The sequence below is a fragment of the Paracoccaceae bacterium genome, assembly GCA_019454225.1.
Lineage (GTDB): Bacteria > Pseudomonadota > Alphaproteobacteria > Rhodobacterales > Rhodobacteraceae.
The window spans coordinates 1,010,672-1,068,342 of record CP075370.1 but is presented as its reverse complement, the minus strand read 5'-3'; the positions used below and the strand labels follow the sequence as shown (position 1 = coordinate 1,068,342).

At 68.8% G+C, this 57,671-nt stretch carries 43 protein-coding genes and 1 tRNA gene (2 of these 44 running past the window's edge); 32 read left to right on the top strand and 12 right to left on the bottom strand.

Going from position 1 to position 57,671, the window contains the following annotated elements; genetic code table 11:
* Positions 1-4,016: the 5' portion of an alpha-2-macroglobulin family protein gene (locus tag KF887_05005; GenBank protein QYK42482.1), read on the bottom strand. It extends 1,402 nt beyond the left edge of the window; only the first 4,016 of its 5,418 coding nucleotides appear in the window; it begins with the start codon at positions 4,014-4,016; the stop codon falls past the left edge of the window.
* A gap of 171 nt (positions 4,017-4,187) precedes the next feature.
* On the opposite strand from KF887_05005, the gene KF887_05000 reads away from it, so the two are divergent.
* On the top strand, positions 4,188-6,767 hold the full coding sequence (locus tag KF887_05000) for a response regulator (GenBank protein ID QYK42481.1): 2,580 nt from the start codon (positions 4,188-4,190) through the stop codon (positions 6,765-6,767).
* A gap of 72 nt (positions 6,768-6,839) precedes the next feature.
* On the opposite strand, the gene recQ is transcribed toward KF887_05000, so the two are convergent.
* Together recQ and KF887_04990 are read right to left on the bottom strand one after the other, a co-directional pair.
* Positions 6,840-8,909, bottom strand: a complete 2,070-nt coding sequence (gene recQ, locus KF887_04995; protein QYK42480.1) for a DNA helicase RecQ — start codon at positions 8,907-8,909, stop codon at positions 6,840-6,842.
* A 32-nt stretch (positions 8,910-8,941) separates the two neighbouring features.
* On the bottom strand, positions 8,942-9,229 hold the full coding sequence (locus tag KF887_04990; protein ID QYK43441.1) for a YggT family protein: 288 nt from the start codon (positions 9,227-9,229) through the stop codon (positions 8,942-8,944).
* A gap of 131 nt (positions 9,230-9,360) precedes the next feature.
* Here KF887_04990 and KF887_04985 point away from each other — a divergent pair, with 131 nt between their 5' ends.
* The 5 genes from KF887_04985 (at position 9,361) to KF887_04965 (ending at position 13,829) form a co-directional block, all read left to right on the top strand.
* Complete coding sequence (locus tag KF887_04985) at positions 9,361-9,894, top strand: acyl-CoA thioesterase (protein ID QYK42479.1); 534 nt, start codon at positions 9,361-9,363, stop codon at positions 9,892-9,894.
* 121 nt (positions 9,895-10,015) lie between these two features.
* Complete coding sequence (locus tag KF887_04980) at positions 10,016-11,353, top strand: MFS transporter (protein QYK42478.1); 1,338 nt, start codon at positions 10,016-10,018, stop codon at positions 11,351-11,353.
* 16 nt (positions 11,354-11,369) lie between these two features.
* Positions 11,370-12,260 (top strand): penicillin-insensitive murein endopeptidase, encoded by an 891-nt coding sequence (gene mepA / locus KF887_04975; protein QYK42477.1) that lies wholly within the window; start codon positions 11,370-11,372, stop codon positions 12,258-12,260.
* A complete protein-coding gene (locus KF887_04970; protein QYK42476.1) occupies positions 12,233-13,126 on the top strand; it encodes an esterase-like activity of phytase family protein in 894 nt (297 codons plus the stop codon). The genes mepA and KF887_04970 overlap by 28 nt, the downstream gene beginning before the upstream one ends.
* A gap of 85 nt (positions 13,127-13,211) precedes the next feature.
* Complete coding sequence (locus KF887_04965) at positions 13,212-13,829, top strand: queuosine precursor transporter (GenBank protein ID QYK42475.1); 618 nt, start codon at positions 13,212-13,214, stop codon at positions 13,827-13,829.
* Between the two features lie 211 nt (positions 13,830-14,040).
* On the opposite strand, the gene KF887_04960 is transcribed toward KF887_04965, so the two are convergent.
* A complete protein-coding gene (locus KF887_04960) occupies positions 14,041-15,270 on the bottom strand; it encodes a glycosyltransferase family 4 protein (GenBank protein QYK42474.1) in 1,230 nt (409 codons plus the stop codon).
* 133 nt (positions 15,271-15,403) lie between these two features.
* On the opposite strand from KF887_04960, the gene KF887_04955 reads away from it, so the two are divergent.
* The 6 genes from KF887_04955 to KF887_04930 all read left to right on the top strand — a co-directional run bounded on the left by KF887_04955 (position 15,404) and on the right by KF887_04930 (position 20,816).
* Positions 15,404-16,753 (top strand): oligosaccharide flippase family protein, encoded by a 1,350-nt coding sequence (locus KF887_04955; protein QYK42473.1) that lies wholly within the window; start codon positions 15,404-15,406, stop codon positions 16,751-16,753.
* Positions 16,754-16,852: 99 nt separating this feature from the next.
* Complete coding sequence (gene rfbC / locus KF887_04950; GenBank protein QYK42472.1) at positions 16,853-17,419, top strand: dTDP-4-dehydrorhamnose 3,5-epimerase; 567 nt, start codon at positions 16,853-16,855, stop codon at positions 17,417-17,419.
* Positions 17,416-18,456 (top strand): dTDP-glucose 4,6-dehydratase, encoded by a 1,041-nt coding sequence (rfbB, locus tag KF887_04945; GenBank protein QYK42471.1) that lies wholly within the window; start codon positions 17,416-17,418, stop codon positions 18,454-18,456. Before rfbC ends, rfbB begins: the two co-directional genes overlap by 4 nt.
* The gene (gene rfbD / locus KF887_04940) at positions 18,453-19,307 is read left to right on the top strand and encodes a dTDP-4-dehydrorhamnose reductase (protein QYK42470.1); all 855 of its coding nucleotides are present in this window, start codon (positions 18,453-18,455) and stop codon (positions 19,305-19,307) included. The genes rfbB and rfbD overlap by 4 nt, the downstream gene beginning before the upstream one ends.
* A gap of 156 nt (positions 19,308-19,463) precedes the next feature.
* On the top strand, positions 19,464-19,652 hold the full coding sequence (locus KF887_04935; GenBank protein ID QYK42469.1) for a hypothetical protein: 189 nt from the start codon (positions 19,464-19,466) through the stop codon (positions 19,650-19,652).
* Between the two features lie 462 nt (positions 19,653-20,114).
* Positions 20,115-20,816: a sugar transferase gene (locus KF887_04930; protein QYK42468.1), complete on the top strand. Its 702-nt coding sequence runs from the start codon at positions 20,115-20,117 to the stop codon at positions 20,814-20,816.
* 37 nt (positions 20,817-20,853) lie between these two features.
* Here KF887_04930 and KF887_04925 read toward each other — a convergent pair whose 3' ends face one another.
* Positions 20,854-22,209 carry a hypothetical protein gene (locus KF887_04925; GenBank protein QYK42467.1) on the bottom strand — a complete coding sequence of 452 codons (1,356 nt, stop codon included), beginning with the start codon at positions 22,207-22,209 and terminating at the stop codon, positions 20,854-20,856.
* 3 nt (positions 22,210-22,212) lie between these two features.
* A complete protein-coding gene (locus KF887_04920) occupies positions 22,213-23,151 on the bottom strand; it encodes a P-loop NTPase (protein ID QYK42466.1) in 939 nt (312 codons plus the stop codon).
* Between the two features lie 298 nt (positions 23,152-23,449).
* Between KF887_04920 and KF887_04915 the strand changes: the two genes are divergently transcribed.
* Complete coding sequence (locus KF887_04915; protein QYK42465.1) at positions 23,450-24,463, top strand: glycosyltransferase family 2 protein; 1,014 nt, start codon at positions 23,450-23,452, stop codon at positions 24,461-24,463.
* 14 nt (positions 24,464-24,477) lie between these two features.
* On the opposite strand, the gene KF887_04910 is transcribed toward KF887_04915, so the two are convergent.
* Entirely contained in the window at positions 24,478-25,248 is a 771-nt protein-coding gene (locus KF887_04910) for a WecB/TagA/CpsF family glycosyltransferase (protein ID QYK42464.1), read from the bottom strand.
* Positions 25,249-25,405: 157 nt separating this feature from the next.
* Here KF887_04910 and KF887_04905 point away from each other — a divergent pair, with 157 nt between their 5' ends.
* The 5 genes from KF887_04905 (at position 25,406) to KF887_04885 (ending at position 39,684) form a co-directional block, all read left to right on the top strand.
* Positions 25,406-26,815, top strand: coding sequence for a hypothetical protein (locus KF887_04905; GenBank protein ID QYK42463.1), 1,410 nt, complete (start codon positions 25,406-25,408; stop codon positions 26,813-26,815).
* A gap of 103 nt (positions 26,816-26,918) precedes the next feature.
* Positions 26,919-33,422: a KR domain-containing protein gene (locus KF887_04900; GenBank protein QYK43440.1), complete on the top strand. Its 6,504-nt coding sequence runs from the start codon at positions 26,919-26,921 to the stop codon at positions 33,420-33,422.
* Positions 33,423-33,425: 3 nt separating this feature from the next.
* Positions 33,426-34,424: a glycosyltransferase family 2 protein gene (locus KF887_04895; protein ID QYK42462.1), complete on the top strand. Its 999-nt coding sequence runs from the start codon at positions 33,426-33,428 to the stop codon at positions 34,422-34,424.
* A gap of 9 nt (positions 34,425-34,433) precedes the next feature.
* Positions 34,434-39,074 (top strand): LLM class flavin-dependent oxidoreductase, encoded by a 4,641-nt coding sequence (locus KF887_04890; GenBank protein QYK42461.1) that lies wholly within the window; start codon positions 34,434-34,436, stop codon positions 39,072-39,074.
* Positions 39,067-39,684 carry a 4'-phosphopantetheinyl transferase superfamily protein gene (locus tag KF887_04885; protein ID QYK42460.1) on the top strand — a complete coding sequence of 206 codons (618 nt, stop codon included), beginning with the start codon at positions 39,067-39,069 and terminating at the stop codon, positions 39,682-39,684. The genes KF887_04890 and KF887_04885 overlap by 8 nt, the downstream gene beginning before the upstream one ends.
* Positions 39,685-39,896: 212 nt before the next feature.
* On the opposite strand, the gene KF887_04880 is transcribed toward KF887_04885, so the two are convergent.
* The 3 genes from KF887_04880 to KF887_04870 all read right to left on the bottom strand — a co-directional run bounded on the left by KF887_04880 (position 39,897) and on the right by KF887_04870 (position 42,648).
* Positions 39,897-39,970: transfer RNA gene (locus KF887_04880), tRNA-Cys, on the bottom strand.
* A gap of 60 nt (positions 39,971-40,030) precedes the next feature.
* Positions 40,031-40,738, bottom strand: coding sequence for a response regulator transcription factor (locus KF887_04875; protein ID QYK42459.1), 708 nt, complete (start codon positions 40,736-40,738; stop codon positions 40,031-40,033).
* Entirely contained in the window at positions 40,735-42,648 is a 1,914-nt protein-coding gene (locus KF887_04870; GenBank protein ID QYK42458.1) for a PAS-domain containing protein, read from the bottom strand. The genes KF887_04875 and KF887_04870 overlap by 4 nt, the downstream gene beginning before the upstream one ends.
* Positions 42,649-42,814: 166 nt before the next feature.
* Between KF887_04870 and KF887_04865 the strand changes: the two genes are divergently transcribed.
* The 9 genes from KF887_04865 to KF887_04825 all read left to right on the top strand — a co-directional run bounded on the left by KF887_04865 (position 42,815) and on the right by KF887_04825 (position 53,326).
* Entirely contained in the window at positions 42,815-44,779 is a 1,965-nt protein-coding gene (locus tag KF887_04865) for a long-chain fatty acid--CoA ligase (protein QYK42457.1), read from the top strand.
* On the top strand, positions 44,776-45,597 hold the full coding sequence (locus KF887_04860; GenBank protein ID QYK42456.1) for an ABC transporter ATP-binding protein: 822 nt from the start codon (positions 44,776-44,778) through the stop codon (positions 45,595-45,597). The genes KF887_04865 and KF887_04860 overlap by 4 nt, the downstream gene beginning before the upstream one ends.
* A 77-nt stretch (positions 45,598-45,674) precedes the next feature.
* Complete coding sequence (locus tag KF887_04855) at positions 45,675-46,661, top strand: branched-chain amino acid ABC transporter permease (protein ID QYK42455.1); 987 nt, start codon at positions 45,675-45,677, stop codon at positions 46,659-46,661.
* Between the two features lie 108 nt (positions 46,662-46,769).
* Positions 46,770-47,012, top strand: coding sequence for a hypothetical protein (locus KF887_04850; protein ID QYK42454.1), 243 nt, complete (start codon positions 46,770-46,772; stop codon positions 47,010-47,012).
* A 38-nt stretch (positions 47,013-47,050) separates the two neighbouring features.
* Complete coding sequence (locus KF887_04845) at positions 47,051-48,127, top strand: branched-chain amino acid ABC transporter permease (GenBank protein ID QYK42453.1); 1,077 nt, start codon at positions 47,051-47,053, stop codon at positions 48,125-48,127.
* Positions 48,128-48,206: 79 nt separating this feature from the next.
* Positions 48,207-49,493, top strand: coding sequence for an ABC transporter substrate-binding protein (locus KF887_04840; GenBank protein QYK42452.1), 1,287 nt, complete (start codon positions 48,207-48,209; stop codon positions 49,491-49,493).
* A 55-nt stretch (positions 49,494-49,548) separates the two neighbouring features.
* On the top strand, positions 49,549-50,373 hold the full coding sequence (locus KF887_04835) for an ABC transporter ATP-binding protein (protein QYK42451.1): 825 nt from the start codon (positions 49,549-49,551) through the stop codon (positions 50,371-50,373).
* Between the two features lie 43 nt (positions 50,374-50,416).
* Positions 50,417-51,631 (top strand): AMP-binding protein, encoded by a 1,215-nt coding sequence (locus tag KF887_04830; protein QYK43439.1) that lies wholly within the window; start codon positions 50,417-50,419, stop codon positions 51,629-51,631.
* A gap of 27 nt (positions 51,632-51,658) precedes the next feature.
* Entirely contained in the window at positions 51,659-53,326 is a 1,668-nt protein-coding gene (locus KF887_04825) for a peptidoglycan-binding protein (protein ID QYK42450.1), read from the top strand.
* A 4-nt stretch (positions 53,327-53,330) separates the two neighbouring features.
* Here KF887_04825 and KF887_04820 read toward each other — a convergent pair whose 3' ends face one another.
* Together KF887_04820 and dapB are read right to left on the bottom strand one after the other, a co-directional pair.
* Complete coding sequence (locus KF887_04820; protein ID QYK42449.1) at positions 53,331-53,678, bottom strand: dihydrodipicolinate reductase; 348 nt, start codon at positions 53,676-53,678, stop codon at positions 53,331-53,333.
* A gap of 104 nt (positions 53,679-53,782) precedes the next feature.
* Positions 53,783-54,592, bottom strand: coding sequence for a 4-hydroxy-tetrahydrodipicolinate reductase (dapB, locus tag KF887_04815; protein ID QYK42448.1), 810 nt, complete (start codon positions 54,590-54,592; stop codon positions 53,783-53,785).
* 95 nt (positions 54,593-54,687) lie between these two features.
* Here dapB and rbfA point away from each other — a divergent pair, with 95 nt between their 5' ends.
* From rbfA to KF887_04790, 5 genes are all read left to right on the top strand, one after another.
* The gene (rbfA, locus tag KF887_04810) at positions 54,688-55,110 is read left to right on the top strand and encodes a 30S ribosome-binding factor RbfA (protein ID QYK42447.1); all 423 of its coding nucleotides are present in this window, start codon (positions 54,688-54,690) and stop codon (positions 55,108-55,110) included.
* Entirely contained in the window at positions 55,094-55,837 is a 744-nt protein-coding gene (locus KF887_04805; protein ID QYK42446.1) for a phosphodiester glycosidase family protein, read from the top strand. The genes rbfA and KF887_04805 overlap by 17 nt, the downstream gene beginning before the upstream one ends.
* A 6-nt stretch (positions 55,838-55,843) precedes the next feature.
* Positions 55,844-56,746 (top strand): tRNA pseudouridine(55) synthase TruB, encoded by a 903-nt coding sequence (gene truB / locus KF887_04800; protein QYK42445.1) that lies wholly within the window; start codon positions 55,844-55,846, stop codon positions 56,744-56,746.
* Positions 56,747-56,820: 74 nt separating this feature from the next.
* On the top strand, positions 56,821-57,225 hold the full coding sequence (locus KF887_04795; protein QYK43438.1) for a DUF1643 domain-containing protein: 405 nt from the start codon (positions 56,821-56,823) through the stop codon (positions 57,223-57,225).
* Positions 57,222-57,671, top strand: partial view of an alpha/beta hydrolase gene (locus KF887_04790; GenBank protein ID QYK42444.1) — the beginning only. Its footprint extends 453 nt past the window's final position; only the first 450 of its 903 coding nucleotides appear in the window; it begins with the start codon at positions 57,222-57,224; its stop codon lies off the right edge, out of view. The genes KF887_04795 and KF887_04790 overlap by 4 nt, the downstream gene beginning before the upstream one ends.

Below are 57,671 nucleotides of genomic sequence, written 5' to 3'. Positions count from 1 at the left end.
GCGACTGCCGTGGCCGGGTACAGCCCGGCAAGGGCATTGTCATCGAAGGTAAAGCTTGCCCCCGCGGCAAGGTCGAAACGGCTGATCCGTGCGACTTCGGGGTCGTTGGCGCGCACCGCCATGGCCAGATCCTTGGTCAACACGCGGCCATCCGGCGTGGTCAGCGCAACGCGCATCGTCTGCACGCCCGCCGCGCCGGCCCGCACGGGCACGGAAAGTACGGCCTTCCCGCCGTCGGCAAGGTCTACGCCCGAGGGAACGGCGCCCACCGTCACGCCCGGAGACGTGATGTCCAGCCCCATCCGCCCGGCGGGGCCGGCGGCATGAACGATTTCGAGCAGCAGTCGACTGTCATCGCCCGGCGCCATGAAGCGCGGCAGCGTGGCGGTCACCACCACCGGGTCGCGCACCAGCACATCCGCCGATGCCTGCCCCACGCCCCTGGCGGACCATACCACCGCCATCACCCTTACCGTTCCGTTGAACGCGGGCAGGTCGAAGGTCGCACGCGCATAGCCGTCGGTGCCCACTTCCACCGGACCGGAGAAATAGGCGACCAGCTCCTCGGTTGGTGGGTCGGCCTGCAACCTGGCCTGTGCCCCGGCATCGCCGCCGGATCGCACCTGGCCCTCGGCCCCGTTCAGCCCGTCGATCAGGCGGCCATAGACATCCCGGATGCCCACGCCCAGACGGCGCTGGCCGAAGTAGTGATCCGAGGGATCGGGCGCCTTGAAGCCGGTCAGATTCAGGATGCCCACGTCAACCGCCGCGATCGTGGCCCATGCGGTATCGCCCGGGGCGATCCCGTCCACCCTGACCGCAACCTCCAGCGGGCCGCGTGGATCGGCCTCGGCCGCCGTCTCGACCGTGGCAGCCAGGCGACGAGCGCCCGGATCGACCGTTGCATGGGCAAGGCCCAGGGTTCGCGCCGGATTGCGTCCGGCTGCCACGTCCATCGGCCGGATGACCGAGGCGGTGACATAGGCACCGGCGCCCCAATCCTCGGTGACGGTCAGCGGAATGACATTCTCGCCCTCTGCCACCTCTACCGCCTGCAACGACACAAGGCGGTTCGACAGGACCGAGATCAGCGCCGTCCCCGCCGCCCGCGGCACGATGCGCAGCATTGCGGTTTCGCCCGGACGGTAAGCGGGCTTGTCCAGCCCGAGCTCAAGCGTATCGGGCGTCGTGGTGACATCGGCGGGCGCGTACCAGCCCGCGTAGAATGTCGTCGAGGTGGCGGCGCGTCCCTCTTTGGCCACAACCGCCAGTTCGTACTCGCCCCAGGTCACGGCCGCGCCCACCTCGACGGGATCGGCGCCTGTGGTCAGCTGGCCCCGTGCGATGCGGGTGCGCCGCGTGACCGGTTCCCAGTACCACGAGCCATAGTCCTGATACCACTGGTAGCGCGTCTCGATCCGCGTCAGTTCCCAGGTCGCCGCGATCGCCGACGGGCCTTCATCAGGCCCGACGCCGATCACCGCAAATCGGGCCTGCCCGCCTTCGGGCACGACATCATCGAACAACGGTCGCACCCCGATCATCGGGGCCGCGGGCGCAAGGGCCCGCGTCAACTGCCGTTCCACGGGGCGACCCGACCCTTCGGCCACACGCACCGTCACCCGCGCCTCGAGCGGACGACCGGGGTCGTCTGCCTGCGGCAGCGACACGGTGAACGCGGCGCGGCCCGTCTCATCCGTCCGCTCGCCGCCGAAACCGTCGAGGAACGGGCCGAACCGCTCGTCGTGCCGGCCGAACACATAGCCGGGCCAGCGGGCCAGCCCATCCGCGCTGCGCAGCAGAACCTCTCCCTCGATCGCCAGATTGGCAGCGGGAGCGCCGAACAGGTAGCGGGCGCTTACCGCGACCTCGGGCTGATCGCCCAGTTGGACGACATCGGGCAGAGCAATGTCGAAGTCTATCCGCTCGGGCAGGAAATCCTCGACAAGGAACGTGGTCGACCGCAGCGGCGCCGCGGATGTATCGGCCAGCAACTCAAGCCGCCAGACGCCCCGCGGCGCACCGGCAGAAATCGGCTGGCTGAAGACATAGCCGCCACCCAGATCGTTGACCACGGCACGGGAATGTTCCACCCCGTCGGGCCGTTTCCACACGGCCGTCAGTGGCAGGCCCGCGACCGCCTCGGCGCGGCTGTCGCGCGCAAGAGCGGTGGCATGGACCGTCTCGCCGGCACGATAGGCACCGCGTTCGGTCGTCAGGAACACATCCACCGGCGGTGCGGCCTCGCGGCCAGCGACACCGCGGTCCGAGAGATCGAACTCGGGATCCGTCAGCGACAGGAAGGCCAGGTCGCCCTCGCCCTCGCGCGCGACAATCATGGCGGGCGCAGCGGCGCCGTTGCCGCGTGTCAGGCCCGGAGCGAACCGGGCGACCCCCTGGTCATCCGTGACGCCGGTGCCGAGCACCGCGTTCGCGCGGCTCAGAAGCTCGATCGTCACGCCGGGCTTGGCCGCCGCCGTGCCCAGCGACCGGACCGCGACGGTCAGGCCGTCGGCGCCCGAAAATGTCGTCAGGCCAAGGTCGGACACCACAAACCACTGCCACGCCGGAGCGCTGTCATAGTCCTGACGGCCCGACAGGCCGGCCTTGAGCGCGTAGATGCCCGCAGGCCGCCCCTGCAGCGCCGCAGCCATCGGCAGCCGGGTGGTCATGTCGCGATTGACCTCCATCGCCACCGTGGCGCCGCCCTTCCACACCGGTTCACCGATGCGGACGGCGAAATCGTCCTCGCGCCAGTATTCCATCGGCGTGCCGAAGTAATCGCCCTGTATGGCCCGCAGGATGTTGCGGTCGGATACCGCGTAGAGCGTCAGGTCAAGCGCCGTCGCGTTCACGGTCTCGACCGGAACCGCTGCATCAGGCCCTTTGGGCAGCACATAGGCGCGCCCGCCAAAGCGGACGGCGGGGCTGCGATCACGCACATAGGCGGTGATCGTGACCGGCTTCGCCAGCACCTGACCGTCACCGGCAGGCAGGCCCGAACGGAAGGTGACGCTGATCCGCTGGCCGTGAACCAGACCCTCGACGCAAAGCTGCCGGTCACCGCTGGCCTGCACCGAAAGGCCCGCGTCGGGAAGCTGCACGAACGGGGCATAGTCGACACCCTTCGCCAGATCCTCGGTGAAGGTCGCGCAGAGTTGCGGTTCGGCGCTGTCGGCCTGCACCTGGTTCTCGGATATGCGGAAGCCGTACTTTGCGATGGCCGCATCCAGTGCCGCCCCGGTGTCGTCGCGCGGCTGCAGATCCTGAGCCAGGCGCAGCGCCTGCACTGTGTCGCGTCCTCGACCCGCCTGTTCCAGTGCTTCGCCCATCGTCACCAGAATCGTGTGCCGAAGTGCCGCGTTCTCTGCCCGCAGATAGGCGTTGATCGATGCCGATACCGCACGTTCGCGAAGCGTGGCGGCATTCCGGCTGTCACGCGCGGCTGCGACCAGCGACAGCCGCGCATACTCTGCCCAGCCAGCGGCCGAGTCCGTCAGGTTCAGCGCCGCCCCGGTGAAGGCCAGCGCATTGGCGGGATTGCCTGCCCGTTCTGCGGCGGCGGCAGAGGCCATGTGCTCCTCGGCGCTCGCGGCGCCGGTGATGTGTCGGCCGCCGAGTGAACCAGCCTGTGCGCGTGCAGCAGCAATGTCACCGCCGCGCAGGAACGCCAGTTCCCCGCGCCGGGTGGCGGCGCGCTGCAGCGTGCCGGACGGTGCCGACAGTACCCGGGCCGAATAGGCCCCCTGATACAGTGCTGGCGCACCCGGCCCGGCCTTCAGGAAACAGGCGCCGAAACGCGAGTTGAAGGTAAAGGCCTCGCAGCGCGCCGTCGCAAGGCACGCGGTCTCGCAGGACTGCAGCGTCACATCCCGTTGCGTGGCGAAATCGCCACCGGGCAGGTCGGTATTCTCGGAATAGACCATGCGCCGTTCCGGGATCAGGTCGTCCGCGACCGCACCCGCCGGCACCAGGACCGGTCCTGCAAGAGCCAGCATCAGGGCAAGAACACGCATTGAAACCTCCTGCGGCGAATGCCCGGAAGGTGGCACGCGGGGGGGCGCGCTGGCAAGGATTCGGGCACAGACGTGGGCGTTAACCCGCGCTTCATCCTGATGCGCGAAGGATTCGCGCGGATGGTTGCCGCCGCCGACCCAGGCCGGAACCCTGCATGAAGCGGATCGCGCATGGAGATGATGGAGCGGCTAGCGAAGGAACGGCGCGCGCGCATGGCGGCCGAGCGGCTGCTCGAACAGAAAAGCCGCGAACTGTTCGCCGCGAATGAAAAGCTCGCGATGCACGCCCGGTCGCTGTCGGATCAGGTTGTTGCCACCCGTGACCTGGCGCGCGCCGCGCAATCCGAGGCCGCTGCGCTGAAGGGCCAGAATTCGCGATTCCTGCACGAGCTTGAGACGGCGCATACCACGGCCGTGATGGCCGAACGCCGACTGCGCGACTCGATCGACGCGATCCGTGACGGGTTTGCGGTGTTCGATGCCGATCTGCGCCTCGTGGTTGCCAATCGTGCCTATCTGACGGCCTTCGAGGGCCACGATGTCGGCCCTGGCACCGAATACCGCGATATCCTGCGGCTGGTGGCCGAGGCCCGGCTGATCGACATCGGCGATGTCGGGGTCGATGCGTGGGTTGCCGACAATCTCGCGCGTTGGGATACGGACCCGATTCCTCCGAAGGTCGTGCAGTTCGCCAACGGCGCCTGGGTGCGGCTGGTCGATCGCCGCGCCCGCGACGGCGACATTGTCAGCCTCGCGCTGAACATCACCGACCAGATGCGGATCTACGCCGCGATCGAGGCCATCCCCGACGGCTTCGTCCTTTTTGACCGGGAAAGCAGGATCATCATGGCCAACCAGCAATACAAGCAATCGGTACCCGGCATTGCCGAGATCGTCCTGCCGGGCAACACGCTGGAACAGGTGCTGCGCCGCGGCCTCGTCATGGGCGCCTATGCCGAGGCGGTGGGACGTGAGGACGACTGGCTGGCCGAGCGTCTGGCCTATCACGCCCGCGCCGAGGGCGAGATGACGGTTCGCACCTCGGACGGCCGCTGGATCCGCATGATCGACCGGCCCACGCCCGACGGCGGCCGGGTCGGCCTGCGGGTCGACATCACCGGCGACCGCGAGCATGAGGCCGCACTGACGGCGGCGCGGGAGGCGGCAGAGGCCGCGAACCGCGCGAAATCCGCCTTCCTCGCCAACATGAGCCACGAGATCCGGACGCCGATGAACGGCGTCGTGGGGATGGCCGAACTCCTCTGCGACACCGCCCTCTCGGAGGAGCAGCGCCTGTTCGCCGAAACCATCCGGTCGTCGGGCGAGGCGCTGCTCGTCATCATCAACGACATTCTCGACTATTCGAAGATCGAGGCCGAGCGACTGACGCTCTACCCCGAACCCTTCGACCTTGAGCGTACGATCCACGAGGTTGCGATGCTGCTGCAACCCAAGGCGCGTGCCAAGGGCATCGACCTGATCGTCGATTTCGACATGTTCCTGCCCACCCGCTACGTCGGCGACCCGGGCCGCCTGCGGCAAGTGCTGACCAATCTGGTCGGCAATGCGGTGAAGTTCACCGAGACCGGCCACGTCCTGATCCGCGTCGTCGGAATCGAGACCGGGCCTGGACAGCAGCAATTGCATGTCACCGTCGAGGATACCGGAATCGGTATTCCGCCGGACCAGCTTGACCGCATCTTCGGCGAGTTCGTGCAGGTCGATACCGAGGCGAACCGCCGGTTCGAGGGCACCGGTCTGGGACTTGCCATCACCCGCCGCCTGATCGAGCGAATGGACGGCGCGGTCTGGGTGGACAGCGAACCCGGCAAGGGGTCGTGCTTCGGCTTCCGCCTGTCGCTACCGGCGGCGGAGGGTGAGCCTGCCGACATCGCCCGGGCTCCGGTAACGCTGCGTCGCGCGCTCATCGTGGATGACCAGTTCATCAACCGCACCATCCTTGAACGCCAGTTGCTGACATGCGGCATGACGGTTGCGGTGTGCCGCTCGGGCGCCGAGGCGCTTGCCCTGGTCGCACAGGACAGGAACTTCGATGTCGTCGTGACCGATCACGAGATGCCCGAGATCGATGGGGTCACGCTGGCTTCCCGTCTGTCCGACGCGGGGCTGACCGCGCCCGTGGTGCTGCTGTCGTCCAACCCTGCCGCGGCCCGGGAACGGGAAGGCGCGGCCGGGTTGGCCGCGATCCTGCAGAAGCCGGTCTTGCGGTCCGAGCTTTACCGGCGACTGCAGTCGCTTTCGGCCGCACTGGTCGATGAAGCGGCACCTCCCCCCGCCGCGCCACCAGCCGCCGCGTCGCTGCGCCGGATGCGCGTGCTTTCGGCAGAAGACAATCGGACGAACCAGCTCGTATTCCGCAAGATGGTCCGGGATTGCGAGATCGATCTGACCTTTGCCGACAACGGGCGCGAGGCTGTGGCGATGTGGCGCGATCTGGCCCCCGACCTGATATTCATGGACATCTCGATGCCCGAGATGGACGGACGCGAGGCGGCACGCGCGATACGCGCGGCCGAGGCGGCACGGGGCGGCCGGCCGGTGCCGATTGTCGCGCTGACCGCGCACGCGATGGATGGCGACGCCGCCGGAATACTCGCCGCCGGGATCGATCGCTACATGACGAAACCACTGCGCCGCACCGCGATCATCGAGATGCTGGAAGCCTATCGCCCCGCCGATACGCTGCCGCTGGGAGGGCAGGCCGCAGGCGCTGAAAGCGCGATTGCCTAGGGTCCGCCGCTCCGTTGCGCTTGGACAACGGAGCGGCGTTGCGATCCTCGCAGGCCGCCGTGCCTGCGGCGATCAGCCTGCATCGTCCAGAACCTTCAGGAATGCCGCGCCGAAACGTTCCACCTTCTGCTCGCCCATCCCCGGCACCCGGGCAAGATCCGACAGCGTGCCGGGCCGTCGCTCGGCAATGGCGCGCAGCGTCGCATGGGTGCAGGACAGATACTTGCCAGTGCCATCCTCGCCCCGCGCCAGCCGCAGCTGAACCTCGGCCAGACGGTCAAAGACATCGCCCGCCGGCCGCCCGGCCAGGCGCAGCCGCGCGGGATGCGGGCGCGTGGTCCCGGTCCCGGTGATCACCTCCAGGAACGCACTGCCATAGCTTTCCAGCTTCTTCGCGCCGACCCCGGTGATGCCTGCCATGTCGTCGAGCGTCCTGGGCCGCCGTTCGGCCATCTCGATTAGCGTGCGGTCGGGAAAGACCACATAGGCCGGAACGCCTGCCGCCTCGGCCAATGCGCGCCGTCTGGCCTTCAGCGCTGACAGCAGGGGCGCATCTTCGTCGGCAACCTGCGCACGCGGGGCGGGCCGGTCGCTGGCTTCTTCGACGGTATCGCTGCGCAGGGTCACCTGCGCCTCGCCGCGCAGGACAGGACGCGCCGTCTCGGTCATCCGCAGCGCGCCATGGCGATCGGGGTCGGGGCGCAGCAGGTCAAGCCCCATCATCTGCCGGAACACCGCGCCCCAGGCCGGTTTCGACAGGTCGCGGCCGACGGCGAATGTCGGCAACTGATCATGCCCGCGTTCGCGGACCTTGGCCGTCGCCGCCCCGGTCAGCACGTCGATCAGATGCCCGGCACCGAACCACTCTCCGGTGCGCAGCACCGCCGACAGGGCCTTGCGCACCGCCTCTGTCCCGTCGAACAGGATTGCTGGACGATCGCAAAGATCGCAGTTGCCGCAGGGTTCGGGGCTTTCCCCGAAATAGCCCAGCAGGACCTGGCGACGGCAGCGCGTGGCCTCGGCCAGACCAAGCAGCGCGTTCAGCCGCGCATGGTCGGCCGCCTTGCGATCGGGCGGGGCGGCGCCCTCGTCAATCTGGCTGCGGCGCAGGCGAATGTCATCCGCGCCGTAGAGCGTCAGCGTCTCCGCCGCCGCGCCGTCGCGGCCTGCGCGCCCGATTTCCTGATAATATCCTTCGATCGACTTCGGCAGGTCAGCATGTGCCACCCAGCGGATGTCCGGCTTGTCGATCCCCATCCCGAAGGCGACGGTGGCCACCACGATCAGCCCGTCATCGCGCTGGAATGCGGTTTCCACGCGCCGCCGCTCCTCCGCCTCAAGGCCCGCATGATAGGCCAATGCACTGTGCCCCGCTTCGCGCAACGCGGCAGACAGCGTTTCGGTCTTGGCGCGCGTCCCGCAGTAGACGATGCCGGACTGGCCACGCCGCGCGGCGGCAAACCGCAGGATCTGGTCGCGGGGCGCGGACTTCACGGCAAAGGCCAGATGGATGTTCGGCCGGTCGAAACCGCGCAGGAACATCTGGGGCTCGCGTCCGCCGAACAGCCGGTCGACGATCTCGGCCCGGGTATCCTCGTCGGCGGTGGCGGTAAAGGCCGACAGGGGCACAGCCAGCGTCCGCCGCAGCTCGCCGATGCGCAGGTAGTCGGGGCGGAAATCATGGCCCCACTGGCTGACGCAATGCGCTTCGTCCACGGCAATCGCACTTACCCCGGCGCGGCGCAGCATCGACGTCGTCGCGGGCATGCCCAGCCGCTCGGGCGCAAGGTACAGAAGCTTCAGCCGGCGCGCGTCAAGGGCCGCGAATACCTCATCCGTCTCGGCCTCGGTGTTGCCCGAAGTCAGAGCGCCCGCCTCGACCCCGGCGGCACGCAGCGCGCGGACCTGATCGCGCATCAGTGCGATCAGCGGCGAGATCACCACCGTCACGCCGTCGCGTGCCAGGGCAGGCAGTTGGAAACACAGCGATTTGCCCCCCCCGGTGGGCATGATCGCCAGAACGTCGCGCCCCGCGCCCACGGCCTCGGCAATCTCGGCCTGTCCCGGCCGGAAACTGTCGAATCCGAAGACACTGCGCAACAGGTCGGCCAAGGGACCCTCCGCGATGGCGTGCTGCTCCATCTGGGCGGATCGCGGTTAATCGCCGATGAACGTCAAAGGAAGAATCCGGCGTTGTTGACCAGAACGATGCGCAACCCGATGATCGCGATCAGCACGACGAGCGGCGCGAAATCGATCCCGCCCATCACGGGCAGAACCGATCGGACGCGGGAATAGAACGGCTCCAGCACCCGGTTCAACCCATCCCACAACTGTGCCACAAGCGGCTGGCGAAGGTTCAGCACCTGGAAATTGATCAGCCATGACATGATGATATGCGCGATGATGATCCATTGCGCGATATCGAGGATCAAGAGCAGGATCTGATAGATCGAGGTCACCTTGGTCATCCCTTCGCATTCTGCTGCGCCAGAGGTAGCGGCAGGAGGCGCGCAGGGCAACCCGCGTTCCGCCGCGTTGTCCTTGACGCGGCGCGCAGGGCGGGGCACCCCGCCGCGCAAAGGAGTCCGCGATGTATCCCTTCCTGCGAATGGGGCTTGAGCTTTGGCAGCATCGCCGCGCCGCCCCGCTGCCGATCCTCGGCACCCACCTGTCGACGCACACCTGCCTGCCCTGGGATCTTGATCCGTGGAAGGAACTCAACAACGGGCGCACGCTGACGCTTTATGACCTCGGGCGGATTCCGCTGGGGCAGCGCACCGGCCTGCACAAGGTGCTGATGCAGAACCGCTGGGGCATGACCGTGGCCGGCAACAGCACGCGGTATCGGCGCAGGGTGCGGCTGTTCGACCGGTTGACGATGGTGACGCGCTGCATCGGCTGGGACGAGCGTTTCATCTACATGGAACAGTCGATGTGGAAGGGCGATGACTGCACCAGCCACATCCTGATCCGGTCGGCGGTTACCTCGGTCGAGGGGATCGTGGCGCCCGGGCGCGTTCTGGCCGCACTGGGCCAGCCCACCGAGAGCCCGCCGCTGCCCGACTGGGTGCAGGCCTGGATCGCCGCAGATGCCCTGCGCCCCTGGCCGCCCGTGCGACCCTGACATCCCGACGGCCGGGAACTTGACGGAAACGCCCTTTCGGCTGGGGAGCCGCGCGGGCAGCGCTTGCGCGGCGTACGGGTTTCGGGCTTGATCCCGCAACGTGACCGGGGGGGGTGGGGGCATGACGACCGAACGGCGGCGCATCTGGGGCTGGTGGTTCTTCGACTGGGCCAGCCAGCCCTACAACACGCTTCTTCTGACCTTCATCTTCGGCCCCTACATCACCGAGATCCTCGGCGACGGCAGCCGTGCACAGGCGGTCTGGGGCTACGGCATCGGGGCAGCGGGCCTGATGATCGCGGTGTTCTCGCCGCTGCTGGGGTCGATCGCCGACAAGGCGGGCGGGCGCATGCGGTTCATCTGGCTGTTTTCGCTGATGTATGTCGTCGGGGCCTGGGGGCTCTGGTATGCCGCACCGGGTGATTTCAACCTGACGCTCATCATGCTGTCGTTCTGCATCGGCCTGATCGGCATGGAGTTCGCCACCACCTTCACCAATGCCATGATGCCCGACCTCGCCCCACCCGAGGACATGGGGCGCATGTCGGGCTCTGGCTGGGCGTTTGGCTATCTTGGCGGAATGGTCGCGTTGATCCTGATGCTGACGCTGCTGGCCGAGAACAAGTCGGGCGTCACCCTGATCGGCATCCCGCCGATCCTTGGACTCGACCCCGAGACCCGCGAAGGCACGCGGTCGGTCGGGCCGCTGACGGCGATCTGGTACGCCGTGTTCATGATCCCCTTCTTCCTTTGGGTGCGCGAACCGCGGAAACCGGGCGCCATGAGCGTGCGCGCCGCCGCCGCAACGGCATGGCCCGACCTCAAGGCAAACCTGATCGCCCTGCCCGCGCAGCGGTCGCTGTTCAGCTACCTGATGTCCTCCATGTTCTACCGTGACGCACTGAACGGGATCTATGTGTTCGGCGGCATCTATGCCGCAGGCGTCCTGGGATGGAGTGCGATCGACCTTGGCATATTCGGCATCCTCGGCACGATCACTGGCGCCCTCTTTGCCTGGCTCGGTGGCAAGGCCGACAGCCGCTTCGGACCGAAGCCGGTGATCGTAGTCACGGTGCTGGCGCTGACGCTGACGACCATCGGCATCGTCTTCGTGTCGCGCGAGTCGGTGATGGGCCTGCCAGTCGGCCCGGACTCGCGCCTGCCTGACATCGGCTTCTATGTTCTGGGCGCGTTGATCGGCGCAGCGGGCGGCGCGATGCAGTCGGCCAGCCGTACGATGATGGTGCGCCAGGCCGACCCCGGACGGATGACCGAGGCCTTCGGGCTGTACGCGCTGACCGGCAAGGCCACATCGTTCCTCGCACCCCTGTCCATCGGCATCGTGACCGACATCACCGGCAGCCAGCAGCTTGGCATCATGCCCATCGTCGTGCTTTTCGTGATTGGCCTTGCATTGCTGATCTGGGTTAAACCGGAGGGAGACCGGAAACCGGCATGACGATACGGAGGCAGGGATGAAGTTACTCCTCGCAGCGCTGGCGATCCTTGCCACCACGGGCATGGCCGAGGCGCAGCAGAAGGCAAACCAGCTGTTCGGCGCGCACAAGGCGGCATCGCGGCAGGCACCGATGCCCGTGGGCAGCTATGCCAAGGGATGCGGCGCAGGCCATGTTCAGCTGCCCGAGACTGGCCCGACCTGGCAGGCGATGCGGCTGTCGCGCAACCGCAACTGGGGCCAGCCGATCATGATCGAATATCTCCAGGATCTCAGCAGGACGGCCGCCGAGATCGGGTTCGGCAAGGGCCTGTACATCGGCGACATCAGCCAGCCACGCGGCGGCCCGATGACCAGCGGACATGCCAGCCACCAGATCGGGCTGGACGCCGACGTCTGGATGCTGCCGCCACAGCGGCTGAACCTGACACGCGCCGAGCGCGAAAAGATCGGATCCATACCGGTACGGTCGGCCGACCAGCGTTCGGTTACCTCGAACTGGTCGGCGCGCCATCACGCCCTGATGCGCGCCGCCGCCAGTGACAGCCGGGTTGACCGCATCTTCGTGGCGGCGGCGGTGAAGATCGAGATGTGCAAGTCCGCCACCGCGCGCGACAAGTCGTGGCTGCAGAAAATCCGTCCAGTCGCGGGGCATGACACGCATTTCCACGTGCGGCTCAAATGCCCGCCCGGCGCGCGCGCGTGCCAGACCCAGACTCCGACGGTCAGCGAGTTGTCGAAGGGCGGAAACGGCTGCGACGACACGCTGATGTGGTGGGTGACGGACTACCTGAACCCGCCGAAACCCACCAAGAAACCAAAAGATCCCGCGCCCCGCGCACGCCATCCACGCGATTTCACCATGGCCGACCTGCCCGACCAATGCGCCGACGTGCTGGCCTCGCGCTGATCGCGGGGGGATTGGCGGTGCTGGCACTCCGGGGTGGCGCCACCGCTGCGCCGCCGCCCGGCTATCTTGGGGCCTTCCGCTGGCGGATGGACGACCCGCGTTTCGGCGGTCTTTCGGCGATCCATGTCTATCCCGGCGGCACGCGATTTGTCGTCGTGTCCGATCGCGGTTCCTATTCCGAAGGGCGCCTGATCCGGGACGCGGCCGGCCGCATAGAGCGGATCGAGGCCGCTCGCTTCAGCCTGTTGCGTGGCGCCGGCGAGGAGCCGCTTGCCGAGGGCCGCAACGACAGTGAGGGCCTGGCCATCGCGCGGGATGGCACCGCCTATGTCAGCTTCGAGGGCCAGGGCGCCGCCCGGGTGCTGCGTTATTCCCGTCTCGATGGCCCCGCCGAGAACCTGCCGGTTCATCCCGATTTCCGATGCATGCAACTCAACTCTGCGCTCGAGGCGCTCGCGATCGGGCCGGACGGCGCGCTCTACACCCTGCCCGAACGGTCCGGTGCCCTGACGCGACCCTTTCCCGTCTACCGCTTCCGGCGCGGCGCCTGGGATCGCCCGTTCTCGCTGCCCCGCCGTGGTGCCTTCCTGCCGGTCGCTGCCGACGTCGGTCCCGACGGCCGGTTCTACCTTCTGGAACGCGATTTCCGCGGCATTTCCGGGTTTGCCAGCCGCCTGCGGCGTTTCGATCTTGCGGGTGGGCAGGAGGTGACGCTTTTCGAAACGCCCCTTGGCCTGCACGACAATCTGGAAGGGCTTTCGGTCTGGCGGGATGGCAGAGCGCGCCTGGTGGCCACGCTGGTCTCGGATGACAACTTCCGCTTCTTCCAGCGGACCGAAATCATCGAATACGCGCTGCCCGATTGACAGGGCGCGTCGGGGCGCATAGACGCCCCCGTCCCGCATCGGCGGGGCCAAGTCTCCGGTCACCTTGTCAAAACGGAATACATCGATGCGCCTGCTGCTTCCCGTCCTCGCGATGGCCTCCGTCGTGGTGGCGTCCAACATTCTCGTCCAGCACCTGTTCGGTCAGTGGCTCACCTGGGGGGCCTTTACCTATCCCTTCGCATTTCTCGTCACCGATCTGACGAACCGTTTCTACGGTCCCGGCCCCGCGCGCCGCGTGGTGCTGGCGGGTTTTGCGGTGGGCGTGGCCTGTTCCTTCATCGGCACGCAGATCGAGGGAGAGTTCGGCCCGCTCGTCACCTTCCGCGTGGCCCTGGCCTCTGGCCTGGCCTTCCTCTCAGCCCAACTGCTGGATGTGGCGGTGTTCCATCGGCTGCGTGGCGCGGCCTGGTGGCGGGCGCCGCTGGTCTCAACTCTGGTGGGTGCCACGGTCGACACCGCCATCTTCTTCTCGCTGGCCTTTGCCGCAGTCCTTGCCTTCCTCGAACCCGGCAACGACGTGGCCTGGGCCAACGAAGTGCTACCGTTTCTTGGGCTTGGCCCCGAGGTGCCGCTGTGGGTGTCGCTGGCTGCGGCGGACTGGGGCGTGAAGGTCGGGCTGGCGCTTGTGGCGCTTTTGCCGTTTCGCTGGGCAGTTGGCCGATGGCAGGCAAGGGTAGCGTGAAAGTTTTTGACAAACACAAAATCTGTGTCAGGCTTCCCCTATCGGCAACCATTTTGAAAGGAGGTGATCCAGTGTCTAGAGTGATATTGGAGAGAGGTGTCGGGACAGTCGGGAGGGTGATCTTCTAGGGGCAGCCCCCTGGAACGATGATCTCCGATTGGGCTTGAGACCTAACTGGCCCATCTCCTTGGAACTCGGAAGGGGTTGCCGATCAGGCAGCCCCTTCTCCGTTTCCGGCAAACAAGGCCACCAGTTTTGCCGCCTCGCGGTCGATGTCATGACGCGCCAGCACGCGCGCCCGCGCCGCCGCGCCCATGGCTTCCAGCCGCTCCGGCGCGGTCGCCGCCAGACTGTCGATCGCGGTCGCAAGCGCGTCCGCATCCCCTGCGGGCACCAGCCAGCCGGTCTCACCCGGCACGACCAGTTCAGGGACACCGGCAATCGCGGTGGCAATCACCGGTCGGCCCGCTGCCATCGCTTCCATGATCACCACGGGCAAGCCCTCGGCAAAGGACGGCACGATCAATGCGTGCGCCTGCGCCAGCGCCGCATGCACCCCGGGTTCGTCCTGCCAGCCGGCAAAGACCACGCGGTCGGCGATCCCGGCCTCGGCCACGGCGTGCGCCAGCTGCCCTCGCAGTGGCCCGTCACCCACCAGGGTCAGCCGAAGTCCCGGGTGGCGCGGCACGGCCTTCGCCAGTGCCTGCACCAGCAGACCGAACCCCTTCTGCGCGGCCAGTCGCCCGATTGCCACAAGATGCGGTCCGCCCGCAGGCAAGAGCACCGGGGTGGGGAAGGCTGCAACCTCGATCCCGCAATGAACCACGCGCAGCCGGTCCCAGCGTTCGGGCGCGGTCCACCGGAACAACTGGCTGCGACCAAAGCTGGAAATCGCCACGACAAAATCCGCTCGGTTGCATTTCTCCGGCAGCGAAAGCGCGCGGGGGGCATCGAACTCCTCCGGGCCGTGGACCGTGAAGCTCCATGCCGGGCCGCCGAGAGCGTGCGCCAGCATGGCAACCGTGGCCGAGTTGGTGCCAAAATGCGCGTGAAGCCGCGTGATGCCCAGCGTTCGGCAGCGACGCGCGACGAACGCCGCCTCTGCCAGATAGATCATGTGGCGCAGTCGTCCGCCCGTGCCGTCGCCCCCACCCGCCCCCCGTGCGCCGCAACGCAGCGCAAGTCGCAGGGCCGCCGCGAACCGCCCGGGTCGCAGCGTCGCGTCCAGCAGGGCTGCGGCTATCGCCCAGCGGCCGCCCTCCAGCACGTGCTCGGTGCGCGCGTCCTCGGCGATGTCCTGCGCATCTTTCAGGTTCGCGCGGTCCGATCGCATGGCAAAGCGGTGCACGACCAGCCCGGCACGTTCCAAGGCTGCGATCTCGCGGCGGATGAAACTGTGCGACGCACGGGGGTAGGTGTTGATCAGATAGGCTATGGTCACGCGCGGCCACCCTTCGGATTTCCTGCTATTGCCCGGGAATCGGGCGGTTTCAAGGGCAGGTAGGGGCACGATCGGACCGCAGGTTGACCCAGGCGGGTCACATCCATAGGGTCACGCCGCACCGGAGCACCGCATGACCGACACGCCATCCATCGAGGGGCCAGGCCTTTTCGCCCGTGCGATGCGCGGATCGGCCATCACTGCGGCCAGCTACATCACCGCGCAGGCACTGCGTTTGGGGTCGAACCTGATCCTGACGCGGCTGCTGTTTCCCGAAGCCTTCGGCCTCATGGCGCTTGTGACCGTGGTGGTGGTGGGTCTGCAGATGTTTTCAGACACCGGCGTCGGTCCCGCCATCGCCCGCAGCCCCCGCGGCGACGATCCGGATTTCCTGAACACCGCCTGGACAATCCAGGTGGTGCGGGGCGTGCTGATCTGGTTGGCGGCGACCGTGGTGGCCGTTCCCTTCGCCGCTTTCTACGAGGCGCCGCAATTGTCGCAACTGTTGCCCGTCGCGGCCCTGTCGCTGGTCATCGCGGGCTTCAACCCGACCCGAATCGAAACCGCAAACCGCCATCTTGTGCTGGGGCGGATGATGACGCTCGACCTCGCAAGCCAGGCGCTCGGCATTGCGGTGATGGTCGTGCTGGCGTGGATCACGGGGTCGGTCTGGGCGCTTGTCTGGGGCAGCGTCGCGGGGGCGCTGGCAAAGCTGGCGCTGATGTCGGCGTTCCTGCCCGGCGCCTCCAACCGCTTCCACTGGGATCCGGCGGCTGGGCGCGAACTGCTGGGGTTCGGCAAGTGGATATTCCTGTCCACGATCTGCGGATTTGCCGTGGCGCAGGGCGACCGGCTGATCCTCGGGGCCTATCTGACGCTGGAACAGCTTGGCATCTACAACATCGGATATTTCCTGGCCTCGTTTCCCTGGCTTCTGGGCGGGGCGGTGGCAACCAAGATCATGATCCCCCTGTATCGGGACCATCCGCCAGGGGCCAAGGCGGCCAATGCCGCGCGGGTGCGCCGCCTGCGCGCCGGGCTGACCGCCGTGCTGATGGTTCTGCTGTCCGTGCTGGCCATCGGCGGCGTGCCGCTGGTTGGCTTCCTCTACAGCGATGCCTATGCACAGGCCGGTGCCATACTGTGCCTTGTGGCCTGCGTTCAGATGCCGGTGATCATCGGGCTGACCTATGATCAGGCCGCGCTCGCAGCCGGCGATTCGCGCCGGTTCTTTGCGCTGCTGCTGGTCAAGGCCGTGGTCCAGACCACCGCCTTCATCCTCGGTGCGGAATGGGCCGGGTTGACTGGCGCCCTCATCGGGCAGGGGCTGGCGCTGACGGCCGTCCATGTTCCGAACGCCTGGCTTGCGCATCGCCATGGCGTCTGGGACGGTCGGCATGATGCGGTTGCCGCCACCTTTGCCGCAGCCATCATCATCATTGCCTATGTGGTGAACGCCGGGGCGATTTCGGCCATCGGCTGACCGGGCGGGCGGTTCGGCAGGGGTTGCGTCGGGCGCGTCATGACGTGCATGTGGGGGCCGAAAACGGGGCTGCGGCCTGCGGAAGAAGGACACATGCCGATGCAGATCGAAGAAACCGCGCTTTCCGGCGTGCTGATCCTGACCCCGGCTCGGTTTGGCGATGCCCGTGGCTGGTTCAGCGAAACCTGGAGCGCCCCGAAACTCGCCGCGGCGGGCGTCAGCCTCGGCTTCGTGCAGGACAATCACTCGATGTCGGCGGCGGTGGGCACGCTGCGCGGCCTGCACTATCAGCGCCCGCCGCACGCGCAGGACAAGCTGGTGCGCTGTTCGCGCGGTGCGATCCTTGACGTCGCCGTGGATGCGCGGCGTGGGTCGCCGACCTATGGCAGATGGGTCGGGGTTGAACTGACCGCCGAGAACGGCAGGCAACTGCTGGTGCCGAAGGGGTTCCTGCACGGCTTCGTGACGCGCGTGCCCGACACCGAGGTTCAGTACAAATGCACCGACATCTATGCCCCCGATTGCGACGGTGGCGTGCGATGGGACGATCCCGACATCGGCATCGACTGGGGGCTCGGCGGGCGGGCCCCCGTGCTTTCGGGCAAGGATGCCGTCGCGCCGCTGTTCCGCGACTGGCAGTCGCCCTTCGAAATGGGTGCGGCATGAAGATTCTGGTCACGGGCGGCGCGGGCTTCATCGGCTCGGCAGTGGTGCGGCTTGCAGTGTCGCGCGGGCACGAGGTGGTGAACCTCGACGCGCTTACCTATGCCGCGAATCTCGCGAATGTGGCCGACGCCGCACGATCGAACCTCTACAGCTTCGAGCAGGCCGACATCCGCGACCGCGCCGCGCTCGACCGCGTGTTCGCGACCCACGCCCCCGATGCGGTGATGCACCTCGCGGCCGAATCGCATGTGGACCGCAGCATCGACGGCCCGGGTGACTTCATCCAGACGAATGTGAATGGCACCTTCAACATGCTTGAGGCCACGCGCGCGCACTGGACCCGCGCCGGTCGGCCATCGGGTTTCCGGTTCCACCATATCTCGACCGACGAGGTGTTCGGCACGCTGGGCGAGACCGGCAAGTTCACCGAAGACACGCCCTACGCCCCGAACAGCCCGTATTCGGCCTCCAAGGCCGCCAGCGACCATCTGGTGCGTGCATGGCACGAGACCTATGGCCTGCCCGTGGTGATGACCAACTGCTCGAACAACTACGGGCCTTTCCATTTTCCCGAGAAACTGGTGCCCGTGGTCATCCTGAATGCGCTGATGGGCAAGCCGATCCCGGTCTATGGCCAGGGCCTGAACGTGCGCGACTGGCTTTTCGTCGAGGATCACGCCGACGCGCTTCTGCTTGTGGTCGAAAGGGGCAAGCTCGGACGCAGCTACAACATCGGCGGCGAGAACGAGGCGACAAACATCGACCTCGTACGCATGATCTGCGCGCTGATGGACGAGATGCACCCCGAGGGCGCGCCGCATGACAGGCTGATCACCTATGTCGCCGACCGCCCGGGGCATGACCTGCGCTATGCAATTGACCCGTCGCGCATCCGCGAGGAACTGGGCTGGCGCCCTTCGGTCACGCTGGAGCAGGGCCTACGCCGGACGGTTCGCTGGTATCTGGAAAACGAGGCCTGGTGGCGGCCGCTGCTGGACCGGCAGGGTGTTGGCGAAAGGCTGGGGGTCAAGGCATGAAGCTGCTTGTTTTCGGCCGGACAGGCCAGGTCGCGACCGAACTGGCCCGGCGGATGCCTGTCGGCCTTTCGGCAACCTTCCTCGGGCGTGATGCCGCCGATCTGTCCGATCCGGCGGCCTGCGCTGCGGCGGTGGCGGCGTCGCGTGTGGATGCGGTGATCAACGCCGCAGCATGGACCGCCGTCGACAAGGCCGAGGCCGAAGAGACGGCGGCAACCGTGGTGAACGGTGCCGCGCCGGGCGCCATGGCGCGTGCCTGCGCGGATCAGGGGGTGCCGTTCCTGCATGTCTCGACGGACTACGTGTTCGACGGGGCGGGTGACACGCCATTCATGCCGGATCATCCGGTCGCTCCGCTGGGGGCCTATGGCCGGTCGAAGCTGGCGGGTGAACAGGCGGTGCGTGCGGCAGGCGGGGCACATCTGATCCTGCGCACCTCCTGGGTGTTCTCGGCCCATGGTGCGAACTTCGTGAAGACCATGCTGCGGTTGGGTCGCGAACGTGACATGTTGCGGGTCGTGGCCGACCAGGTCGGCGGGCCCACGCCCGCCGCTGCCATCGCGGACGCCCTGATCACCGCCGCCCGGGCCATGGCGGCGGGCGCCGCGGGCGGCACTCATCACTTCAGCGGTGCACCCGATGTCAGCTGGGCCGACTTCGCCCGGGCCATCATGGCCGAATCCGGGCTTGCCTGCCGGATCGAGGACATCCCTGCCTCTGCCTACCCCACGCCCGCCCGCCGTCCCGCCAATTCGCGGATGGACTGCGGCAGCCTGCATCAGGCTTTCGGGATCGACCGCCCCGACTGGCGGCAATGGCTGGCCGATGCCCTGCGCGACCTGCGCGGATGATGCCGCAATTCCGTCAAATCAGCACAAACTAACCGCCGCGATATACCATTTACGCCACAATCCGCCCATAGATTCGACAGCGTAGACCAAGTGCGCACGTCAGGGTTGAATTACGCGGGCAACGCGTCACCATACCTGCAGCGACGGGAGAGGCTGATGCTGATCGGACTGGTGGCGTTCGGAACGATCTCCGGACTTCTGGCTGCGGCGATGGTGCTGGGCAGCGTCGGTTCGTTCGGTCTGGCCTTTCTGGCCTACGGCGTGTTCGGCAGCCTCGGCGCCACGCTGTTCGCCGTGGCAATGGCGCAGCGGGTCGCCTCGCCCGACGAAGACGAGCAGCAGTGACGCGCAGACACAGGGTTGTCTGTGGATTCACGCGCGCCCGGAAACAATCCGGCTTGGCACTTCACGCGGCCGAACCAGGGTACCCGTCGCAGCCGCATGCGATCACAGGAATGCACCGCACTCGAATCGCCTGGCGACCGCTTTCAACCATAGGTTGATCGCATCTGACACCGCCTTCGCTATTGGTATTGAAGCGCAGAACCAAGGCAAAATAACGGCGAAATTTCGTGGTGAATGTGCCGCCAGCATGTCGAAACCGTGAGGTTCGTCATCGCCAAGTCCAAGCAAGTTCTAGTAAAATGCATCCTGGGGGCGCTCACGAAGGTTGTGAGACATGCAGCTTGGATACGACAGGGTCCGCGGCCACGCGCGGATCGCCCCGGTATTTGTTTGCCAGAAGGATATGGCGTTGTCGCCGCCGGCATGGCGTCCTGCTGCTGAATTGTTGCGGGGGCGGGGACAATGACCGTCAACTTCCCCGAGTTCCTCCCCTCGGAGCCCGGCACCGACCGGCCCAGGCTTCTGGCCCGGCCCGCTGCACGGCCCGATCGGGCGCCCGGCCCCTACCGCCGCTTCTTCAAGCGGACGCTGGATATTGCCCTGGTGGTTGCGGCCGCGCCCTTCGTGGTGCCGATGGTTGCGGGCCTTGCCCTGTCCGTCAGGCGCGACGGCGGGCCGGCCTTCTACGCGCAGGAAAGGGTGGGGCTGGGCGGGCGCAGTTTCCGTATGTGGAAACTGCGCAGCATGGTGGCCGATGCCGATGCCCGGCTTGAGGCACATCTTGCCGGCAACCCGCCTGCACGCGACGAATGGAACCTGACGCAGAAGCTCCGGCAGGACCCGCGCGTCACTCCCTTCGGGCGTTTCCTTCGCCGGTCCTCGCTCGATGAGTTGCCGCAACTCTGGAACGTCCTGCGCGGAGACATGAGCCTGGTCGGGCCTCGGCCCATGATGACCTCGCAGCGCGACCTCTATCACGGTGCGTCCTATTACCGGTTGCGCCCAGGCATCACAGGGCATTGGCAGACCGCCGGGCGCAACGCCACCAGCTTTGCGGCACGCGCCGAGTTCGACCGGGTCTACGAAGAGAACCTGTCTCTGGCGACAGATCTTCGCATCCTCGGCCGTACCGTTGGCGTGGTGCTCAAGGGTACGGGCTGCTGAAACAGGCCGCGATCCGGCATGGCGCCGGGCGCCGCCGTCAGATCATCGACGCCACGCCAATCATCATCGCGATAGCCAGCGCGATCAGCCCATAGCGCAGCATCTCGGGCCGGGCCCGCAGGCCAAGCCCGTCGGCGATCCCGCGCTCCACGAGTTCCAGCCGGACCGGCAACCCGTCATCCCGCAACCGTCTTACATGACGGATCTCGGGGATCGCCACGATCGGGCGCAGCCCGATCTGGCGCTCCATCTGCGCCGATGTCCGCACATAGGGCGTCAGAAGATCCAGTGCAAAGGCCACGATCACGCCGAGGATCACGCTGACGAACGCACCCGCCAGCGCCAGTTTCTTCCGTCCACCGGTGACCGGATAGTCGGGGATCACCGCGCGCTCCAGAAGCGTAAAGCGTTCTGCCTGCTGGCGTTCCTCCAGCTTCGCGGCGGTATCGGCATCGGACAGGCGACGGGTCACCTGGTCGTACTGGGTGCGCAACTGGTCCAGCCGCCGGTCATATCCGGCAAGCGCGCGCTCTACCTCGGGCATGCGCGACATCGCCTGCACCAGTTCCTCGCGCCGCGTCATCAGCGCGTCGCGCCGCGCGGTCAGCATGCCCGCCTGACCAGCCAGCGCCTCGATCTGCCGCCGATCGGTCTCGCGCAGCGTGCGGCCGGATGCCGTCAGAGCCGCCTGTTCCACCGAGATGGCGACAAGTTGACCCTCGACCGCGCGGAGATCGCTTTCGATGCCGAGTATCTCGTCCCGCCGCAGGTCGCGCAGCCCCGGCAGGGCGTCGGCGTGCTCCTGCTGGTAGTTTGCGACCTCGACCTCGAGCGCCGCAAGCTCCGCGGCCACGCGGCGCTCTTCCTCGGTATAGAAGGTCAGCGCCTCGCGGGCGCGGCCCGTCTGCGTTTCGGCTCCGGCGTCCAGCATCTGTTGCGCCACATCATTGGCGATCCGCGCGGCGCTTGGCGCCGAGTCGGCTTGTGCCAGAATGATCACCGCCGAAATCGCCTGCGGAGCCCCATAGACCGAAGGCGCCGCCGACGCGACCGTCTGGAACCGCACGGCGGTGCGCAGCATATGCACCTTCTCGTCATCGCTGGCGGGCAGACCCGCATACAGCCCGTGCCGGTCGATCATCGCCAGGAAGTTGTCGCGCGTAGTCAGCCGTTGCTGGATCGCCTGCAGCCGCTGCGCCGATGCCGAAGGCACGGTTCCATCGCTGACGGTCGGGGTTTCGACCTGGATGACCGCCGCGCTTTCGAACAGCACGGGCCGCGACAGCGCATACATCACCGCGAGCACGCTGCCGAGCGCGGCCACGGCGGCAATCACCAGCCGCCGCCGCAGCAGAAGGCCAAGGAACTCGTCAATCGACTGGATCTGCCCCATCGCTCAGCGCCGCCCCCGCCTGCGCCAGGGGCGCGACAACGACAGTTCCTGCGACCGGTTCAGCACCACCCCGATCAGCGGCAGATGACCCGAGAACAGGCGTTCGCAGGCCGTGATGTCGGCTGCGGTGGTGCGCGTCCCGTCGGCCACCAGGATCACGGCGTCAAACAACGCCAGCCCCGCCATCACGTCATCCGAATCCAGTGCGGGCGGCAGATCGAAGATGACCGCCTCGGGATCAAGCAGGTCGATCATCTGCGTCACCGCATCCGCCGTATCCGGCGATTGCAGCAGTTCGGCCGCCCCCTCCTCCGCCCGGCCGTTCAGACCAAGCGCAAGCGCGTTCCCGGCACGCAGCAGATGGCTTTCTACGGGTTCCAACCCGGTCAGCATGTCGCGCATCCGGTTCGTCTCGCGCAGGCCGAAGCGGGTGGCAAGCGCGGGGTGCCGCAGGTCAAAATCCAGCAGGACGATACGCGCATCAGGCCGCCGCGCCATGCTCAGGCCCAGGTTGGCCGCGACAAGCGAGGTCCCGCAACCATGTCGCGGCGCCGTGACGGCGATCCGGCGCCAGCCGTTCTCCTGGCACGCGATGATCGTTCGCGTGCGCAGGATGTCGAAGGCCGCAGCGGCGGGATGAGATGACGGTTTTGCGAACAGTCCGTTTCTTTCCACGCGCAAGGGGTCAAGCGTGACCGGCGCAAGCGACTGCCAGACCCGCACCGGGTTCGGCGGTTCGATGCGTGGCACGGGTACAGGCAGGTTCATCACCGGCCCGCGCGGGGCGGCACGCTGGACATCCGGCGGGGCACGGAACAGCGGCGCGGCAGCACCCAAAGGGCGCCGCGCCTCCTCGGCGAGCTTGCGGAAGCTGTCGTCATCCATGGCCGGAGCCCCCGGATCGTCGATCGGCTGACCCTCCAACCCCGATATCTTGTGCATGCTCATCGGTCGGACCGGCTCCTGCAGGCGCGGGAAGAACCCGCTTCGGGTACGCACTACGACCCGCCTTGCAGCGGGCCCGGGCGCAGTAGACACCGCCACCCGCATGCGCCCCGGAACAGACCCGAGTGCCGCGCAGCACGGCGGAATCGACTGGGCCCCCGCCCGTCACATGGGTGAATAGCAGATAAACGCTTCCGCGAAAAGGGGAAGCGCCCGTGACGCCGCAACGCAGCATGGTGGCGGGTTCCAGCGGAAGGGCCTAGGATCGCGGCAGTGCCCAAGGGAAAACGTGCTCATGCACCCTGCCCATCCAGCCACAGCCACAGCAACGGCCGGTCGACCCGAGGTCGATGCCGTGGTGATCGGCCGCAACGAAGGAGAGCGGCTGGTGGCCTGCCTCGACTCGCTGGGCGGACGGGTCCGGCGCATCATCTATGTCGACAGCGGATCGACGGATGACAGCGTCGCGGCAGCGGAACGTGCCGGGGCCACGACCGTGCAACTTGACCTCTCGCACCCTTTCACCGCCGCGCGGGCGCGCAACGCGGGACTTGCGGTGCTGACCGCCGATCCGGCGGCCGCGCCGCTGCTCCAGTTCGTTGACGGGGACTGCATCGTGGCTGCGGGCTGGATCGAGACCGCGGCGACGTTCCTTGCGGACCGTCCTGAGGTGACGGTTGTCTGCGGCCGGCGGCGCGAACGCTTTCCCGATGCCTCGGTCTGGAACCGGCTGGCCGACCGTGAGTGGAATACGCCCCCGGGTCCCGCCAATGCCTGCGGCGGCGATGCGATGATGCGCCGCGCCGCTGTCGAGGCGGTTGGCGGCTATCGCGCAGACCTGATCGCCGGAGAGGAACCCGAACTCTGCCTTCGCCTGAGGCGGATGGGGGGCACGGTCTGGCGGCTCGACACCGAGATGACGCTGCATGACGCGGCGATGACCCGGTTCTCGCAATGGTGGCAGCGAACCCGGCGGGCGGGGCATGCCTTTGCCGAAGGCGCACACCTGCACGGCAGCGCCCCCGAGCGGCACTGGCTGGCCGAGACCCGAAGGGCCTTGCTCTGGGGGGCAGGGGTGCCGGTGGCGGGCCTGCTGGCGGGGCTGGTCCACCCGGTCGGTCTGGTGATCCTGCTGGCCTGGCCGCTGCAGGCCCTGCGGCTGGGCTGGCGCTGGCGAGCCGAGGGATGGGCAGGGTGGCAGGCCGCGGCGTTCTCGATCCTCGGCAAACCCGCCGAGGCGCAGGGGGTGCTTGGGTTCCATCTCGCCCGACTGCGCGGCCGGCGAAGGACACTGATCGAATACAAGTGACAGGCGGGCGCCGGTCAGGTTCCGCCGCCCTCCCGGCGCTGGCGCAACCGCAGCGCGGCCACGGCCTGTCCCGGCAGGATCGCAGCGCAGGCTGCATAGCGGGGCCCGAGCCGGCCCGGCGCCGACAGCATCCGCCACAGCCACTCCAACGCGATCCGACGCACCCATGCGGGCGCACGCACCTGGGTGCCGGCCAGAAAGTCGATCCCCGCCCCCACCGATGCAAACCCGACCTGCGGCGCCAGGTGCCGCCCGCGCGCGGCCAGCTGTTCCTGCTTCGGTGCGCCAAGCGCCAACAGGCACAGGCAGGGCCCGACGGCCGCCAGTTCTGCCAGGATGCCCGCGGCGGCCTCGCCGCACGGATCAAAGCCCATGGGTGGGGCAATCAGCGGGCCGAGGCGCGCCCCCGGTACCCGGCCCTCCAGATCGCGCGCGGCCGCGGACAGAGCATCTGGCGTGCTGCCCACCATGGCCACGGCCACCCCGGCGGCCGCGGCCAGTTCGACAAGGGGAACGACAAGGTCGGACCCCGGAACAAGCTGCACCGGACGCCCGGCCAGCCGCGACAGCCAGACGATCGGGTTGCCATCGGCCACCACGATGTCCTGCGCCGCATAGGCCGCACGGAACGCCTCGTCGCTGCCCAGTTTCACAAGATGGTCAAGGTTGATCGTGGCCAGCGCGAACCCCCGCCCCGCTGCCAGCCTTGACGCGACCTCTCGCCCGGCCGCCGCGCGGTCGGGGTGGGTGACACGGATACGCGTACTGCCGAAACGGAACTCCATCGCCCTCTCCTTCAAGCGCCGCATAGCATGCGGCCCGGACAGGGGCGACCCGCCAGATTCCTCCCGGTCCGCGAACACTCCGTTTCCGCAGACCCCTGCGATGGTCCGGCGGGGCGTTTCGTGCTATCGGGCAGTTGGCTGACGGTCGGGACCCGCCATGGGAAATGCGCTTGCCTATGCGATGCTGGCTGCCTGGCCCCTGCTGGCCTGGGCACTCTACTCCCGTCTGCCACCTGCACGGGCGCTGATCTGGGCCATCCTGCTGGCCTACATGCTGCTGCCGCCGGAGCAGGTGAAGTTCGATCTTCCCGCCATTCCCGACATGGACAAGTTTTCCATATCGAACCTCTGCGCGCTGATCTTCACGCTGCTTCTGCTGCGCGAACGGGTTCCGGTGCTGCCGCCGGGGCCGGTTTCGCGGGTGCTGCTGCTGCTGTTCGTCATCAGCCCCTTCGCCACGGCGGTAACAAACCCCGACCCGATCTCCATCTACCTGGGCGATGTGCCGGCACTGCGGGCCTATGACGCGATCTCCTACGTCGCGGGGCAGCTGATCGCATTGATCCCGTTCTTCCTCGCCCGCCGCTTCCTTGGCACGGATGACGGCATGCGCATGCTGGTGCAGGCACTGGTGACGGCCGGGCTGATCTATTCGCTGCCGATGCTGCTGGAGGCGCGACTGTCGCCGCAGCTGAACACCTGGATCTACGGGTTCTTCCAGCACGATTTCAGCCAGTCCATGCGGGGTGGCGGGTTCAGGCCCATGGTGTTCATGCCACACGGGTTGTGGGTGGCGTTCTTCGCGCTGATGGCGGCCATGTCGGCCCTTGTCCTGCTGCGCGACTCCGGACCCGAAGAGCGCCCGAAACGGCTAGTGATCTGGCTGTACCTCATGCTGGTCCTGACGCAGTGCCGCAGCCTCGGGCCGTTGGCATACGCGCTTGGACTGACCCCGGTGATCCTGTTCGCGCCCCGGCGCGTGCAGCTGCTGCTGGGGGCCGCGCTGGCCGTGATCGTGATCACCTATCCGTTCCTGCGCGGCGCGCATCTGGTGCCGCTGGACGACATTCTTGCCTTTGCCAAGTCGATCAGCACCGAACGCCACCAGTCGCTCGAATACCGCATCCTGAACGAGGAACAGCTTCTGGCGCGGGCGCAAGAGAAGTTCTGGTTCGGCTGGGGCGGATACGGGCGGTCCCTGATCCTCGACCCCTATGACGGGCGCATCCTGTCGGTACCCGACGGCGGCTGGATCATCGTTCTGGGCACCTATGGCTGGCTTGGCTATGCCGCGATGTTCGGCATGCTGGTGCTGCCGCTCCTGATGCTGGGGCGCGAGGCGATCCTGTCGAAAAGCCTGGCATTCAGCCGCTGGGGATGTGCGGTGGCGCTGATCTATGCCGCGAACCTTGTCGACCTCTTGCCGAATGACACGATCATCCCGTTCACGTGGCTGATGGGCGGGGCGCTGATGGCCTGGGCCGAGGGACTGGCGCGGGCCCGACGGGAACGGGCGCAGGCCGAATGGGCCGCAACCCTGCCACAGGGCAGACGCACCGCAATCTGACCCGCCGACTGTTCGCGGGACGGCGCGAATACGCGGCATTTTACCGGATGCCCCGGCCGACATGGCCCCGCGCCGCCATGATCGGGCGGGAATCGAGGCGGGAATGCGGCATTTCTGCGGCATTGTGGCCCCTCGCGCGACGGTTCGTGCCATCGGCCCGGGCGGGTGGCCCCGGGGGGCGCTTTGCGGTATTTTGCGCTTGCGGCGTCAGGCAAGGCGCACGGGCAGGCAATCGGGGGACAGTGTGACGCAAGGCGCGCGCATCGGGGCGAACGATATCGCCATCGTGGGCATGGCCGCCCATCTGCCGGGCGCGCCTTCGGTGTCGGCGTATTGGGACAACCTGGTCCGGGGCATCGAGTCGATCCGCCCGCTGACCGAGGACGATCTTCTGGCCGCCGGCGAAAGCCCCTCGCGCATGCGCCATCCGCGCTATGTGCGGGCGGCCGCCCCGTTGGACGGGTTCGAGCGCTTCGATGCCGAGTTCTTCGGCTTCTCTCCCAAGGAGGCGGCAATCCTCGACCCCCAGCACCGCCAGTTCCTCGAGGTGGCATGGGAAGCCCTGGAGGATGCCGGCCATCCGCCAGAAGGCTTTCCGGGTGCCGTGGGCATCTGGGCGGGCTGCGGGATGGGCAGCTATTTCTACTTCAACCTGTGCTCGAACCCCGGTCTTGTCGAGGACACGGGCATGTTCCTGCTGCGCCACACCGGCAACGACAAGGATTTCCTGGCCACCCGGGTCAGCCATGTGTTTGACTTCAAGGGTCCCTCGATCAACGTGCAGACTGCCTGTTCGACATCGCTGGTCGCGGTCCACTACGCCTGCCAGGCGCTGCTGAACGGCGAATGCGACATGGCCCTTGCGGGGGGCGTGACCGTCGAACTGCCGCAGGGGCGCGGCTATGTCTATCAGGAAGGCGAGATCCTGTCGCCCGACGGACATTGCCACGCCTTCGACCACCGTGCGCAGGGCACCGTCTTTGGCAGCGGTGCGGGCTGCGTGGTGTTGCGGCGGCTGGCCGACGCGATTGCCGATGGCGATCATGTCTGGGCGGTGATCAAGGGATCGGCGGTCAACAATGACGGTGCCGCAAAGGCCGGATACCTTGCGCCGTCGGTCGAGGGGCAGGCCGCCTGCATCGCCGAGGCGCAGGCCGTCGCGGGGATATCGGCCGACAGCGTGGGCTATGTGGAGTGCCACGGCACCGGCACCTACCTGGGCGACCCTATCGAGGTGGCGGCGCTGACGCAGGCATTCCGCGAAACCACCGACGCCGTCGATTTCTGCCGCATCGGCAGCGTCAAGACAAACATCGGGCACCTGGACACGGCGGCGGGCGTGGCCAGCCTGATCAAGGCATCTCTGGCCGTGACCACCGGCACGATCCCGCCAACGCTGGGGTTCGAGGCGCCAAATCCCGCGATCGCCTTCGACGGCTCGCCCTTTCGCGTTGCCGACCGGCTGACGGATTTCCCGGCGGGCAGAACGCCCCGGCGGGCGGGTGTCAACTCGCTCGGGGTGGGCGGCACCAATGCGCATGTCGTGATCGAAGAACCGCCTGCGCGCCCGGCCAGCCCCGAAAGCGACTGGCCCTTCCAGCCCCTCGTCATCTCGGCCCGGTCCCGCGCCGCACTGGACGAAGCGTCGGCCAGGCTGGCCGCGCATCTGCGGGCACATCCTGAACAGCCGCTGGCCGATGTGGCCTGGACCCTGAAGCAGGGCCGGCGGCATTTCGAGAAGCGTCGCGTGATCGTGGCCGAAAACCATGCCGAGGCGGCGGCATTGCTGGAAGGGGCCGACGCGCGGCGGGTCTGGACGCATGACCACCTGGGCGAAGCGCCCCAGGTCGTGTTCATGTTCCCCGGCGGCGGGGCGCAATACGCTGGAATGGCGCGCGACCTCTACGAAACCGAACCGGTGTTTCGCGACTGGGTGGATCGCGGGCTGGCCGTGCTCGAACCACGGCTGGACTATTCGATCCGCGATCTCTGGCTGCCCGCCCGGGGTGCCGAGGCAGCGGCCGACGCGCGGCTGAAGCGTCCCTCGGTCCAGTTGCCGCTGATCATGATCGTGGAGTACGCCCTCGCACGGCTGTTCGAAAGCTGGGGCGTGACACCACACGCCCTGATCGGTCATTCGATGGGCGAGAATACCGCGGCCTGCCTTGCCGGCGTGTTGCGGTTCGAGGATTGCATCGGGCTGGTCCACCTGCGCGGCCAGTTGTTCGACACCGTGCCACCGGGCGGAATGCTATCGGTTCCGATGGACGCTGCGGACCTTGTCGCGCGCCTGCCCGAGGGTCTTGACATGGCCTCGGTCAACGCGCCGGGCCTTTGCGTGGTGTCAGGGCCGGATGCGATGCTGGCCGATCTCGCGTCCGGGCTTGCCGCCGAGGGGATCGAGACGCAGCGCGTCGCGATCGACATCGCGGCGCATTCCCGCATGCTGGAACCGATCCTCGGCCGGTTCGGTGACTTCCTGCGCAGCATCCCGCTGTCACCGCCGGTGCTGCCGGTAATCTCCAACCGCACGGGCCGACCGCTGACAGCCGCCGAAGCCACCGATCCGGAGTACTGGGTCGCGCATCTGCGCAGCACGGTGCGCTTTGCCGAAGGCATGGCCCATCTTGTGCAGGTTCCCGGGCGGGTGTTCATGGAGATGGGTCCGGGCCGGGCGCTTTCGTCCCTGGCGCAGGCCAACGGTGTCGCCGCCGGACAGGTGATCCCCGCGCTGCGCCACCCCGGGCAGGCCATGGCCGACGATGCCTGGCACATGGCGACCATCGCGCGGCTCTGGGCCTGCGGCGTGACGGTCGATTGGGAACCCGTCTGGGGCGAGGCCGCGCGCCAGCGTGTGCCCCTGCCAACCTATCCGTTCCAGCGGAAGCCCTATTTCATTTCGCCCGGCACCCCCGCAGCCGTCGAGACAGAGACGGCGCCCGCACGCAGCGACGATATCGCCCGATGGGGTTGGGTGCCGCACTGGCGACCCCGCGCCGCCGACTGTGCCGCCGATGTGGAAACCGAACTCGACAGCCTGCCACGCGAGACATGGGCGATCTTCACGGACGAGACCGGCCTTGCCGCCGCCTGCGCGGACCGCCTGCGCGATGCCGGACATCGGGTCGTCACGGTGCGCGCGGGTGATGCGTTCCGCCGCGATGGCGACGCCTACACCCTGTCGCCCGAGCGCGGGCGCGAAGGGTATGACCTGCTGGTGCGCGACCTGGTGGCGCGCGGGCTGGCCCCAACCCGGGTCGCTCATTTCTGGCTGGTGACCGCAACAGAAACCTTCCGGCCGGGATCGAGCTTCTTCCAGCGGAACCTCGAACAGGGGTTCTGGAGCCTGCTGTTCCTGGGCCAGGCGATGGCCGAGGAAAACGTGCCGCGCCCCGTCCACATGACGGTCATGACGACCGGCGCAGCGCGCCTGCGCGACGGCGGGCTTGCGCATCCCGAGAAGGCGGCGGTCGCAGGCCCGGCGCGGATCATTCCGCGCGAGTTGCCGGGCGTGACCTGCACCACGCTGGACCTGGAGCTACCCGCGTCGCGACGGGGCGGGGTGCCCGGGCCGCTGGTCGTGCAGGTGCTGGAGGAGATGCTGGCCCAGCCTGCCGACAGCGTGGCGGCCCTGCGCGGAGCGCGACGCTTTGAACGGGGACTGCGTGCCGTGGACCTGCCTGTCGGCGAACTGCCGCTGGCCGAGGGCGCCACGGTGATGGTCACGGGCGGCTTCGGCGGAATCGGCCTGACGCTGGCGGAAGACCTGATCCGGAACCACAAGGCAAAGATCCTCATCGTGGCACGCCGCCCCCTGCCGCCGCGCGACGGCTGGGCTGCGCATCTGGCGGCGCGCGGCCCGGACGATGCCGCGTCGCGGCGGATCCTGGCGATGCAGCGGCTGGACGCGATCGGCGGCACGGTCGAGGTTGCGGTCGCGGACGTCTGCAACCCCGACGAGATGCGCGCGGCCGTAGCGCTTGGCGAGGCGCGGCTGGGGCGGATCGCGGCGGTGATCCACGCGGCGGGGGTGGTGGACGACGGGCCGATGCTGGGCAAGACCCCCGGCGGTGTCGAGGAGGTTCTCGCGCCCAAGCTGCACGGCACGCAGGTGCTCGACGCGATCTTTCCCGACGGGCGGCTGGACTGGATGGTCGTGTTCGCGTCAACCTCCACCGTCACGGCGCCGGCCGGTCAGGTGGACTACGTGGCCGCAAACGAGTTCCTGAATGCCTGGGCACAGTCGCGGGCGGGCGGCAAGACGCGGGTCGTGGCGCTGAACTGGGGCATATGGTCGGGCGTGGGCATGGCGGCCGAGGCCCTGGCAGACCGGCTGGGCACCCGCCCCGCCGCACCGCGCCTGCCTGTCTCCGGGCCGCTTCTGACCGAGGCGAGCTTTGACGCCACGGGGCGGCGGGTCTACGAGGCACGCCTGACCACCGCCGACTGGGTGCTTGACCAGCACCGGATGAAGGGCGGGCAGGCGGTGTTCCCGGGCACCGGCTATCTGGAACTGGTCGCCGAGGCGGCGCGCGCCGAGGGCATGACGGCCTTCGAACTGGCAGATCTCACGTTCTTCCGCGCACTTGAAGTGGCCGACGGGGACAACCGCGCCTTGCGCCTTCGGCTGACGGCGACCGACGAAGGCTTCGCGGTCGAGGTGCAGTCGGGCGTCACCCATCAGGGGCGGCAGGGCTGGATCACGCATGCGCAGGGCCGTCTGGCACCGCTGCGCGACACCGCCCCTGGGTTCGATACCGGCGCCGCCTTGCGCTGTGGCACGGCCGAAACGGGCGAGGGCCTGGAAAGCCCGCAAGAGGCGCATCTGGCCTTCGGTGCACGCTGGCGGGTCATCCGGTCGCGGGCGTTCGGGAACGGCGAGGGCGTCGCGCGGCTGGCGTTGCCGGTGGCGTTCGGTGCCGAGGCGGGCCATTGGCCGCTGCATCCGGCGCTGATGGACCTGGCGACAGGCTGGGCCATGCCCCTGATCCCGAGCTATTCGCCGTCGCACCTGTGGGTGCCGCTGTCCTACGGGCGCCTGCGCGTGTTCGCCCCGCTGCCGGCCGAGGTGACCAGCCATGTCCGGCTTGCGCCCGGCGCCGCCGCGGGCTCTGCTGCCTTCGACATCGTGCTGGCCGATCCGGAAGGCCGGGTCGTGGCCGAGGTGCGGGGTTTCTCGATGCGGCGGATCGAGGGCGCGCTGACCGCCGCGCCGGTTTCTTCCCGCGATCTCGAGTTCGACGATACCCCCGCCAAGCGCAGCCTGACGGCGGCCGAGGAACGGCTTGCCGCGAATCTGGTCCAGGGCATCCGGCCGGCCGAGGGGGTCGAGGCCTTTGCCCGCGCGCTGTCGCTGGGGTCCAGCCATGTCTATGTCTCGTCGCTGGACCTGCCCGCCCTGATCGCCCAGGCCGCGCGGACCGAGTCGGCGCGGCCCGAAGGCCAGTCCTTCGAGCGGCCCGATCTGGATACCGCCTTTGTCGAACCCCGAAACGAGATCGAACGCACGCTGGCAGGGTTCTGGACCGATCTGCTCGGTGTGGCGAAGGTGGGGGTCGAGGATGACTTCTTTGCCCTCGGCGGCCACAGCCTGATCGCCGTCCGGCTGTTCGCCATGGTCAAGAAGGCATTCCGGGTCGAGTTTCCGATCTCGGTGCTGTTCGAGGCACCGACCATCGCCGCCTGCGCGCGGCTGATCGAGGACCGCATCGGCCCTGTCGAGGCCGAGGGGGCAAGGCCCCAGGCCGCCGCTCCGCGCCGCAGGTTCACCCATCTGGTGCCGATGCACGAACGCGACGGCGGACCGGGCACGCCGTTCTTCCTGGTCGCGGGAATGTTCGGCAACGTGCTCAACCTTCGCCATCTTGCGCAGCTTCTGGGGGGCGATCGGCCGTTCTACGGCCTGCAGGCGCGCGGGCTCTACGGGGATGAGGCGCCGCATGAAAGCCTGCCCGCCGCCGCCGCCGACATCATCGCCGAAATGCGACAGGTGCAGCCGCACGGCCCCTTCCTGCTGGGCGGGTTTTCCGGTGGCGGCCTGACCGCCTGGGAAATCGCGCGGCAGCTTGAGGGTGACGGGGAGGAGGTGGCGATGCTTGCCTTGCTGGACACGCCCCTGCCGGTGCGCCCTGCTCTTTCCAGGGCCGACAAGGCGATGATCAAGCTGGCGGAGTTCCGCCGCAAGGGCCCCGCCTATGCACGGGAATGGCTGCAGGCGCGTGCCGAATGGAAACGGCGCCTGGCGGCCGGGCCAGCGGCAGAGGCCGAGGGTACCTTCCACAACGCGGCGATCGAGGCGGCGTTCCGCGCCTCGGTGGCCGACTATACCCTGCCGCAGCGGATGGGTGCGACCGTGCTGTTCCGCCCGCCGCTGGATCGGCACTGGCGGGTGACGGGCGGCCGCTGGGTCAGCCGGGCCAGGGAATATGTGTCCCCCGACAATGACCTGACCCCATTTGCCCCGGCCCTGCGCGTGATCGAGGTGCCGGGCGACCACGACAGCATGGTGCTGGAGCCCAACGTCCGCGTCCTGGCTGCCCGCCTGCGGGCGGAGATCGCGGGGGTCGAGACGCCCTCGCTCGCGCCGCTGGCACGGGCCGCGGAATAGCCGATGCCCACTGTCCTGACCGTGATCCTGAACTGGCGCAGCCCCGACATGACGCTGCGCGCGCTGGATGCAGCGCGCCGTGCGATGACCAGGATCGACGGCGCCATCACCGTGGTGGACAACGACTCGCAGGATGGATCGTTCGAGCGGATGACCGAGGTGGTTGCGGCGCAACAGCAGGGGCCGGACGACGGCAAGACACCGGTCCGGGTGATCCAGTCGGGCCGGAACGGCGGGTTCGGGGCGGGCAACAACGTCGGCATACGCGCAGGCCTGCCCGGCGGTGTCAGGCCCGACTATGTCTACATCCTGAATTCCGACGCCTTTCCGGAACCCGACGCCATCCGCGCGCTGCTCGATCACCTGGAACGCCACCGCGGCACGGGTTTTGCAGGCAGCACGATCTACGGCACCGATGGTGCGCCGCATCGCACCGCATTCCGGTTCCCCTCGGTCGCGGGCGAGTTCGAGGCGTCGCTGCGCTTCGGGCCGGTCAGCCGCCTGCTGCGCCGCCGGATCGTGGCGCAGCCGATCCCGCAGGCGACCACACGGGTCGACTGGCTTGCCGGGGCGTCGCTGATGATGCGGATGGACGTGCTGGACCGGATCGGACTGTTTGACGAGGGGTTCTTTCTGTATTTCGAGGAAACGGAACTCTGCCACCGCGCCGCCGCTGCGGGGTGGCCCGCCGACTATGTGGTCGAAAGCCGCGTCGCGCATGTGGGATCGGCCTCGACCGGCATGAAGGGATGGCGGCGCGTGCCCGGCTACTGGTTCGACAGCCGGATGCGGTACTTCACCAAGGTCCATGGCCGCGCCACATGGATCGCCGCGACCCTGGCCCATCTGGCGGGCGGCACGCTGTGGCGGCTGCGCTGCCTGATCCAGCGCAAGGACAGGGCCGATCCGCCGCGCTTTCTGCGGGACATGGGCAGCCATGCCCTGCATGCCATGATCTCGCCACGGGGGCGTGCCATGGCGACGAGGCAAGCGGCAGAGTAGGGGCGGGCGATGGACGCGATCCTGATCGGCAACGAAAGCCTGACGGTCGAATGCGGTGGGCTGTGGCTGGCACGCGGCCATGCGATCGAGGCGGTCGTCACCAGCCATGCGGGCGTGGCCGACTGGGCACGCGCCACAGGACTGAGGGTCGAGCCGCCGGGGCGCGATCTGGCCGAACGGCTGGGGCCCTGCGACTGGCTGCTGTCGGTCGCGAACCTGTCGGTGATCCCCGAACCGGTGCTGCGGCTGGCGCGCGTGGGCGCGGTGAACTTCCATGACGGACCCTTGCCCCGCCATGCCGGGCTGAACGCGCCGGTCTGGGCGATCCTCGGCGGCGAGACGGCGCATGGCATCACCTGGCACCTGATGACACCCGGGCTGGACGAGGGTGCGATCCTGCTGCAACGGATGTTCCCGATCGCGGCGGACGATACGGCGCTGACGCTGAACACCCGCTGCTTCGAGACCGCGGTGGACAGCTTTCCCGAACTGGTGGCGATGCTGGAACAGGGCGCGCCGCTGCGCCAGCCGCAGGATTTCACGCGCCGCACGTTGCATCTGCGCCATGACCGCCCGGCGGCGGCGGGCCGTCTCGATTTTCGCAGCCCAGCCGGACAGGTCGCGGCCCTGGTGCGGGGGTTGGACCACGGCACCTACTGGAACCCGCTGACCACACCGAAGATCGTTGTCGACGGGCGCATCCTGTCGGTCGGAACCGCCATCGAGGAAGCTGGCACCGGCGCGCCAGGCACCGTGCTGGGCGCCTCACCTGCGGGGCTGGTGGTGGCCTGTGGCAGCGGCGCGGTGCGGCTGATGCGGCTTCGCTCGGCGGACGGCGATGCGGTCTGCCCGGGCACCATCGCCGCGCGACACCTGCCATCGCCCGATGCGGACGAAGCGGCGCATCTGTCGTCCGTCCTCGCGCAGGCCGCACCCGCCGAAGCGGCCGTGCGCGCGGCATTGCTGGCGCTCGATCCGGTCGATCCCGGCGCGGCCGTCCGGCAGGGTTTTGCCGACTGGCGGGCGGTGCCGCTGGCGCTGCCCGCGACGATGCATCGCGACCGCGCCTTGCGGGCGCTGGCGCTGGGCATGGTGCGCATCACCGGGCGTGAGGCGGGTGACGTCGCGTTCCGCGCCGGCCCGTCACCCGCCCCCGGAATCCTGACCGACTGGGTGCCGCTGCGGATACAGGCGGCAGCCACGCTGGCCGCCACCGCCGAAACCTTCGGCACCGCGCTTTCGGTCGCCCGCCGCGCGCCGGGCTTCGCCTGTGATCTGGCCCTGCGCGATGGGCGGCTTGCGGGCGTTGACGTGCCGCCGGTTGCGATCTCGCAGGATGGGCCGCTGCCGGGGGCTGCCATCACGCTGGCCCTGACCGATACGGGCGCCGTTCTGCATCATGACGCGCTGCGCATCGCCCCCGCCCCCGCCGCCGCGATGGCCGCCCGGCTGGAACGTTTCGCGGCCGCCCTCGACGGGGTCGCCGGTGATGCCGCACCCGCCGACCTTCCGGCAATGACGACGGCCGAGGAGGCGCAGGTCCTGGAGGGCTGGAACCAGACCGGACGCGACCGGGACCGGACGCTGACGATGCACGCGGCCTTCGAGGCGCAGGCGGCGCGCACGCCCGGTGCGACGGCGCTGATCTGCGACGACCTGCGGCTGAGCTATGCCGAGTTGAACGCCCGTGCGAACCGCGCCGCGCATGTGCTGCGCGGCATGGGCGTCGGCCCCGGGGTTCTGGTGGGCCTCTGCGCGGCGCGGTCGCCCGACATGGTGGCGGGCGCGCTGGCCATCCTGAAGGCGGGCGGGGCCTATGCGCCGATGGACCCGGCCTATCCGGCGGACCGGCTGGCACTCTACGCCGAGGATTCAGGCTGCCCGGTGATCGTGACGCAATCGGCGCTCACCCCGGGCCTGCCGGGACGGGCCGCGCATCTGGCCATGGACACCGATCCCCGACTGAACGGCGCGCCCGACGGCAACCCCGCGGCCGCCGCCACGCCCGCTGACCTCGCCTATGTGATCTATACCTCGGGCTCCACCGGGCGCCCCAAGGGCGTGATGGTCGAACACCGCAATGTCCTGAACTTCTTCGCGGGCATGGACGACCGCCTTGGCGCGGAAACGGGCACCTGGCTGGCCGTCACGTCGCTGTCCTTCGACATTTCTGTGCTGGAACTGTTCTGGACTCTGTCGCGCGGCTTTGCCGTTGTGCTGACCTCCGATGCGAACCGGGCGCTCGTCTCGGGCGGGCCCATCGCGTCGGGCCCGGGCGGCGGAATGGAATTCAGCCTTTACTATTGGGGCAACGACGACGGCGCGGGGCGCGGCAAGTATGATCTTCTGCTGCAAGGCGCGAAGTTCGCCGACCAGCACGGGTTCTGCGCCGTGTGGACGCCCGAACGGCATTTCCATGCCTTCGGTGGCCCCTACCCGAACCCCTCGGTCACCGGAGCCGCCGTCGCGGCGGTGACGCGCAACATCGGGGTGCGCGCGGGGTCCTGCGTCGGCCCGCTGCATCACCCGCTGCGGATCGCCGAGGAATGGGCGGTGATCGACAACCTGACCGACGGGCGTGCCGGCCTGGCGATCGCCAGCGGCTGGCACCCCGACGACTTCGTGCTGCGGCCCGAGAACGCGCCGCCGGCCAACCGCCAGGCCATGCTGGACAGCATCGACCAGTTGCGCCGCCTCTGGCGGGGCGAAGCCCTGCCCTTCCCGAACGGCCGCGGCGGCACGGTCAACGTGGCGACCCAGCCGCGCCCTGTGTCCCGCGAGGTGCCGATCTGGGTTACCACCGCCGGCAATCCCGAGACCTGGAAGGAAGCGGGCCGCATCGGGGCAAACCTGCTGACACACCTTCTGGGGCAGACGGTGGCCGAGGTGGGCGAGAAGATCGCGCTGTACAAGCAGGCCCGGGCCGAGGCGGGCCACGACCCCGAGGGCGGCACCATCACCCTGATGCTGCACACCTATCTCGCGCCCGACCGCGAGACGGCACGCGAGATCGCGCGCGGCCCGATGAAGGACTACCTGCGCTCGGCGGCCAGTCTGATCAAGCAGTACGCCTGGGCCTTCCCCGCCTTCAAGCGCCCGCAAGGCGCGGCCCAGCCGATGGACATCGACCTGTCCACGCTGACGCCTGAGGAAAGCGAGGCGATCCTGGACTTTGCCTTCCAGCGATATTTCGAGGATTCGGGGCTGTTCGGCACGGTGCAGGACGCGCTTGCAAGGGTCGATCAGGTGCGCGCCCTGGGCGTGACCGAGATCGCCTGCCTGATCGACTATGGCATTGCGCCCGCACAGGTGCTGGAAGGCTTGCGGCCGCTGGCTCAGGTGGTGCGCGCAAGCCGCGCGTCCGGCCCCGCGCCGGGGGATTACTCGATCGCGGCGCAGATCGCGCGCCATGGCGTGACCCATCTGCAATGCACCCCGTCGATGGCCCGGATGATCGCCATGGACGGCGATGCACGCACGGCCCTGTCGCGGGTCCGCACGCTGATGGTGGGAGGCGAGGCGCTGCCGGGCGCCCTGGTGGCCGACCTGCGGGCGGCCACGCCTGCGCGCCTGCTGAACATGTATGGCCCGACCGAGACAACCATCTGGTCCACGGTGGAAGAGGTTGCCGCCGCCGAGGCCGTGGCGAACATCGGCCGCCCGATCGCCAACACGCAGGTCTATGTTCTGGACGACGCCCTGCGCCCCGTTCCACCCGGCCAGCCCGGCGAGCTGTGGATCGGTGGCGAGGGCGTCACGCGCGGCTACTGGCGGCGCGATGACCTGACGGCGGACCGTTTCCGCGACGATCCCTTTGTCACGGCTGACAGGGCCTGCCCCTGGGGCGCCCGCATGTACCGCACCGGCGACCTGGTGCGGTGGCGCGACGACGGGCGGCTGGATTTCCTGGGCCGTGCCGACCATCAGGTGAAACTGCGCGGCTATCGCATCGAACTGGGCGAGATCGAGGCCGTGCTGGAGCGGCAGCCCGGCGTCCGTCAGGCCGTGGTTCTGGCGCGTGAGGATCGGCCGGGCGACGTGCGGCTGGTGGCCTATGTGACCGGCACGGCGGCAGAGGATGCGCTGCGCGCCGCGCTTGCCGCCACCCTGCCCGAACACATGCGGCCGCAGCATCTGGTGGCGCTCGGCACGCTGCCCCTGACGCCGAACGGCAAGGTCGACCGCAAGGCGTTGCCGCCACCCGGCGTCGCCCGCGCACCGCTGCCGCCTGCCGCCGTCGCCGCCCCGCCGGCACCGGCGGGCGCACCGCCACCCGATCTCGACATCGCAGCCACGATCGCGCAGGTCTGGAGCCGCGTCCTCGGCGTGCCCAGGGTGCAGCCCACGGACAATTTCTTCACGCTCGGGGGCCATTCGCTGCTGGCCGTGCAGGCGCACCGGGATCTGAAGGCGGCCCTTGGCCCCGTCGCGCTGTCGATCACCGATATCTTCCGCTTCCCGGTGCTTGGGACGCTGGCCGCGCATGTCGCGGCGGGGGTGGCGCCCCGCGCGCCCCTGGCCATTCCCGCAGCGAACCCGGCAGCGGCGGCGGCACGCGATCCGTCGGGGAACGATCGCGCCGATGCACGGTCGCAGGCGATGGCCAGCCGCCGCGCGCTGCGCGCGGCGCGCGGGCCGGTGGATGCCTGACCTTGTTGCGGCGCTGCGCGGCCTGCTGCCGCCGGCGGCGGGCGTGGGGCGGGCGGACACGCGGGCGGATCATCCGCTGATGCCCGGAGAAACGCTGCCCGGCGCAACGCCGGGCCGCCTGCGCGAGTTCGCCGCCGGTCGCGCGGCGTTCCGGGCGGCACTGTCAGATGCGGGACTGCCCGCCATGGCGCTGCCCATGGCGCCGGACCGCAGCCCGGTCTGGCCGCCCGGACTCGCGCTGTCGATCAGCCATGACGGGGCCTGCGCCCTGGCCGCGGTGCTGCCCGGCGCGCGGGGCCTCGGGATCGACCTTGAGCCGGACATGCCGCTGCCGCCCGACCTGGCCGCGCTGGTGCTGACGGCATCGGAGCAGGCGCGGGGCAGCGTGGCGCGGGTTGCCTTTGCCGCGAAGGAGGCCGCCTACAAGGCGCTGTTCCCCACCACGCGCCGCGTGATCGGGTTCGACGCGATGGAGATCGACATCGACGGCCCGAACCTCTGCGCGAGGCTTGCCGCCGATTGCCCGCCGTTCGCCGCAGGCCATGCGCTGCGGGGTGGGCTGGCGCAGGCCGAGGGCCGCATCCTTGCGGCCTTTGTCCTGCCAGGCTGAGCGAGGCGAGGGATCGCACGCAGGGGCGTCCCACGGTGGGACGCTGCAGGCATCCGTTCTATTTCAAATGGTTAGGTAATGCGGATTCACGGATTGTTAGGATTTCGCGGCACATGCCGGGGCCAAGACACCATCATGGGACCGGACCAAATGCCGACGGAAAGGCACCGCAAGCGGAGTGCCGGGGCCGAGCCCAGGAGTGCCAGATGTCCTGGAGGCGGGTACCGGAATCGAACCGGTCTACACGGATTTGCAATCCGCTGCGTAACCTCTCCGCCAACCCGCCTCGCCGCCGGACGGATCGGTGGTAGTGGATGCCGGGCGCGGGTGCAAGGGGCTGGCGGGGTCAGCCCCAGACGACATCGCCCAGAAAGATGTAGCCCGCGCCGTAGATCGTCTTGATCAGGCGGGGGTTCCTGGGGTCTTCGCCCAGCTTGGTGCGCAGGCGCGAGATCCGCACGTCCATCGCGCGGTCGAAGGTTTCGCCTGCCGCGCCGCCCAGCCATTCCTGCATCTGCGCCCGGCTGATCAGGCGCTTGGGCGCATCGAGGAACAGGCGCAGCACCTCGCCCTCGGCATGGGAAAAGGGCACTTCGCTGCCGTCCTCGGCCACCAGGACGTAGCGGTCGAACATCGCCGTCCAGCCCGCGAACCGCGCGACCTGCGCGGCCGCCGGGGCCTCGGCGCGGGCCTTGCGCAGGCGGGCGCGGACGCGGGCCACCACCTCGGCCGGGTCGAAGGGCTTGATGATGTAGTCATCGGCCCCGAGTTCCAGCCCGGTCACGCGGTCCTGCACCTGCGCGCGTCCCGAGATGATGATGATCGAGGCGCCCGATTCCAGCGCCAGACGGTGCACCAGCGCCAGCCCGTCGCGGTCGGGCAGGCCCAGGTCGACCAGGCAGACATCGGGGGTGCCACGGTTCAGGCTGGCCTCGAACTCGGTGGCGCGCGCGAAGGCGGTGGTGCGGAACCCGGCCTCGTCCAGCGCGTCCTTCAGCATCCGGCGGATCTCGGGTTCGTCATCCAGGATGGCGACATGGGGCGGGCGCGTCACGCGGCGGCCCCCGCAAGGAAGGCCGACAGCACAGCCGCATCGAAGGGCTTTGTCAGCACCGGAAACCGCGCGGCGGCGCGGGCGCGCAGCGCATTGGCGGGCGGCAGCGAGGTCATCAGGCAGGCCCGGGCGGGATGGCCGCGCGCCGCCAGCCATTCGACCATCTCGACCCCCGACATCTGGCCGGGCAGCGTGATGTCGGACAGCACGACATCGATTCCCGGCAGGTCGGACAGCGCCAGCCCCTCGTCCGCCGTCGCCGCCTCGATCACCGCATGGCCCTGCGCCGTCAGCATGCCGCGCACCGCTTCGCGGATGTCATCGCTGTCCTCGACCAGCAGGATCATGCGCGGCGCGGGCTGCGGATCGGCCAGCCGCAGCGGCAGGCGCAGCACCACGCGGGCGCCGCCGCCGGTGTTGCCCAGCCGCACCGTGCCCCCGGCCAGCGTCACCTGATCGTAGACCATCGACAGGCCCAGCCCCGACCCTTCGCCCCCCTTGGTGGTGAAGAAGGGATCAAGCGCATGCTCAAGCGCCGCATCGGTGAAGCCCGGCCCCTCGTCCTCGACCGCGCATTCGAGCCATGTGTCGCGCAGCGCCCGCACCGTCAGGCGGATCGTTCCGCACCGGCCCGCCATGGCGTCGCGTGCGTTCAGGATCAGGTTCAGGAGCGCGTCCTGCACCATCCCGGCATCGAGCAGCACCGGACGGCCGGGCGCCTGCACGTCGACCGACAGCATCACCGTGTCGGGCAGCGTCGGCGCCGCGAGCGTGCCGAGATCGGCCACGAAGCCCGCCAGGTCGGTCGGCACCGGGCGCAGTTCGCGCCGCCCCGACATCGAGGCGATGCGGTCCAGCAGCACGCCGCCGCGGCGCGCGGCGGCCATGGTGGCCGCGACAAGCTCGGCCCCGCCCGGCGGCAGCGCCAGCTTTTCCAGCCGCCCCTGAAGGCCGAGGATGATCGTCAGCAGATTGGCGAAATCATGCGCAAGGCCCGAGGTCAGTTGCGCCGCCAGCTCGCGCTTGCGGGTCTGTGTCAGGGCGGCGCGGGCCTGCGCCTCTTCCGTCACATCCATCGACAGGATGTAGACGCCGTTGATCGGGCCATCGCCGATGCGGTCGGGCGTGAAGGCGCCCCGGATGCGGCGTCCGGACTCCTCGTCGGTGAACTCGACCACCGAAGGCTCGCCGTCGAGCGCCAGGGTCAGGTGCGGCAGGATCCGCGCGAAGGTGCCCGGGCCCAGCGCCTCGCGCCCGGTCAGCCCGAGGATGTCGGACGGCCGCCCGGGGATCACCGAGGACAGCCGCCGGTTGGAATAGGTATAGCGCAGGTCGCGGCCGACATGGGCGATGTGGGCGGGCATCATCTCGGTCGTCAGGCGGGTGCGCGCCTCCATCTCGGTCAGTTCGCGCTTGGCCTCTTCAAGCGCGGCGATGGTGGCGGCCAGTTCCCGGTTGGCAAGGCTCAGCCGTTCGGCATGCGCCAGAAGCTGGTCGGACAGTTCCTCGGACCGGCCCCGCAGCAATCGTTCCTGGATCTTGATCTCGGTGATGTCGGTGTAGACGGTCACCCAGCCGCCCTGCGGCAGCGGCGCCCCCTCGACGCTGACCCATCGGCCGCTGGCGCGCTCGCGCTCCATGTAATGCGGCTGGAAGGCGCGGGCGGTGTCGACGCGCTGCCGAACCGCCGCCTCGGGGTCGTCCTGGGGGCCGTATTCGCCGCGCAGGACAAGGAAGCGGATGGTTTCCTCGAAATGGGCGCCGGGCGTGACAAGGGTGTCGGGCAGGCCGAACATTTCCTGATAGCGCCGGTTGCAGACCGCCAGCCGCAGGTCGCGGTCAAAGATCGACAGCCCCTGCTGGATCAGGTTCAGCCCCGCGCGGGTCTGGCTGGCAAGCGTTTCGTCCATCGGCAACCTCCGCCGACATGGCTAGCACCCGTGCCGATGCTGCGGAAAGCGGTTTCGCAGGCTGTTACAATTCGCAAGGATTGCGAAAAACTCGCGCAAGCTTTCGCCCGGACCTTCGCCATTGGCCGACCGGGCATCAAGACCCGCCGCGGCACAGGGAGGATGCATGGCCGAATCCACGGGCTTGCCCGATCTTCAGTCGATTCCGGCGCTGCTGGCGCATAACGCCCGGCGGTTTCCGGCGCGCGCGGCGTTCCGCGAGAAGGAATTCGGCATCTGGCAAAGCTGGACCTGGACGCAGACCGCGGACGAGGTGCGGGCCATGGCACTGGGCTTTCTGGCGCTGGGGCTGGCACGGGGCGATCACGTCGCGATCATCGGGCACAACCGGCCCGTGCACTACTGGGCCATGGTGGCCGCGCAGATGTGCGGCGCGATCCCGGTGCCGCTGTACCAGGACGCGGTTGCGGAAGAGATGGCCTATGTCCTGGACCACTGCGGCGCGCGCTTTGTCGTCTGCGGCGATCAGGAACAGGTCGACAAGGTGCTGGAGGTTCAGGACCGCCTGCCCGCGATCGAGCAGATCGTCTATGCCGACCGCCGGGGGATGCGGAAGTACGACCATTCCAGCATGAACGCCATGGCCGATGTGGTGGCCGAGGGCCGCGCCGCCCACCAGCGCTTCGGCGCCGAACTGGACGCGCGGATCGCCGCACTGCGCCACGACCATACCTGCGTGATGCTCTACACCAGCGGCACCACCGGCAAGCCCAAGGGCGTCGTGCTGTCGAACCGCAACATCATCGAGACGGCGCGCGCCAGTTGCGACTTTGACCGGCTCACCGAGACCGAGGAGATCCTGGCCTATCTGCCGATGGCCTGGGTGGGCGATTTCATCTTTTCCGTGGGACAGGCGATGTGGGCGGGGTTCTGCGTGAACTGCCCGGAAAGCCCGGCCACCATGATGACCGACCTGCGCGAGATCGGCCCGACCTATTTCTTCGCGCCGCCCCGGGTGTTCGAGCAGCAGCTGACATCGGTGATGATCCGGATGGAGGATGCCTCGCCGCTGAAGAAGCGGCTGTTCGACCGCTACATGGCCCTGGCACGGCGGGTCGGTCCGGCGATCCTTGACGGCAAGCCGGTGTCGGCGGCCGACAGGATGGCCTATGCGATGGGCAACCTTCTGGTCTATGGCCCGCTGAAGAACACGCTGGGCTACAGCCGGATCCGCGTGGGCTATACCGCGGGCGAGGCGATCGGACCCGAGATTTTCGATTTCTACCGGGCGCTTGGCATCAACCTGAAGCAGTTGTATGGCCAGACGGAGGCATCGGTCTTCATCACCCAGCAGCCTGACGGGCAGGTCCGGTCGGACACCGTGGGCGTGCCTTCGCCGGGGGTGGAGGTGCGCATCGCCGATACGGGCGAGGTGTTCTATCGCTCGCCCGGCACCTTCGTCGAATACTACAAGAACCCCGACAGCACCGCCGCGACCAAGGACCCCGAGGGCTGGGTGGCCACCGGCGACGCCGGGTTCTTCGAGGAAGGCACGGGGCATCTGCGGATCATCGACCGGGCCAAGGACGTGGGCAAGATGGCCGACGGCCGGCTGTTCGCGCCCAAGTATGTGGAGAACAAGCTGAAGTTCTATCCCTCGATCCTTGAGGCGGTGGTCTTCGGCAATGGCCGCGACTGGTGCACGGCCTTCATCAACATCGACCTGACGGCCGTGGGCAACTGGGCCGAGCGGAACGGGATCGCCTATGCCAGCTATCAGGAACTGGCAGGCCACCCGCGGGTCTACGAGATGATCGCGGGCCATGTGGACGAGGTGAACGCGAGCATCGCGAAAGACCCGATGCTGGCTGGCTGCACGATCCGCAGGTTCCTGATATTGCACAAGGAACTGGACGCGGACGATGGCGAGCTGACGCGCACCCGCAAGGTGCGCCGCCGGATCATCGAGGAGAAGTTCGCCGACCTGATCGGCGCCCTCTATGGCGGAGCGGACACCGTCTATACCGAAACCGAAGTCACCTATGAGGACGGCCGCAAGGGCGCGATCCGGGCGACGCTGCGGATCATGGACGCGGGCGGCGCGGTGCCTCAGAGGATGGCCGCAGAATGAACGCCTCGACACCCGACGCCTTCGTCACCCCCGACGGCCGGACCATCGGTGGTGTGCTGATGGAGATGAAACACATCACCCTGCGCTTCGGCGGGGTCAAGGCGATCACCGACATCTCGTTCGACATCCGCGAGGGCGAGATCCGGGCGATCATCGGGCCGAACGGCGCGGGCAAGTCGTCGATGCTGAACGTGATCAGCGGGTTCTACGTTCCGCAGGAGGGCGAGGTGTGGTTCCGGGGCAGCCGCAGGCCGCCGCTGAAACCCTATCAGGTGGCCCGCCAGGGGATCGCGCGGACCTTCCAGAACATCGCCCTGTTCGAGGGTATGAGCGTGCTGGACAACATCATGACCGGCCGCCTGACACTGATGAAATCCACCATGCTGGACCAGATGTTGTGGTGGGGGCGGGCGGAGAGGGAAGAGGTTGAGCATCGCGAGAAGGTCGAGAAGATCATCGACTTTCTGGAGATCCAGCACATCCGCAAGACCCCGGTGGGCCGCCTGCCCTATGGGCTGAAGAAGCGGGTGGAACTGGCCCGCGCCCTTGCGGCCGAGCCCAAGCTGTTGCTGCTGGACGAGCCGATGGCCGGGATGAACGTCGAGGAAAAAGAGGACATGAGCCGCTTTGTCCTTGATGTGAATGACGAATTCGGAACGACGATCTGCCTGATCGAGCATGACATGGGCGTGGTGATGGACCTGTCGGACCGGGTGGTGGTGATGGACTACGGCAAGAAGATCGGCGACGGCACGCCCGACGAGGTGCGCAACAACCAGGCGGTGATCGACGCCTATCTGGGGGTGGCACATGCGTAGGTTCCGCGTCTGGCATGCGTCTGGCATGCGTATGGCATCCGTACCGACACCCGTCACGACAACGGGGGGCCCCCGCCATGCCTGACTGGGTGCTCTATGCCGCCGAGGTGACGGTGAACGGCCTGATGGCCGGGATCATGTATGCGCTGGTCGCGCTGGGCTTCGTGCTGATCTTCAAGGCCTCGGGCATCTTCAACTATGCGCAGGGGGTGCTGGCGCTGTTCGCGGCGCTGACGCTGGTCGGCATCCAGAACGGGCAGGTTCCCTTTGCCCATCTGATCAACGCGACCTTCGGGACGAACCTGCACAAGTTCGGCTGGCAGGTGCCCTCGGTTCTGGCGATCGCGATCACGGCGCTGGTGATGGTGGGGCTGGCGATCCTGGTGGAACGCTACATCCTGAAGCACCTGGTCAACCAGGAGCCGATCATCCTGTTCATGGCGACCATCGGGCTGGCCTATTTCCTGGAGGGCCTGGGCGATGTGATGTGGGGGGCCGAGATCAAGAAGCTGGACGTCGGCCTGCCGCAGGGCATGTCGGGGGCCATCGACGATTTCACCTACAACGCCTTCGGCTACGGGTTCTTCATCGACCGGCTGGATGTCGTGGCGGCCTTCGTGGCGGCGGCGCTGGTGATCTCGCTGACGATGTTCAGCCAGTACACGAAATACGGCCGCGCCCTGCGGGCGGTGGCCGACGACCATCAGGCCGCGCTGTCGGTCGGCATCAGCCTGCGTTTCGTCTGGGTCATGACATGGTCGATCGCGGGCTTCGTGGCGCTGGTCGCGGGGATCATGTGGGGGTCGAAGTCGGGGGTCCAGTTCAGCCTGTCGCTGATCGCGCTCAAGGCGCTGCCGGTGCTGATGCTGGGCGGGTTCACCTCGATCCCCGGGGCCATCGTCGGCGGCCTGATCATCGGCATGGGGGAAAAGCTGTTCGAGTTCTTCATCGGCGGGCATATCGGCGGCGCGACCGAGAACTGGTTCGCCTATGTTCTGGCACTGATCTTCCTCGTGTTCCGGCCGCAGGGCCTGTTCGGCGAGCGCATCATCGAAAGGGTCTGAGGAAGATGCCGGTCACATATGCGGACTGTCGCGAATTTGTCTTGCCCCGGGGCCGGTCCTTGCCGTTGACTGCGGGCCGGAGGATCGGCGCCATCGCGCCGCGGAGGGATGACGACAGTGTCGAGGAAATTCTGGGCGGTCATGACGACCGTGGGCTTTTCGGCCTTCTGGCTGTTCGCGGCCTTTGCCGTGGGCGGCGTGGTGACGGGGCATGGGCTGGACCCGAACATGGTGGGGCTGGCGGCCATCGGGCTGGCGCTGGGCGCGGATGCGCGGGCGCGGGTCGAACGGCTGACGCGCGACCTGGCCATCGGGCGCCACGTCCGGCAGGGCGACCCGCAGCAAGCCTGACCGCCGCGACCGGCGGCCTGCGCGGGAGGGCATGACCGATGCTCTACCGTGAGGCGGGCGACTTCAAGACGACCTACCGCGAGGACGCGCAGACCTTTCCGATCGCGTTCGACCGGGTCCGCTATTACCTGGTGATCGCGATCGCCTTCGGGGTGATCCCGTTCGTCATCACCGACTACTGGGCCAACGCGGTGATGGTGCCCTTCCTGATCTATGCCATCGCGGCGATCGGGCTGAACATCCTGACCGGCTATTGCGGACAGGTCTCGCTGGGCACCGGCGGGTTCATGGCGGTGGGGGCCTATGCCACCTACAAGCTGATGACGGCCTTTCCCGAGGTGTCGATCCTGATCCATGTGCTGCTGGCCGGGGGGATCACAGCCGGGGTGGGGGTGCTGTTCGGCCTGCCCTCGTTGCGGATCAAGGGGTTCTACCTGGCCGTGGCGACGCTGGCCGCGCAGTTCTTTCTGGTCTGGCTGTTCAACAAGGTGCCGTGGTTCTACAACCATTCGGCCTCGGGCCAGATCAGCGCGCCGGAACGCACGCTGCTGGGCATCGCGCTGACCGGGCCGAACACCACGGCCGCGGCGAAGTACCTGGTCTGCGCGGTGTTCCTGTTCGGGCTGGCCTGGCTGGCGCGGAACCTGACGCGCGGCACCATCGGGCGGAAATGGATGGCGATCCGCGACATGGACATCGCGGCCGAGATCATCGGGGTCAACCCGCTGACCACCAAGCTGTCGGCCTTTGCGGTCTCGTCCTTCTTCATCGGGATATCGGGGGCGCTGTTCTTTGCGGTCTATCTGGGCGCGGCCGAGGTGGGCGAGAGCTTTGGCATCAACAAGTCCTTCCTGGTGCTGTTCATGATCATCATCGGCGGGCTTGGCAGCATCTTCGGCAGCATGGCGGGGGCGGCCTTTCTGGTGCTGCTGCCGGTGTTCCTGAAGAATGTGCTGGTGGGGCAGCTTGGCTGGCCGACCGATCTGGCGGCGCATCTGGAGTTCATCATCGTCGGCCTGCTGATCATCGTGTTCCTGATCGCGGAACCGCATGGCCTGGCGCAGCTGTGGCGCGTGGCGAAAGAGAAACTGCGGCTCTGGCCCTTTCCGCACTAGGGGCGGGGCGCGACCCAAGAACCGGACAACCGGCACCGAACTGATACCGACAACCAACATCCCGGGAGGAAACGACACCATGAAACTCAGATTTGCGGCCCTGGTCGCGGCGGCGATGGCGACGGCGGTGCCCGCCCTTGCGCAAGACCTGCACTTCCCCTCGCTGTCCTATCGCACGGGCCCCTTCGCGGCCGGCGGCATCCCCTTCGCCGATGGCTATGCCGACTATTTCACCCTGCTGAACGAGCGGGACGGCGGCATCGGCGGCGTGCGCATCCGGATGACCGAGTGCGAGACCGCCTACAACACCGAGAAGGGCGTGGAATGCTATGAGGCGATCAAGGGCGACAACCCGCTGGTGATCCAGCCGCTGTCGACCGGCATCACCTATCAGCTGATCCCCAAGGTCACCGCCGACGGCATTCCGCTGCACACCATGGGCTATGGCCGCACCTCGGCCAAGGACGGCACGGTGTTCAGCCACGTGTTCAACTATCCCGCGAACTACTGGGACGGCGCGTCGATCATCATCAACTATCTGCTGGGCGAGAACGGCGGCAGCCTGCAGGGCAAGAAGATCACGCTGGTCTATCACAACTCGGCCTATGGCAAGGAGCCGATCCGCACGCTGGAGGAGCTGGCCAAGAAGCACGGCTACGAGTTCACCGCGCTGCCGGTGGACAGCCCCGGCCAGGAACAGAAGTCGCAGTGGCTGCAGATCCGCCGGGACCGGCCGGACTATGTGCTGATGTGGGGCTGGGGGGTGATGAACCCGACGGCCGTGCAGGAGGCCGCGAACATCCGCTTCCCGATGGAGAACTTCATCGGCGTCTGGTGGTCGGGGTCGGAGAACGACGTGCTGCCGGCGGGCGACGGGGCCAATGGCTACAAGTCGCTGAACATGCACCAGACGGGCATGGACTTTCCGCTGTATGACGACCTGAAGAAATACGTCATCGACACCGGCAAGGCGGCGGGCGCGGGCGACCAGTTCGGCAGCGTGCTGTATTCGCGCGGCATCTATGCGGCGATGCTGGCGGCCGAGGCGGCGAAGAAGGCGCAGGAAATCCACGGCACGCCGAACATCACGCCCGCGATGATGCGCGACGGGATGGAACAGCTGGAGATCACCGAGGCGCGGATGGCCGAACTGGGCCTGCCGAACTTCGGCCCGGCCTTCAGCGTGACCTGCGAGAACCATGGCGGCGTCGGGCGCGGCCTGATCCAGCAGTGGGATGCCAGCGCGAAGAAGTGGAACGTGCTGACCGACTGGATCGAGAGCGACAAGGAGGTGATCGACATGCTCGTTGCCGAGGATGCCGGCGCCTTTGCGGCGGAAAACTCGATCACCAAGCGCTGCAACTGAGGCACGACCCCGGCCGGGCATCCGCCCGGCCGGGGACATCCCGAGGACGGTTCCGATGCTCGACGCAAGCCCCGTGAAACCCGCGCTGCTGGAGGTCACCAATATCGAGGTGATCTACAACCACGTCATCCTGGTGCTGAAGGGTGTCAGCCTGTCGGTGGCCGAGGGGCGGATCACCGCGCTGCTGGGCGGCAACGGGGCGGGCAAGACCACCACGCTCAAGGCGATCTCTGGCCTGCTGGCCAGCGAGCGGGGCGAGGTGACCAAGGGCAGCATCACCTATGGCGGCGAAACCGTCGCCGCGATGGGCCCCGCCGACCTGGTGCGCCGGGGGCTGGTGCAGGTGATGGAGGGCCGACACTGTTTCGAACACCTGACGGTCGAGGAGAACCTGCTGACCGGGGCCTATACGCGCGGTGACGGGGCCGGGGCGATTTCCGCCGACCTTGAACGGGTCTACCACTATTTCCCGCGGCTGAAGGAACGGCGGCGCAGCCAGGCGGGCTATACCTCGGGCGGCGAACAGCAGATGACGGCGATCGGGCGGGCGCTGATGGCGAGGCCGCGCATGATCCTGCTGGACGAGCCGTCCATGGGGCTGGCGCCGCAACTGGTGGAGCAGATCTTCGAGATCGTGCGGGCGGTGAACGAGGGGGAGGGCGTGACCTTCCTGCTGGCCGAGCAGAACACCAATGTCGCGCTGCGCTTTGCCCATACCGGCTACATCCTGGAATCGGGGCGCGTGGTGATGGAGGGCGAGGCCGCCGCGCTGCGCGAGAACCCGGACGTCAAGGAGTTCTACCTCGGCATGTCGGACAAGGGCCGCAAGTCGTTCCGCGACGTGCGCAGCTACCGGCGCCGCAAGCGGTGGCTGGCGTGAGGACGGGCCGATGAGGGGGGACGCGATGCCGAAGGACAGGACCGTGGGCCATTATGACACCCTGGAGACGCGGAGCGCCGACGCGCGCGCCGACGATCTGGCCCGCGCCCTGCCCGCGCAGGTGGGCCGCGCGCTGCGCGCCCCGGCGATGGCCGCGGCACTGGCCGGGGTGGACCCCCGGTCGATCACCGATGCGGCGGCGCTGGCCCGCCTGCCGGTCATCCGCAAGGCCGCGCTGACCGAGGCGCAGGGCCTGATGCCGCCGATGGGCGGCTTCCTGCCGGAGGGCGGCGATTTCGAACACCTGTTCCAGTCGCCGGGGCCGATCTACGAGATCGGGCGCACCACGCCCGACTGGTGGCGCGTCGGCCGGTTCCTGCATGCCGCAGGCATCGGGCGGGACGACGTGGTGCAGAACTGTTTCTCGTATCACCTGGTTCCGGCGGGCATGATCTTTGAATCCGGGGCACGTGCGGTGGGTGCGCGGGTGATTCCGGCGGGCACCGGGCAGACCGACCTGCAGGTGCGCGCCGCCGCCGATTGCGGCGCCACCGCCTATGCGGGCACGCCGGACTTCCTGAAGGTGATCCTGGACCGGGCCGATGCGATGGGCGTTGCGCTGCGGTTCGCCCGCGCGGCGGTGGGGGGCGGCGCGCTGTTTCCCAGCCTGCGGCGCGAATATGCCGACCGGGGCATCCTGTGCCTGCAATGCTATGCGACCGCCGACCTTGGCAACATCGCCTATGAGAGCGTGGCGCAGGAGGGGATGATCGTGGACGAGGGGGTCGTGGTCGAGATCGTCCGGCCGGGCACCGGCGATCCGGTGCCCGAGGGCGAGGTGGGTGAGGTGGTGGTGACCACGCTGAACCCGGACTATCCGCTGATCCGCTTCGCCACCGGCGATCTTTCGGCGGTGCTGCCGGGGCAATCGCCCTGCGGGCGCACCAACCTGCGGATCCGGGGATGGATGGGCCGCGCCGACCAGACGACCAAGATCAAGGGCATGTTCGTGCGGCCCGAACAGGTGGCCGATCTGGTGTCGCGCCACCCCGAGGTGGCGCGCGCCCGGGTGGTCGCCGACCGCGTAGGCGAGATGGACGCGATGACCGTGATGCTGGAAACGCGCGCGGCCAACCCGGCGATCTATGAAGGATCGGTTCTGGAAACCCTGAAGCTGCGTGGTAAGGTCGAGCTTGTTCCGCCGGGGTCACTGCCGAACGACGGCAAGGTGATCGAGGATCGCCGCCGCTACGACTGAGGCCCCGGCACCTTGGGAGGATGGGCCATGCGGGCACTGGTTGTGGCGTTGATGGCGATGGCGGGGCCGGCGGCCGCCGCTGACCGCGCGCTGGTCCTGGCCAATTCGAACTATGCCGATGCCGCCGACATCGCCGGGGCGGTGGCCGCGATCCAGGCGGCACCGGTGCTGCGCGCCGAGGGGTTCGTGACACTGGGCGCCACCGACCAGACTGCCGAGGGGTTGCGCGCGCGGCTGTCGGAACTGCTGGGCCAGATCGCGCCGGGGGACCGGGTGGTGATCATGGTTGCCGGGCATTTCGTGCAGGCGGCGGGGCAGACCTGGTTCCTGGGCACCGAAGCCTCGGTGCCGGATGTCGCGACGGTGGGCGCGGCCGGGCTGTCGGTGGCGGCCATCCTGTCGGTGGCGGCCGAGGTGCCGGGGGGCGCGGTCGTGCTGCTGGGAACCGAGGCGCGGCGCATCTCGCTGGGGCGCGGGCTGACGCCGGGGATCGGACCGCTGGACATTCCGCAGGGGGTGACGGTGGTGCAGGGCGATGCGGTGCGGGTGGCGGATTTCGCGGCGCGTCACCTGACCCGCCGGGGGCTTTCGCTGCCGCAGATGCTGGCCGCCGCGCCCGAGCTTGGGGCGCAGGGATTTCTGGCGCCGCTGCCGTTCCGGACGGATGCGGTGACGGCCCCGGCCCCGGTGCCCGCACCGCTGCCGCCCGCCCAGACCGAAGCCGAACGGGCCGAGGAGGACCGGCAGGTCGCGGCGGCGCGGCGGGCGGGAACGCTGGCGGCCTGGCAGGACTACATCACCCGCTGGCCCGCCGGGCGCCATCTGGTCGAGGCGCGGGCCGAGGTGGCCCGGATCAACGCCGATCCGGTGGCCCGCGCCCGCGCGGCAGAGGAGGCGCTGAACCTCAGCCGCGACCAGCGGCGGGCGGTGCAGCGGCAACTGTCGCTGCTGGGGTTCGATCCGCGCGGCATCGACGGGCTGTTCGGCCCGGGATCGCGCGCGGCGATCACCGCCTGGCAACGCGCGAACGCCGAGGCGGCGAACGGGTTCCTGACGCGCGACCAGATCCTGCGGCTGACGGCGCAGGCCGACCGGCGGGCCGCGGAACTGGAGGCCGAGGCGGCGGCGCGGCGGGCCGAACAGGAACGCCAGGACCGGCTGTTCTGGGACCAGACCGGCGCCCGGGGCGACGAGGCGGGGCTGCGGGCCTATCTGAAGCGCTATCCGGACGGGCTTTTCGCGGAACTTGCGCAGGCGCGGCTTGACGGGATCGAGGCCGACCGGCGCGAGCAGGCGGCGGCGCAGGACCGCGCGGCCTGGGACCGCGCGCGCGGCGCCGACACGGTGCGCGCCTATCGCGAGTATCTGGCCGCCTTTCCGCGCGGCGCCTTCACCGCCGAGGCGCAAGCCAGGATCGAGGCATTGCAGACCCCGGCCCTGTCGGATGCCGACCGTGCCCGTGCCGAGGCGGCGGAACAGGCGCTGAACCTGGGCGGGCTGGCGCGCAACCTGATCGAACAGCGGCTGGAAGCGCTGGGATTCGCGCCCGGCCAGGTCGACGGCACCTTTGACGAGCGCACGCGCCGCGCGATCCGCCGGTTCCAGGCGTCACGGGGCCTGCCCGAGACGGGCTATCTGGACCAGACCGCGATGGTCGGGCTGCTGGCCGGGGGGGTGCTGCAACTGGGCGACTGATGGCCTATTTCAGCCGAAGGTCGGCATAGTCGCCGCGTCCCTCGTCCGCGATGAAGCGCAGCGTGTCACCGTTCTTCTGCACGACCTGGCAGTTCGGCCCGAGGTCGCGCTTGCCGAAATAGAGGTCGCGGCAGAACAGCCCGCCTGACCACTGCCAGGCCCCGGTGACCGGCTGTCCGAAGGCGCGCCCCTCGATCACCCCCTCGGGCTTCACGGTCAGCGTGATGCCCATGCGGGTCAGCGCCTTGCCCGACACGAGGCTGACGAAATCGGACTTGCTGGCGATGCGGTCGAAGGCCAGCGCCGGCGTGGCGGACAGGATCGACAGGGCGATGACGGCGGTTTTCAGCATGACGGCACTCGGCTTGGTGGATCCGGGGACGGGTATTGCTCCTTTTACGGCGCCGGGGGCCGGTCGGATCACTTCTGGCCGTTGACGGCTGCGTGAACGGCAGGTCAGAGCCCCAGCACATCCGCCATGCTGTATTCCCCCGGCGGCCTGCCCTGCCCCCAGATCGCGGCGGCCAGCGCACCGCGCGCAAAGATCGCGCGGTCGGTCGCGACATGGCGCAGCACCACCCGTTCGCCGGTGCCCGCGAAGATCACGTCATGTTCGCCCACGATATCGCCGCCGCGTATCGCGCTGTAGCCGATGCTGCCGGGCTCGCGCGGGCCGGTGATGCCGTCGCGGCCCGCGACGCGGACCTCGGCATGGTTCAGCCCGCGCCCCTCGGCGGCGGCCTGCCCGAGCATCAGCGCGGTGCCCGAGGGCGCATCGACCTTCATCCGGTGATGCGCCTCGACGACCTCGATATCCCAGTCGGTGCCCAGCGCCGCCGCAACGCGCCGTGTCAGCCCCACCAGCAGGTTGACACCCAGGCTCATGTTGCCCGCGCGGATCACCGTGGCGTGCCGGGCGGCGGCGGCGATGCGCGCCAGATGCGCCGGTTCCAGCCCGGTCGTGCCGATCACATGCACGGCGCGGGCCTGCGCGGCCAGCGCCGCGAATTCCACCGTCGCGGCGGGGGCGGTGAAGTCGATCACCGCCTGCGCGCGGGCCATCGCCTCAAGCGGGTCGTCGGTGACGATGACGCCAAGCGGCGCACCCCCCATCGCCACGCCGGCATCCTGCCCGACCCAGGGGTGCCCGGCACGTTCCACCGCGCCCGCAAGCCGCACGCGCGGGTCGTCCGCGACGGTCTGCATCAGCATGCGGCCCATGCGCCCCGAGGCGCCGGTGATCACAAGGCCCGGTCTGTCCGTCATCGCATCCCCCGTCTGGCGCCCCTGCCTAGCGCAAGCGGACCGGCGCTGCAAAGGGCACGGTTGCCTGGGGCAGACGAAGGCCCTATGTGGGGCGCATGTCGAACCGCCCCCCTTCTGCGCGTGGCCCGTCGCAGCGCCAGCTGCGCGTCGGCGAACTGATCCGGCGCACCCTGTCCGAGGTGCTGGGCCGGGCCGAGGTGCATGACCCCGACCTGAACACCATGTCGATCACCGTGGGCGAGGTGCGTGTGTCGCCCGACCTGAAGGTGGCCACGGTGCATGTGATGCCGCTGGGCGGCACCGGGGTCGAGACGGCGATTGCCGCGCTGGCCCGCAACCGGGGCGAGCTGCGGCGTCGGGTGGCCGCCGTGCTGGCGTTGAAGTTCGCGCCCGACCTGCGGTTCCGGCCTGACGAAACCTTTGACGCGCTGGACGCGACGCGGCGCCTGTTCGCCGATGACCGGGTGCAGCGCGACATCGCGGCGGGGCGCGAAGCCGATGATGCGGACGGCGCTTAGCGTCCTGTGCGGACTGCTGCTGGCGCTGGCCCCGGGCAGCGCCGCGCGCGCCGACTGCCGGACCGTGGACCACGAGGGGCTGCCCTATTCGGTGTGCGAGGTGGCGGCGGGCGCCGACCTGCGCGTGTTCCACACCGCCCCCGACGGCGATGTCTATGGCAGCTTTGCCCGCGTCGCGCAGGCGGTCGAGGCGACGGGCGGCCAGCTGGCCTTTGCCACCAATGGCGGGATGTACCACGCCGACCGCAGCCCCGTGGGCCTGCTGATCGAAGGCGGTGTGCGCCGCGCCCGCCTGGTGACCGCCGCCGGGCCGGGGAATTTCGGCCTGCGTCCGAACGGCGTGTTCTGCGTGCTGCCCGACCGTTTCGCGGTGATCGAATCGCGGGCCTTCGCCGCCCGCCCGCCCGCCTGCCGCCACGCCACCCAATCGGGGCCGATGCTGGTGATCGACGGCGCACTGCATCCGCGATTCCTGGCGGGCAGCGACAGCCTGTATCTGCGCAACGGCGTGGGCGTCACGCGCGACGGGTCGCGGGCCTATCTGGCGATGTCGGGCCGGCAGGTGAATTTCCATCAGTTCGCGCGGTTCTTCCGCGATCACCTGGGGGTGCCGAACGCGCTGTACCTGGATGGACAGGTGTCGCGCCTCTACGCGCCTGCCTTGGGGCGGCGCGACCTGGGGCTGCCGATGGGCCCGATCCTGGGCCTTGTGGTCCCGAAGGACTGACCGGGCATGGCACGGGGCAAGAAGGGCCGCGCGGTTTCGGGCTGGGTGGTGGTGGACAAGCCTGCGGGCATCGGGTCGACCACCGTGGTGGGCCGCGTCCGCTGGGCCTTCGACGCGCAGAAGGCCGGGCATGCCGGAACGCTCGACCCCGATGCGACGGGGGTTCTGGCGGTGGCGCTGGGCGAGGCGACCAAGACCGTGCCGCTGATCGCGGACGCCCAGAAATGCTATCGCTTCGCCGTGCGCTGGGGGGCCGAGACGGCCAGCGACGACGCCGCGGGTGCGGTGACACGGACCAGCGCGGCCCGACCGACCGCAGCGGATATCGCCGCCGCGCTGCCTGCCTTTCGCGGCGACATCCTGCAGGTGCCGCCGCAGGTGTCGGCGGTGCGGGTCGACGGTGCCCGGGCCTATGACCTGGCGCGCGACGGGGTGACGATGGACCTTGCCGCCCGCCCGCTGCATGTCGCGCGGCTGGAGCCGGCCGGGATGCCCGATGCCGACACCGCGCTGTTCGAGATGGTCTGCGGCAAGGGCGGCTATGTGCGCAGCATCGCGCGCGACCTGGGCCGGGCGATGGGCTGTCTGGGCCATGTGCTGTGGCTGCGGCGGCTGTGGTCGGGGCCGTTCCGGGCCGAGGGGGCAGTGACGCTGGCGACGATCGAGGAACTGGCGCGCAGCCCGGCGATCGACGCGCATCTGCATCCGCTGGAGATGGCGCTGGCGGGCCTGCCGGAATGCCCGGCAACGCCGGAGGGCGCGGCGCGGCTGCGCAACGGCAACCCGGGCCCGGTGCTGGCCCACGGGCTGCCCTGGGGAACCGAGGCCTGGGCCAGCGAGGGTGGCCGGGCCGTGGCGGTGGGGCGCTATCAGGCCGGCGCGCTGCACCCGACCCGTGTCTTCCGGTGATCCGGGGCGCGCGGTTTTCGGACTGCGGCACATGGCGCTATCTGCTGACGCGCGACTGGGCGGGCGGCGCTGCGATGGTTCTGGTGATGCTGAACCCCTCGGTCGCGGATGCGGCGCGCGATGACCCGACCATCGCGCGCGGCATCGCGCGGGCCCGGGGGCTGGGGTTCGGCAGGCTGGTGGTCGTCAACCTGTTCGGGCTCGTCAGCCCCGACCCCGCCGCGCTGCGCCGGGCGACCGACCCCGTCGGATCGGGCAACGACGCCGCGCTGGAAATGGCGACGGCGGGCGCGGGGCTGGTCATCTGCGCCTGGGGGAACCATGGCGCGCTGGCGGGGCGCGCGGCGCGGGTGACGGAACGCTTGCGGGCGCGCGGCGTGGCGCTGCATCATCTGGGGCTGACGCGATCGGGACAGCCGCGCCATCCGCTCTATGTGGCGGGGCGGGTCGCCCCGCAGCGATGGGAGGAGCCGACATGACCGCGACGATCCCGGGATTCGACCGCCAGCGCCTGCCGGGCGACGGCGTGACGCTTTCGGTGCAGCGGGCGGGGGCGGGACAGCCCATCGTCCTGCTGCACGGCTTTCCGCAGAACGGCATGTGCTGGGGCCGCGTGGCGCCTGCGCTGGCCGCGCGATTCGACGTCATCATTCCCGACCTGCGGGGCTATGGGGACAGCGACGCACCGCCGGACGACGCCGACCACACCACCTATTCCAAGCGGCAGATGGCGCGCGATGTGGTGGCGATGCTGGACCACCTGGGGATCGGGCGGGCGCATGTGCTGGGCCATGACAGGGGTGCGCGGGTGTCCTACCGGCTGGCGCTGGATCATCCGGGGCGGGTGGACCGGCTGGGGATCATCGAGATCGCGACGACCGCGGACTACTGGGCGCACTGGGATGCGGGGATGGCGATGGCGGCC

Bases quoted from the DNA above. Each gene is read 5' to 3' on its own strand.
- KF887_04925 (QYK42467.1), bottom strand. From the start codon at position 22,209: ATGGGGCAGATCCAGTCGATTGACGAGTTCCTTGGCCTTCTGCTGCGG.
- KF887_04865 (QYK42457.1), top strand. From the start codon at position 42,815: ATGGCCGAATCCACGGGCTTGCCCGATCTTCAGTCGATTCCGGCGCTG.
- KF887_04890 (QYK42461.1), top strand. From the start codon at position 34,434: ATGGACGCGATCCTGATCGGCAACGAAAGCCTGACGGTCGAATGCGGT.
- KF887_05000 (QYK42481.1), top strand. From the start codon at position 4,188: ATGGAGATGATGGAGCGGCTAGCGAAGGAACGGCGCGCGCGCATGGCG.
- KF887_04825 (QYK42450.1), top strand. From the start codon at position 51,659: ATGCGGGCACTGGTTGTGGCGTTGATGGCGATGGCGGGGCCGGCGGCC.
- recQ (QYK42480.1), bottom strand. From the start codon at position 8,909: ATGGAGCAGCACGCCATCGCGGAGGGTCCCTTGGCCGACCTGTTGCGC.
- KF887_04820 (QYK42449.1), bottom strand. From the start codon at position 53,678: ATGCTGAAAACCGCCGTCATCGCCCTGTCGATCCTGTCCGCCACGCCG.
- truB (QYK42445.1), top strand. From the start codon at position 55,844: ATGGCACGGGGCAAGAAGGGCCGCGCGGTTTCGGGCTGGGTGGTGGTG.
- KF887_04965 (QYK42475.1), top strand. From the start codon at position 13,212: ATGCGCCTGCTGCTTCCCGTCCTCGCGATGGCCTCCGTCGTGGTGGCG.
- KF887_04835 (QYK42451.1), top strand. From the start codon at position 49,549: ATGCTCGACGCAAGCCCCGTGAAACCCGCGCTGCTGGAGGTCACCAAT.
- KF887_04805 (QYK42446.1), top strand. From the start codon at position 55,094: ATGCGGACGGCGCTTAGCGTCCTGTGCGGACTGCTGCTGGCGCTGGCC.
- KF887_04840 (QYK42452.1), top strand. From the start codon at position 48,207: ATGAAACTCAGATTTGCGGCCCTGGTCGCGGCGGCGATGGCGACGGCG.
- rfbD (QYK42470.1), top strand. From the start codon at position 18,453: ATGAAGCTGCTTGTTTTCGGCCGGACAGGCCAGGTCGCGACCGAACTG.
- rfbC (QYK42472.1), top strand. From the start codon at position 16,853: ATGCAGATCGAAGAAACCGCGCTTTCCGGCGTGCTGATCCTGACCCCG.
- KF887_04910 (QYK42464.1), bottom strand. From the start codon at position 25,248: ATGGAGTTCCGTTTCGGCAGTACGCGTATCCGTGTCACCCACCCCGAC.
- rfbB (QYK42471.1), top strand. From the start codon at position 17,416: ATGAAGATTCTGGTCACGGGCGGCGCGGGCTTCATCGGCTCGGCAGTG.
- dapB (QYK42448.1), bottom strand. From the start codon at position 54,592: ATGACGGACAGACCGGGCCTTGTGATCACCGGCGCCTCGGGGCGCATG.
- KF887_04860 (QYK42456.1), top strand. From the start codon at position 44,776: ATGAACGCCTCGACACCCGACGCCTTCGTCACCCCCGACGGCCGGACC.
- KF887_04970 (QYK42476.1), top strand. From the start codon at position 12,233: ATGCGCCGACGTGCTGGCCTCGCGCTGATCGCGGGGGGATTGGCGGTG.
- KF887_04850 (QYK42454.1), top strand. From the start codon at position 46,770: ATGACGACAGTGTCGAGGAAATTCTGGGCGGTCATGACGACCGTGGGC.
- KF887_04855 (QYK42455.1), top strand. From the start codon at position 45,675: ATGCCTGACTGGGTGCTCTATGCCGCCGAGGTGACGGTGAACGGCCTG.
- KF887_04905 (QYK42463.1), top strand. From the start codon at position 25,406: ATGGGAAATGCGCTTGCCTATGCGATGCTGGCTGCCTGGCCCCTGCTG.
- rbfA (QYK42447.1), top strand. From the start codon at position 54,688: ATGTCGAACCGCCCCCCTTCTGCGCGTGGCCCGTCGCAGCGCCAGCTG.
- KF887_04920 (QYK42466.1), bottom strand. From the start codon at position 23,151: ATGCACAAGATATCGGGGTTGGAGGGTCAGCCGATCGACGATCCGGGG.
- KF887_04935 (QYK42469.1), top strand. From the start codon at position 19,464: ATGCTGATCGGACTGGTGGCGTTCGGAACGATCTCCGGACTTCTGGCT.
- KF887_04870 (QYK42458.1), bottom strand. From the start codon at position 42,648: ATGGACGAAACGCTTGCCAGCCAGACCCGCGCGGGGCTGAACCTGATC.
- KF887_04845 (QYK42453.1), top strand. From the start codon at position 47,051: ATGCTCTACCGTGAGGCGGGCGACTTCAAGACGACCTACCGCGAGGAC.
- KF887_04900 (QYK43440.1), top strand. From the start codon at position 26,919: ATGCGGCATTTCTGCGGCATTGTGGCCCCTCGCGCGACGGTTCGTGCC.
- KF887_04930 (QYK42468.1), top strand. From the start codon at position 20,115: ATGACCGTCAACTTCCCCGAGTTCCTCCCCTCGGAGCCCGGCACCGAC.
- KF887_04895 (QYK42462.1), top strand. From the start codon at position 33,426: ATGCCCACTGTCCTGACCGTGATCCTGAACTGGCGCAGCCCCGACATG.
- KF887_04980 (QYK42478.1), top strand. From the start codon at position 10,016: ATGACGACCGAACGGCGGCGCATCTGGGGCTGGTGGTTCTTCGACTGG.
- KF887_04955 (QYK42473.1), top strand. From the start codon at position 15,404: ATGACCGACACGCCATCCATCGAGGGGCCAGGCCTTTTCGCCCGTGCG.
- mepA (QYK42477.1), top strand. From the start codon at position 11,370: ATGAAGTTACTCCTCGCAGCGCTGGCGATCCTTGCCACCACGGGCATG.
- KF887_04885 (QYK42460.1), top strand. From the start codon at position 39,067: ATGCCTGACCTTGTTGCGGCGCTGCGCGGCCTGCTGCCGCCGGCGGCG.
- KF887_04915 (QYK42465.1), top strand. From the start codon at position 23,450: ATGCACCCTGCCCATCCAGCCACAGCCACAGCAACGGCCGGTCGACCC.
- KF887_04795 (QYK43438.1), top strand. From the start codon at position 56,821: ATGGTTCTGGTGATGCTGAACCCCTCGGTCGCGGATGCGGCGCGCGAT.
- KF887_04985 (QYK42479.1), top strand. From the start codon at position 9,361: ATGTATCCCTTCCTGCGAATGGGGCTTGAGCTTTGGCAGCATCGCCGC.